General features: G+C 70.7%; 52 protein-coding genes (2 of these 52 cut by a window edge). 26 read left to right on the forward strand and 26 right to left on the reverse strand.

The genetic code is table 11. The annotated features are described in order from the left end of the window. On the reverse strand, positions 1–436 hold the 5' portion of the coding sequence (locus AB0L91_RS15340; RefSeq protein WP_365010335.1) for a LysE family translocator. The gene continues 182 nt to the left of window position 1, outside the view; only the first 436 of its 618 coding nucleotides appear in the window; the start codon lies at positions 434–436; the stop codon falls past the left edge of the window. A gap of 67 nt (positions 437–503) precedes the next feature. Here AB0L91_RS15340 and AB0L91_RS15345 point away from each other — a divergent pair, with 67 nt between their 5' ends. Next, a complete protein-coding gene (locus AB0L91_RS15345; protein ID WP_365010338.1) occupies positions 504–1,508 on the forward strand; it encodes an Rpn family recombination-promoting nuclease/putative transposase in 1,005 nt (334 codons plus the stop codon). 82 nt (positions 1,509–1,590) lie between these two features. Beyond that, complete coding sequence (locus AB0L91_RS15350; protein WP_365010341.1) at positions 1,591–4,560, forward strand: ATP-dependent helicase C-terminal domain-containing protein; 2,970 nt, start codon at positions 1,591–1,593, stop codon at positions 4,558–4,560. A gap of 390 nt (positions 4,561–4,950) precedes the next feature. Here AB0L91_RS15350 and AB0L91_RS15355 read toward each other — a convergent pair whose 3' ends face one another. Further along, complete coding sequence (locus AB0L91_RS15355; protein WP_365010343.1) at positions 4,951–5,496, reverse strand: class I SAM-dependent methyltransferase; 546 nt, start codon at positions 5,494–5,496, stop codon at positions 4,951–4,953. A 188-nt stretch (positions 5,497–5,684) separates the two neighbouring features. After that, positions 5,685–6,263: a GNAT family N-acetyltransferase gene (locus AB0L91_RS15360; RefSeq protein ID WP_365010345.1), complete on the reverse strand. Its 579-nt coding sequence runs from the start codon at positions 6,261–6,263 to the stop codon at positions 5,685–5,687. Positions 6,264–6,330: 67 nt separating this feature from the next. Here AB0L91_RS15360 and sigJ point away from each other — a divergent pair, with 67 nt between their 5' ends. Next, the gene (gene sigJ / locus AB0L91_RS15365; protein ID WP_357346358.1) at positions 6,331–7,224 is read left to right on the forward strand and encodes an RNA polymerase sigma factor SigJ; all 894 of its coding nucleotides are present in this window, start codon (positions 6,331–6,333) and stop codon (positions 7,222–7,224) included. Positions 7,225–7,272: 48 nt separating this feature from the next. On the opposite strand, the gene AB0L91_RS15370 is transcribed toward sigJ, so the two are convergent. After that, a complete protein-coding gene (locus AB0L91_RS15370; RefSeq protein WP_365010348.1) occupies positions 7,273–7,401 on the reverse strand; it encodes a hypothetical protein in 129 nt (42 codons plus the stop codon). 261 nt (positions 7,402–7,662) lie between these two features. On the opposite strand from AB0L91_RS15370, the gene AB0L91_RS15375 reads away from it, so the two are divergent. Beyond that, positions 7,663–8,841, forward strand: coding sequence for a pyridoxal phosphate-dependent aminotransferase (locus AB0L91_RS15375; protein WP_355271077.1), 1,179 nt, complete (start codon positions 7,663–7,665; stop codon positions 8,839–8,841). A 20-nt stretch (positions 8,842–8,861) separates the two neighbouring features. Here AB0L91_RS15375 and AB0L91_RS15380 read toward each other — a convergent pair whose 3' ends face one another. Together AB0L91_RS15380 and AB0L91_RS15385 are read right to left on the reverse strand one after the other, a co-directional pair. Beyond that, on the reverse strand, positions 8,862–9,551 hold the full coding sequence (locus AB0L91_RS15380; protein ID WP_365010351.1) for a trimeric intracellular cation channel family protein: 690 nt from the start codon (positions 9,549–9,551) through the stop codon (positions 8,862–8,864). A 138-nt stretch (positions 9,552–9,689) separates the two neighbouring features. Beyond that, a complete protein-coding gene (locus AB0L91_RS15385; RefSeq protein ID WP_365010353.1) occupies positions 9,690–10,334 on the reverse strand; it encodes a LysE family translocator in 645 nt (214 codons plus the stop codon). Between the two features lie 284 nt (positions 10,335–10,618). Here AB0L91_RS15385 and AB0L91_RS15390 point away from each other — a divergent pair, with 284 nt between their 5' ends. The 3 genes from AB0L91_RS15390 (at position 10,619) to AB0L91_RS15400 (ending at position 14,539) form a co-directional block, all read left to right on the forward strand. Then, on the forward strand, positions 10,619–12,286 hold the full coding sequence (locus AB0L91_RS15390; RefSeq protein WP_280344784.1) for a DNA repair helicase XPB: 1,668 nt from the start codon (positions 10,619–10,621) through the stop codon (positions 12,284–12,286). A gap of 94 nt (positions 12,287–12,380) precedes the next feature. Continuing rightward, the gene (locus tag AB0L91_RS15395) at positions 12,381–13,046 is read left to right on the forward strand and encodes a DUF3239 domain-containing protein (protein ID WP_355271082.1); all 666 of its coding nucleotides are present in this window, start codon (positions 12,381–12,383) and stop codon (positions 13,044–13,046) included. Positions 13,047–13,147: 101 nt separating this feature from the next. Continuing rightward, entirely contained in the window at positions 13,148–14,539 is a 1,392-nt protein-coding gene (locus AB0L91_RS15400) for a M1 family metallopeptidase (protein ID WP_365010358.1), read from the forward strand. A gap of 14 nt (positions 14,540–14,553) precedes the next feature. Here the strand turns inward: AB0L91_RS15400 and AB0L91_RS15405 are convergent, their stop codons facing one another. Next, on the reverse strand, positions 14,554–15,411 hold the full coding sequence (locus AB0L91_RS15405; RefSeq protein ID WP_365010361.1) for a hypothetical protein: 858 nt from the start codon (positions 15,409–15,411) through the stop codon (positions 14,554–14,556). Positions 15,412–15,568: 157 nt separating this feature from the next. On the opposite strand from AB0L91_RS15405, the gene AB0L91_RS15410 reads away from it, so the two are divergent. Continuing rightward, the gene (locus AB0L91_RS15410; protein ID WP_355271087.1) at positions 15,569–16,033 is read left to right on the forward strand and encodes a hypothetical protein; all 465 of its coding nucleotides are present in this window, start codon (positions 15,569–15,571) and stop codon (positions 16,031–16,033) included. A 1-nt stretch (position 16,034) separates the two neighbouring features. Here the strand turns inward: AB0L91_RS15410 and AB0L91_RS15415 are convergent, their stop codons facing one another. Further along, positions 16,035–18,335, reverse strand: a complete 2,301-nt coding sequence (locus AB0L91_RS15415) for a helicase-associated domain-containing protein (protein WP_365010364.1) — start codon at positions 18,333–18,335, stop codon at positions 16,035–16,037. 39 nt (positions 18,336–18,374) lie between these two features. Between AB0L91_RS15415 and AB0L91_RS15420 the strand changes: the two genes are divergently transcribed. Continuing rightward, positions 18,375–18,566 carry a hypothetical protein gene (locus AB0L91_RS15420; RefSeq protein WP_019044917.1) on the forward strand — a complete coding sequence of 64 codons (192 nt, stop codon included), beginning with the start codon at positions 18,375–18,377 and terminating at the stop codon, positions 18,564–18,566. A gap of 65 nt (positions 18,567–18,631) precedes the next feature. Here the strand turns inward: AB0L91_RS15420 and AB0L91_RS15425 are convergent, their stop codons facing one another. Both AB0L91_RS15425 and AB0L91_RS15430 read right to left on the reverse strand, forming a co-directional pair. Next, the gene (locus AB0L91_RS15425) at positions 18,632–19,240 is read right to left on the reverse strand and encodes a resuscitation-promoting factor Rpf1 domain-containing protein (RefSeq protein WP_355271091.1); all 609 of its coding nucleotides are present in this window, start codon (positions 19,238–19,240) and stop codon (positions 18,632–18,634) included. Between the two features lie 373 nt (positions 19,241–19,613). Beyond that, complete coding sequence (locus tag AB0L91_RS15430) at positions 19,614–19,862, reverse strand: hypothetical protein (protein WP_355271093.1); 249 nt, start codon at positions 19,860–19,862, stop codon at positions 19,614–19,616. A 158-nt stretch (positions 19,863–20,020) separates the two neighbouring features. Here AB0L91_RS15430 and AB0L91_RS15435 point away from each other — a divergent pair, with 158 nt between their 5' ends. Beyond that, positions 20,021–20,440, forward strand: coding sequence for a cold-shock protein (locus AB0L91_RS15435; protein WP_355271726.1), 420 nt, complete (start codon positions 20,021–20,023; stop codon positions 20,438–20,440). Positions 20,441–20,487: 47 nt separating this feature from the next. On the opposite strand, the gene AB0L91_RS15440 is transcribed toward AB0L91_RS15435, so the two are convergent. The 3 genes from AB0L91_RS15440 to AB0L91_RS15450 all read right to left on the reverse strand — a co-directional run bounded on the left by AB0L91_RS15440 (position 20,488) and on the right by AB0L91_RS15450 (position 23,629). Further along, on the reverse strand, positions 20,488–21,003 hold the full coding sequence (locus AB0L91_RS15440) for a DUF2771 domain-containing protein (RefSeq protein WP_355271095.1): 516 nt from the start codon (positions 21,001–21,003) through the stop codon (positions 20,488–20,490). Further along, entirely contained in the window at positions 21,000–22,784 is a 1,785-nt protein-coding gene (locus tag AB0L91_RS15445; protein WP_365010369.1) for an MFS transporter, read from the reverse strand. Before AB0L91_RS15445 ends, AB0L91_RS15440 begins: the two co-directional genes overlap by 4 nt. A gap of 68 nt (positions 22,785–22,852) precedes the next feature. Further along, positions 22,853–23,629: a glutaminyl-peptide cyclotransferase gene (locus AB0L91_RS15450; RefSeq protein ID WP_365010372.1), complete on the reverse strand. Its 777-nt coding sequence runs from the start codon at positions 23,627–23,629 to the stop codon at positions 22,853–22,855. Between the two features lie 17 nt (positions 23,630–23,646). Here AB0L91_RS15450 and AB0L91_RS15455 point away from each other — a divergent pair, with 17 nt between their 5' ends. Together AB0L91_RS15455 and AB0L91_RS15460 are read left to right on the forward strand one after the other, a co-directional pair. After that, complete coding sequence (locus AB0L91_RS15455; protein ID WP_365010373.1) at positions 23,647–25,458, forward strand: DUF3027 domain-containing protein; 1,812 nt, start codon at positions 23,647–23,649, stop codon at positions 25,456–25,458. Positions 25,459–25,502: 44 nt separating this feature from the next. Continuing rightward, the gene (locus tag AB0L91_RS15460) at positions 25,503–28,583 is read left to right on the forward strand and encodes an ATP-binding protein (protein ID WP_365010375.1); all 3,081 of its coding nucleotides are present in this window, start codon (positions 25,503–25,505) and stop codon (positions 28,581–28,583) included. Here AB0L91_RS15460 and AB0L91_RS15465 read toward each other — a convergent pair. Further along, the gene (locus AB0L91_RS15465; protein ID WP_365010377.1) at positions 28,580–29,206 is read right to left on the reverse strand and encodes a TetR family transcriptional regulator; all 627 of its coding nucleotides are present in this window, start codon (positions 29,204–29,206) and stop codon (positions 28,580–28,582) included. The two genes, AB0L91_RS15460 and AB0L91_RS15465, sit on opposite strands and share 4 nt — an antisense overlap. A 119-nt stretch (positions 29,207–29,325) precedes the next feature. Here AB0L91_RS15465 and AB0L91_RS15470 point away from each other — a divergent pair, with 119 nt between their 5' ends. Continuing rightward, entirely contained in the window at positions 29,326–31,374 is a 2,049-nt protein-coding gene (locus AB0L91_RS15470; RefSeq protein ID WP_365010379.1) for a neutral/alkaline ceramidase, read from the forward strand. On the opposite strand, the gene AB0L91_RS15475 is transcribed toward AB0L91_RS15470, so the two are convergent. Then, on the reverse strand, positions 31,371–31,631 hold the full coding sequence (locus AB0L91_RS15475; RefSeq protein ID WP_355271106.1) for a DUF2530 domain-containing protein: 261 nt from the start codon (positions 31,629–31,631) through the stop codon (positions 31,371–31,373). The two genes, AB0L91_RS15470 and AB0L91_RS15475, sit on opposite strands and share 4 nt — an antisense overlap. Positions 31,632–31,693: 62 nt before the next feature. On the opposite strand from AB0L91_RS15475, the gene AB0L91_RS15480 reads away from it, so the two are divergent. After that, positions 31,694–32,131 carry a MarR family transcriptional regulator gene (locus AB0L91_RS15480; protein WP_355271108.1) on the forward strand — a complete coding sequence of 146 codons (438 nt, stop codon included), beginning with the start codon at positions 31,694–31,696 and terminating at the stop codon, positions 32,129–32,131. Here the strand turns inward: AB0L91_RS15480 and AB0L91_RS15485 are convergent, their stop codons facing one another. After that, positions 32,132–32,524: a YccF domain-containing protein gene (locus AB0L91_RS15485; RefSeq protein ID WP_355271110.1), complete on the reverse strand. Its 393-nt coding sequence runs from the start codon at positions 32,522–32,524 to the stop codon at positions 32,132–32,134. A 25-nt stretch (positions 32,525–32,549) separates the two neighbouring features. On the opposite strand from AB0L91_RS15485, the gene AB0L91_RS15490 reads away from it, so the two are divergent. Both AB0L91_RS15490 and AB0L91_RS15495 read left to right on the forward strand, forming a co-directional pair. Beyond that, entirely contained in the window at positions 32,550–33,353 is an 804-nt protein-coding gene (locus AB0L91_RS15490) for an RNA methyltransferase (protein ID WP_365010383.1), read from the forward strand. Further along, positions 33,350–33,649, forward strand: a complete 300-nt coding sequence (locus AB0L91_RS15495) for a DUF2537 domain-containing protein (protein ID WP_365010385.1) — start codon at positions 33,350–33,352, stop codon at positions 33,647–33,649. Before AB0L91_RS15490 ends, AB0L91_RS15495 begins: the two co-directional genes overlap by 4 nt. 6 nt (positions 33,650–33,655) lie before the next feature. Here AB0L91_RS15495 and AB0L91_RS15500 read toward each other — a convergent pair whose 3' ends face one another. From AB0L91_RS15500 to serC, 3 genes are all read right to left on the reverse strand, one after another. Continuing rightward, entirely contained in the window at positions 33,656–34,393 is a 738-nt protein-coding gene (locus AB0L91_RS15500; RefSeq protein WP_365010387.1) for a hypothetical protein, read from the reverse strand. A gap of 136 nt (positions 34,394–34,529) precedes the next feature. Further along, on the reverse strand, positions 34,530–35,540 hold the full coding sequence (sepH, locus tag AB0L91_RS15505; protein ID WP_365010389.1) for a septation protein SepH: 1,011 nt from the start codon (positions 35,538–35,540) through the stop codon (positions 34,530–34,532). A gap of 314 nt (positions 35,541–35,854) precedes the next feature. Continuing rightward, a complete protein-coding gene (serC, locus tag AB0L91_RS15510) occupies positions 35,855–36,976 on the reverse strand; it encodes a phosphoserine transaminase (protein WP_218716903.1) in 1,122 nt (373 codons plus the stop codon). A 350-nt stretch (positions 36,977–37,326) separates the two neighbouring features. On the opposite strand from serC, the gene AB0L91_RS15515 reads away from it, so the two are divergent. Then, complete coding sequence (locus AB0L91_RS15515; RefSeq protein WP_365010392.1) at positions 37,327–37,962, forward strand: hypothetical protein; 636 nt, start codon at positions 37,327–37,329, stop codon at positions 37,960–37,962. 35 nt (positions 37,963–37,997) lie between these two features. On the opposite strand, the gene AB0L91_RS15520 is transcribed toward AB0L91_RS15515, so the two are convergent. Continuing rightward, positions 37,998–38,930, reverse strand: coding sequence for a polysaccharide deacetylase family protein (locus AB0L91_RS15520; protein WP_365010394.1), 933 nt, complete (start codon positions 38,928–38,930; stop codon positions 37,998–38,000). A 205-nt stretch (positions 38,931–39,135) separates the two neighbouring features. Then, positions 39,136–40,257: a citrate synthase 2 gene (locus AB0L91_RS15525; RefSeq protein WP_030200564.1), complete on the reverse strand. Its 1,122-nt coding sequence runs from the start codon at positions 40,255–40,257 to the stop codon at positions 39,136–39,138. Between the two features lie 128 nt (positions 40,258–40,385). Between AB0L91_RS15525 and pdxH the strand changes: the two genes are divergently transcribed. The 4 genes from pdxH (at position 40,386) to AB0L91_RS15545 (ending at position 44,410) form a co-directional block, all read left to right on the forward strand. Beyond that, positions 40,386–41,081, forward strand: coding sequence for a pyridoxamine 5'-phosphate oxidase (gene pdxH / locus AB0L91_RS15530; protein WP_365010396.1), 696 nt, complete (start codon positions 40,386–40,388; stop codon positions 41,079–41,081). A 68-nt stretch (positions 41,082–41,149) separates the two neighbouring features. Beyond that, positions 41,150–42,433 (forward strand): MFS transporter, encoded by a 1,284-nt coding sequence (locus AB0L91_RS15535; RefSeq protein ID WP_365010398.1) that lies wholly within the window; start codon positions 41,150–41,152, stop codon positions 42,431–42,433. Between the two features lie 271 nt (positions 42,434–42,704). Continuing rightward, positions 42,705–44,018, forward strand: a complete 1,314-nt coding sequence (locus AB0L91_RS15540; protein WP_218716908.1) for a citrate synthase — start codon at positions 42,705–42,707, stop codon at positions 44,016–44,018. Positions 44,019–44,050: 32 nt separating this feature from the next. Continuing rightward, complete coding sequence (locus AB0L91_RS15545) at positions 44,051–44,410, forward strand: FKBP-type peptidyl-prolyl cis-trans isomerase (protein WP_218716909.1); 360 nt, start codon at positions 44,051–44,053, stop codon at positions 44,408–44,410. Between the two features lie 68 nt (positions 44,411–44,478). On the opposite strand, the gene AB0L91_RS15550 is transcribed toward AB0L91_RS15545, so the two are convergent. Next, on the reverse strand, positions 44,479–45,057 hold the full coding sequence (locus AB0L91_RS15550; RefSeq protein ID WP_365010402.1) for a Uma2 family endonuclease: 579 nt from the start codon (positions 45,055–45,057) through the stop codon (positions 44,479–44,481). Between the two features lie 84 nt (positions 45,058–45,141). After that, positions 45,142–46,302: a hypothetical protein gene (locus tag AB0L91_RS15555; RefSeq protein WP_365010404.1), complete on the reverse strand. Its 1,161-nt coding sequence runs from the start codon at positions 46,300–46,302 to the stop codon at positions 45,142–45,144. Between the two features lie 288 nt (positions 46,303–46,590). Between AB0L91_RS15555 and AB0L91_RS15560 the strand changes: the two genes are divergently transcribed. Beyond that, positions 46,591–47,247 (forward strand): hypothetical protein, encoded by a 657-nt coding sequence (locus AB0L91_RS15560; protein WP_357346380.1) that lies wholly within the window; start codon positions 46,591–46,593, stop codon positions 47,245–47,247. Positions 47,248–47,325: 78 nt separating this feature from the next. Here the strand turns inward: AB0L91_RS15560 and AB0L91_RS15565 are convergent, their stop codons facing one another. The 3 genes from AB0L91_RS15565 to AB0L91_RS15575 are packed head-to-tail and all read right to left on the reverse strand — an operon-like array spanning position 47,326 to position 51,493. Next, a complete protein-coding gene (locus tag AB0L91_RS15565) occupies positions 47,326–48,693 on the reverse strand; it encodes a HAMP domain-containing sensor histidine kinase (protein ID WP_365010406.1) in 1,368 nt (455 codons plus the stop codon). Further along, positions 48,690–49,394 (reverse strand): response regulator transcription factor, encoded by a 705-nt coding sequence (locus tag AB0L91_RS15570; RefSeq protein ID WP_357346381.1) that lies wholly within the window; start codon positions 49,392–49,394, stop codon positions 48,690–48,692. The genes AB0L91_RS15565 and AB0L91_RS15570 overlap by 4 nt, the downstream gene beginning before the upstream one ends. A gap of 41 nt (positions 49,395–49,435) precedes the next feature. Continuing rightward, complete coding sequence (locus AB0L91_RS15575; RefSeq protein ID WP_365010409.1) at positions 49,436–51,493, reverse strand: AMP-binding protein; 2,058 nt, start codon at positions 51,491–51,493, stop codon at positions 49,436–49,438. Between the two features lie 317 nt (positions 51,494–51,810). Here AB0L91_RS15575 and AB0L91_RS15580 point away from each other — a divergent pair, with 317 nt between their 5' ends. The 4 genes in view from AB0L91_RS15580 to AB0L91_RS15595 are tightly spaced (at most 7 nt apart) and all read left to right on the forward strand, a layout consistent with a single transcriptional unit that may run on beyond the window. Continuing rightward, positions 51,811–55,563 (forward strand): ATP-binding protein, encoded by a 3,753-nt coding sequence (locus AB0L91_RS15580; RefSeq protein WP_365010412.1) that lies wholly within the window; start codon positions 51,811–51,813, stop codon positions 55,561–55,563. Next, positions 55,560–55,973 carry a roadblock/LC7 domain-containing protein gene (locus AB0L91_RS15585; protein WP_355271137.1) on the forward strand — a complete coding sequence of 138 codons (414 nt, stop codon included), beginning with the start codon at positions 55,560–55,562 and terminating at the stop codon, positions 55,971–55,973. Before AB0L91_RS15580 ends, AB0L91_RS15585 begins: the two co-directional genes overlap by 4 nt. A 7-nt stretch (positions 55,974–55,980) precedes the next feature. Then, entirely contained in the window at positions 55,981–56,355 is a 375-nt protein-coding gene (locus AB0L91_RS15590) for a DUF742 domain-containing protein (RefSeq protein WP_019044950.1), read from the forward strand. Continuing rightward, positions 56,336–56,805: the 5' portion of an ATP/GTP-binding protein gene (locus AB0L91_RS15595; RefSeq protein WP_019044951.1), read on the forward strand. It continues 133 nt past the right edge of the window; 470 of the gene's 603 nt are visible here — the first part of the coding sequence; its start codon is at positions 56,336–56,338; its stop codon lies off the right edge, out of view. The genes AB0L91_RS15590 and AB0L91_RS15595 overlap by 20 nt, the downstream gene beginning before the upstream one ends.

Consider the following 56,805-nt stretch of genomic DNA (forward strand, 5'->3'; position numbering starts at 1 on the left):
TGCGCGCCAAGGCGTTCGGTGCCCCGGTCGGCACGAACTGCGGCAGGAACGCGAAGAAGAAGATCGTCAGCTTCGGGTTCAGCACATTGAGCAGAATCGCCGACCCGATCACCTTCCGCGCCGACGGCGCCGGCCCCGCCCCCGCCTCGGGAACCCCCAGCGCCCCCTTGTCGCGGAAGGTGCTCCACGCCATGTACAGCAGATACGCGACACCGAGATACTTCAACGTCTGAAACGCCACCGCGCTGGTGTGCAACACCGCGGCCAACCCGGTCACCGCGGCCACCATGTGCGGAACGATCCCCAGCGTGCACCCGAACGCGGCGACCACACTGGCCCGCACCCCCCGCGCCAGCCCGGCCGCCAGCGTGAACAGCACCCCGGTCCCCGGCGTAGCGACGATGACGAGCGTGGTCAGAACGAACTCGATGCTCATCTCCCGCAGAGTAACCGCCCGACCCACATCGAGAAAGCCCCTTTTCGCGCGAGCGTATGGTGTGCCGGTGACCGGGCGCCGAGACAACCCACACGACAGCTTGTTTCGCGGCATCATGGGCGAGCCGGCCTATGCGGCCTCCGAATTGCGATCGGTGCTCCCCGAACGTCTATCGGCCTGGCTGGACTGGTCGACTCTGCGGAAGGGGCCCGCCGACTATGTCACCGAGGAAATGCGGGTTCGGTTCGGTGACTTGCTGTTCGAGATCGACAGCCGAGATGGTGCGGCGCTGATCTATGTGGCGATGGAGCATCAGAGCAGCAGCGACGAGCTGATGCCGTTTCGGATGCTCGAGTACCTGACGCAGATCTGGGCACGCCATCTGCGCATGACCAAGCCGCGACCGCGACGGCTGCCCGTCATCATTCCGCTGGTTGTGCACATCGGCTCACAGGGAGCCCGATGGTGTCACTCGACGCAGTTCGCCGATCTTTTCGAGCTGCCACCGAGCGTTGCCGACGTGGTGGGTGACTATCTGCCGCGATTCCGGTTCATGCTCGACGACGTCACCGCGCTCGATGCGGCTGAACTGGCGGAGCGTCCGCTGGTCCCGGAGGTGCGCCTGATGCTGAACGTCATGAAGGCTGCCCCGAACAACTCCGGATTGGACAGCGCACTCGCCCAATGGACCGAGGACCTGGCGGAGGTCGCCGATGGTGCGGACGCTTTTCGGGTACTGAATCTGCTGGTTCGCTACATTATGCTGGTCGGTGAGACCGAAGAGACGGCGTTGACGCCGCTGTTCGATGGGTTCGGGCCGGAAGCGAAGGAGGCGCTCGTGACTGCTGCTGATCGGCTTCGTGCCGAGGGGGAGTTGCGTGGGCGTGCCGAAGGTGAGGCTCGGGGAGAGGTTCGGGGCGTCGTCAAGACGTTGTTGAATCAGCTTCAGCTCAAGTTCGGTGCGGTGCCTGCTGCTGTTGTCGAGACCGTTCGTGCTGCTGATCCCGAAGATCTGAATCGGTGGGTTGGGCAGATTCTGACTGCGGACACGATCGAGGAAACGCTCCGCTGATCTTCGGCGCGCTACGGGGTCCGGTGTCGGGCTGTCGGGTGGGTGCTGGACGGCTCGGTGCGGGTCGGCAGACTGGTAGTTGATGAAGCTGCCGGAATTACCCGAGTTGCCGGTGCGGTCCGCACTGGGGGAGATCGTCGAGACGCTGGTCGGGCGTGGGGTTGCGGTGTTGGTCGCACCGCCGGGGACCGGGAAGACGACGCTGGTGCCGTTGGCGTTGGCGGCGGGGACCGAGGGGAAGGTGGTCGTCGCCGAGCCGCGGCGGCTGGCGGCGCGGGCGGCTGCGGCGCGGATGGCGGCGCTGCTCGGGGAGAAGGTGGGGGAGAGCGTTGGGTATTCCGTGCGTGGGGATCGGAAGGTCGGGTCGCGGACGCGGATCGAGGTGGTGACCTCCGGGTTGCTGGTGCGGCGGTTGCAGAGTGATCCCGAGCTGGACGGTGTCGGCACGGTCGTGCTCGACGAATGCCACGAGCGGCACCTGGACGCCGACCTGCTGTTGGCACTGCTGCTCGACGCGCGATCCGGACTCCGGCCTGACCTGCGGGTGCTCGCCACCTCGGCGACGGTCGCGGCCGGACGCCTCGCGGCATTGCTCGGCGCGGGGGACGCCGTGCCCGAGCCGGTCGCATCATCTGCGACGAGTGAAGTGGCTTTGCTCGACTGTGGCCCGGCGACTTCAGAGGTCTGGACTGGAGATGGCTCCGTGGCACCGGGGTCCGCGTCCGATGGTGCGGCGACGGTGGTCGCGCCTGCTGGTGGTGCGGCGGCTCCGGTGGGCGCGCCCGATAGTGGTGCGGTGGTCCCTTCTGTCGCAGCCGATGACGGCCCGGCGACTCCGGCCGTGGTGCCGGGCGATGACTCGGCCCCGCGTGTTCGGCCCGAGACGGATGCGTCCGACCGTGGTGCGGTGGCCCGGGTGAGCACTGAAGGCGGTGGGGCGGCGCCGGTGGTGGAGGTGCGTGGGCGGGCGTATCCGGTGGCGGTCGGCTATGTTCCGGCGCTGGCCCGGGAGCGGGTCGAGGCGCACGTGGCGCGGGTTACCCGGCGGGCGCTGGCCGAGACCGCGGGGGATGTGCTGGTGTTTCTGCCCGGGGTCGGCGAGATCAATCGGACCGCGGGGTTGTTGCGGGATCTCGACGGGGTCGATGTGGTGCCGCTGCACGGGCGGTTGGGTAGCGCGGTGCAGGATGTCGCGTTGCGGCAGGGTGTGCGGCGGCGCGTCGTATTGTCCACGGCCGTAGCTGAATCCAGTCTCACTGTGCCCGGTGTTCGTGCGGTCGTGGACTCCGGCTTGTCGCGGGTGCCCCGCATCGATCATCGGCGTGGCCTGTCCGGTCTTGCAACCGTGCGTGTTTCGGCTGCGGTCGCCGAACAGCGGGCGGGGCGTGCCGGTCGTGAAGCGCCGGGTCACGCCTGGCGGTGCTGGCCCGAATACGAGCATCAGACCCTGCCCGCCTACCCCGAACCCGAGATCCGTACTGCCGAACTCACCCGCCTCGCACTGGAATTGGCGTGCTGGGGCACTCCCGACGGCACCGGCCTCGCCTGGTGGGACGCCCCGCCGGAAGGTGGCCTCGCCGCGGGCCGCGCGGTCCTGCACGCGCTCGGCGCCCTCGACGACGCCGATCGCATCACCGACCGCGGCCGCGCCATGGCCGCCCTCGGCCTGCACCCCCGCCTGGCCCGCGCCCTCCTCGACGGTGCCGCCCACGTCGGCGCCCGCGCGGCCGCCGAGATGGTGGCCCTGATGGACGACGATTCCCTCGCCCCCGGCGTCGACGCGACAGCCGCCCTCCGCGCCCTGCGCGCCGAGCGACCGCCCCGCTGGACCAGAGAGGTCCAACGACTCGTCCGGCTGATCGGCGCACGCGACGTGAGCGCCGGCACCGACGAGAACCGTGAGTCGGCCACCGATGGCTCGCTGGCAGCCGGCCGTGGGCGCCGCGGAGCGGCAACAGCTGGTGGCGGCAGAGGAACTGAAGCCGTCGGTGGTGGGAACGCTGAGTCGGGCACCACTGGGCATGGCGGAGCGCAGGATTCGGGCGATACGCGGCGTGGGGTCGGGAGTTCGGGGTCGGCGGCGGAGTCCGCGGCGCTGCTCATCGCGTTGGCGCATCCGGAGCGGTTGGCTCGGCGGCGGGCGAACGGGGCTTCGTATCTGATGGCGGGCGGGACGGCGGTGACCTTGCCGCCGGGGTCCGGGCTCGCGGCGGCGGAGTGGCTCGCGGTGGCGGTGGCCGATCGGGATCCGGGGCGGGCCGAGGGGCGGATTCGGTTGGCTGCCATCGCCGATGAGGATCTCGCGCGGGCGGCGGCGCCGGGGCTGGTGACGCGGGCCGACGAGGTGCGCTGGGAGTCGGGTGATGTGGTGGCCCGGCGGGTGGAACGGCTCGGGGCGATCGTGCTGTCGGAAAAGGCGCTGCGCGAACCGGATTCGCGGTTGCTGGCGGTGGCGGTGCGCGCGGGTCTGCGTTCGGAAGGGCTCGGGCTCCTGCGCTGGGACGAGGACGCGCGTGGCCTGCGGCAGCGCCTCGACTTCCTGCACCGCACCCTCGGCGCGCCCTGGCCCGCCGTCGACGACGACACGCTCCTCGCGGACCTCGATCTGTGGCTCGGCCCCGAACTCGCGACGGTCCGTCGCCGATCCGACCTGGCCCGTATCGACGCGGGCACCGCGCTGCGCCGACTCCTCCCGTGGCCGGAGGCAGTCCGCCTCGACGAGCTGGCGCCCGAGCGCCTGGAAGTCCCCTCCGGCAGCCGAATCCGCCTCGACTACAGCGCCGACCCGCCGGTCCTCGCGGCGAAGGTCCAGGAGATCTTCGGCTGGACCCAGCCGCCCACGCTCGCCGGTGGCCGCGTACCGATCGTCCTCCACCTGCTGTCCCCGGCGCAGCGCCCGGTCGCCGTCACCGCCGACCTCCCGTCCTTCTGGCAGAACGGCTGGCCCCAGGTCCGCGCCGACCTCCGCGGCCGCTACCCCAAACACGCCTGGCCCGAAGACCCCACCACCGTCACCGCCCACCGAGGCACCGCCCGCAACGCCAACCGCTGACCCCGTCACCGCCCGCCGCCGGTACCGCCGAGCGCAAACGATCCCCATCGAGACGGTCGATCGGCGGGGGGAAGCACCGCCCGCATGGCGAAGCGCTGACCCACCGATGCAAGGCGGTTGATCACTCACGGCATGCTCGCAGCAAGGAAGACGGTTGGTCATCACCGGGTGGAGGCGCCGCCCGCTAGGTGAAGCGCGGCCCTGCTGCGGCGGCGTTGATCACGGGGTCGAGGCGCCGCCCGCTAGGTGTAGCGCTGCCGTGCAGCAGGGCGGCGGTCCCCGGGTGGAGGCACCGCCCGCAAGGCGACGCGCGGCCTTGCCGCAGGGCGGCTGCTCACGGGGTGGAGGCAACTCCCAGCATCGCCCGAATGCGGCGGTGGACCTGGCGCACTACGACCCCTTCGGGACAGCGTGGGCGGCGAGGAGATCGCCGGAAGTCGTGATGTCGCAGTGAAATCCGGCAGCGGTCAGGCGGGTGGTGAGTTGGTCGGGGGTGGGCTTGGGGCTGGTCGAAGGGCTGGTGGGGCTGCCGTAGCCGTAGCAGAACCACAGTCGGCCGGTGGGGGACAGGCACTCTCGGATCATCGACCACGCCGCTGTCGCGGGGCCGGTCCAGAACAGGTTGACGTTGACCGCGAACACCAGGTCGAATCGCTCGTTCCCGTCGAGCTGGGCCCGCACCGCACGCGTCGAATCGGGTCCGATCGCTCCCTCGACCAACCGGACCCTGCCGTCCGCGATCTCGGCGGCGCACCGGTCCGCTGCCCGGCCGATCGCGGTGGCCGATCGATCGAGACCGACGATCCGTCCGCCCCGCAACCGCTTCGCGATCCGCACCAGCGAGGCGCCCGGCCCAGGGCCGAGCTCGAGCACACGATCATCGGCCCGCACACCCATGGTGTCGGCGAACCACTCGAACCGCGCGTCGTCAGGCATCGGTGCTCCTCAGTCTGGGCGTGCCCGTCTACACATGCTGACATGGCTGTCGAGGTGTTGGCCTGGTCCGCCCGGGTGGACCAGGCCAACCCGGGCGGACCAGCTCGGCGCGGTCGCCTACGGCAACTCACTTGGGCGGACCAGCTCGGCACGGTCGCACCCTGGCACTCCACCCGGGGCGGAACGACTCAGCGCGGTGCGATGTCGGCGGGCCATCCTTCGGCGAAGACGCCGGGATCGGACGCGAGGCGCGCCGCGTGCCATTCGTCCACCCGGGTGCCCCGCTGGATGCCACCCTGCCGGGCCAGCCCCTCGTAGTGGAACCCGACCCGGCGGACGGCGGCGGCCGAGGGGTGGTTGCCGACCATGGCGCGCCAGGTGATCCGGTCGAGGGCGAGGCCATCGGGGTCGAAGGCGAAGTCGCAGGCCAGGGTGATGGCGCGGGTCATCAGGCCCTTGCCGCGGTGACCCTCGGTGAGCCAGAAGCCGATCTCGCAGACGCCCGGCCCGCGGGTGTGCAGGCCGAGCATGCCTTCGACGGGGCCGTCCGGCGCGGTGCGGAGGGCCCAGACCGCGGCATTGCCCGCCCAGGTGGGGGCGACGACCTTGTCGAGGAATTCCTCGGCGTCGGAGCGCGTGTACGGGACGGGGATCGTCGTCCAGTGGCCCACCTCGGGGTCCTGGCAGCATTCGACGATGCGGTCGATGTCGGCACCGGTGGGGCGGGTGAGCCAGAGGGTGCCGTCGGTGAGCGTGTGCTCGTACATCGAGCCATCGTGACAGGTCGGCGCCCGGTTTCTCAGCTGGTTTTCGCCGACCGTAGGATCAGCGGCGATGGTTTCCCCGTTACTCGCCGACCTGTTCGAATCGCATCGAGCGCATCTGCTTTCGGTCGCCTACCGACTCACCGGAAGTGTCGGTGACGCCGAGGACGCCGTGCAGGAGAGCTGGCTGCGGATGGCGGGCGTGCACCAGTCCGAGATCGACGACCTGCGCGCCTGGTTGACGACCGTGGTCAGCCGGATCTGCCTGGACCACCTGCGCAGCGCGGCGGTGCGCCGGGAAACCTATGTGGGGCAGTGGCTTCCGGAGCCGATCGTCACCACCCCGAGCCGCACTCCCGACCCGCTGGACGTGGTGGTCCGCCATCAGGACAGCCGGCTGGCGGCGCTGGTGGTGCTCGACGCGCTGACCCCGCAGCAGCGGGTGGCGCTGGTGCTGCACGACAGCCTGGACGTGCCGTTCGACGAGATCGCCGACATCCTCGGCGTCTCGGCCGACGCCGCACGCCAGTTGGCGGTGCGTGCCCGCAAGGCGGCGGCGAAGGCGCCGGAACCGGTCGCCGACGACGTGCACGACGCGGCGGTGCGGCGGTTCCTCGCCGCGCTGGCCACCGGCGACGTCACCGCGGTGGCGGCGACGCTGCATCCGGACGCGACCTTCGTCGCCGACGCGGGCGGCACCACCAAGACGGCACTGAATGTCGTTGCGGGAGCGGAGAAGATCGCGCGCCTGGCGCTCGGCCTGTGGCGCAAGCAGCAGGAAGAGCTCGGTCTGGAGCTGGGTTCGGCGACGGTGAACGGGCAATCGGGCCTCGTCGTCACCGATCCGAACTCGCCGTTCGGGCGGCCGGTGCGGGTGCTCGGCTTCGCGGTGCGCGAGGGAAGAATCTGGGCTGCTTACGATTTCGCCAATGTGGCGAAGCTGTCGGGTGCGCGGCTGCGCTGACCTGGCATCGGACCGGACCCGCGCGATCCGGTCCGATGCGCCGGGTGTCTACGGGTAGGTCGACCCCCACTGGTGGTTTCCGGTGGACGAACCGAGGTTCATGTCGCCGGTGGAGGAACCCATGTTGTTGTCCGGGGTCGCCGAGCCGGTGAAGTAATCGACGATGGGGCTGCCCATCAGATGATCGTGGATGAACCGCAGAGCCGAACCGGCAACCTCCGACGCAGCCGGGCCGACAATGAAATCGAGCAAGGGTGAGGCCATAGGGAGCCCCTTTCGATATGCCACCACGCTGTGGTGTGTGAGGTAGAACACGGCGAGGCTAGCTCAGCCTGGGTGATCGCACAATAGTGCAGGTCAACACCGCAAAACGTTTGTGAAACATGCGTGTTCGCTATCGGACGGCAACGGTCGGGAAAAGTGGGATACGCTGCGGAGATGTCGTCTGCGCCGCCCACCGTCTCCCGTTTGCGCCCGTTCGGATCGACCATCTTCGCCGAGATGACCGAACTGGCGATCCGCCATGACGCGGTGAATCTGGGGCAGGGCTTCCCGGATACCGACGGGCCCGCCGGCATGCTCGAGGTCGCCAAGGCCGCGATCTCCGACGGCCTGAACCAGTACCCGCCGGGCCGCGGCATGCCGGTGCTGCGCCAGGCGATCGCCGACGACCGCGCCCGCCGCTACGGCACGGCATACGACCCGGCTACCGAGGTGCTGGTGACCGTCGGCGCCACCGAGGCGATCAGCGCCGCCGTGCTCGGGCTGGTCGAGCCGGGCCAGGAGGTGGCGCTGATCGAGCCGTACTACGACTCCTACGCCGCCGCCGTCGCGCTGGCGGGCGCGCAGCGGCGCACCGCGCGCCTGGTCGCCGACGGCGATCGGTTCGTCCTCGACCTGGACAGCCTGCGCGCCGCGATCACCCCGAAAACCCGGATGCTGGTGATCAACTCGCCGCACAACCCCACCGGCGCGGTGCTCGACCGCGCCGACCTCACCGCCATCGCGGAGCTGGCGCGCGAGCACGATCTGCTGGTGCTGGCCGACGAGGTGTACGAGCACCTGGTCTACGACGGCGCCGAACACATCAGCATCTCCACGCTGCCCGGCATGCGCGAGCGCACGATCGTGGTGTCGAGCGCGGCCAAGACGTTCAATGTCACCGGCTGGAAGATCGGCTGGGTGTGCGCGCCCGCGCCGCTGCTCGACGGCGTGCTGGCGGCCAAGCAGTTCCTCACCTTCGTCGGCGGTGGACCGTTCCAGCCTGCCGTCGCGCATGCCATCAACGCCGAGATCGACTGGGTGCACGCGCTGCGCGACAGCCTGTCCGACAAGCGCCTTCGGCTCTCGGCCGCGCTGCGCGACACCGGGTTCGGCGTGGCGGCCAGCTCCGGCGGGTATTTCGTCTGCGCGGACATCCGCCCGCTCGGCGCCGAGGACGGGATGGCGTTCTGCCGCGAACTGCCCGCGCGGCTGGGTGTCGCCGCGGTGCCGGTGAGTGTGTTCGCCGACCACGCCGACGACTGGAAACATCTGGTGCGCTTCACCTTCAGCAAGCGCGACGAGACCATCGACGAGGGTGTGCGCCGCCTGCGGGCCGGGATGGCGGTGCGCTGAGGGAGTGTTCCGGCGTGTCCTCAGTCGCGGGCGTGCCGGGCCGTCGGCGCGTGCCACTGGTAGTGGCGAGCCAGCAGGCGGAAGCCGATGGCGCCGAGCGCGGCGAGCAAGCCGGTCCAGGTCCGGTACAGGTCGAAGTGGAGCAGGGTGGCGGTGGCGGCCGCGCCGAACAGGGCGGGGATCGCGTACAGGTCCTGGTCGGGGCGGAGCACGAACGGGACCTCACCGCTGAGCACATCGCGCAGGACGCCGCCGCCGATGGCGGTCGTCATGCCGAGCAGCGCGGCGGTGGGGGCGCCGACGCCCGCCGAGTACGCGATGACCGTGCCGGTGACGCAGAACAGGCCGAGCCCGATCGCGTCGGCGACCTCCAGCGGTCCCTTGGTGAGCCGGCGCGAGGGCGCGATGAAGTACAGGACCAGCGCCGTCAGCAGGGACGCGGACAGGTAGGTGAGGTCGGTGAACGCGCCCGGCGGTGTGCGCCCGATGAGCAGATCGCGCACGATACCGCCACCGAGGGCGGTCGCGGTGGCCAGGATCGCCATGCCGAACATGTCGAGCCGCTTGCGCACGGCGACCAGCGCGCCCGACGCCGCGAACGAGATGACGCCCATCAGCTCGCCGCCGCGGTGCACGGCGGTCAGCGCCGAATCCAGCTCCGTCGCCGACGGCCCGGCCGCGACCATCGCCACCAGCATCCCAGCACTCACCGCGCACTCCTTCTCGCCTGAACCACACAGCAGCGTGACACGGCGGAGTGTGTCGGTGGCGATCCGGTCGCCTATGTCGCGCCCGTGTCGATCAGTGCGCGGGCAGCTCGTCGTGCGCGGTCGACCGGCCGATGTGGGTCACGCCGGGGCGGGACGGGCGCGGTCGGTGGCGAGCATGATCGCGATCCCACCGAGCGCGGTCCCCATCAGGTACCGCTGGGTGCGCAGCCAGAGCGGACGCGCGGTGAGGAAACCGGCCAGCCCGGCCGCGCCGAGCACGATCAGCGCGTTGACGGTGAGGGCGACGGTGATCTGGATCGCACCCAGCGACAGGCTCTGCAACCACAGCGCGCCGCGTTCGGGATCGACGAACTGCGGGATCAGCGCCATGTACATGATCGCGATCTTGGGATTGAGCAGATTCGTGACGAAGCCCATGGTGAACAGGCGCCGGGCCGGATCGACCGGCAGGTCGACCGGTGCGAAGACCGACACCCCACCCGGGCGCACCGCCTGCCAGGCCAGCCACAGCAGATAGCAGGCGCCGGCGAGCTTGAGCCCCAGGTAGAGGCCCGGAACCACGGCGAACACCGCGGTGATTCCGGCGGCCGCGGCCAGCAGATACACCGCGAACCCGGCGGCGACCCCGGCCAGCGAGATCAGCCCGGCGCGACGTCCCTGCGCCACCGTCCGGGACACCAGATACATCATGTTCGGCCCCGGCGTGAGCACCATGCCGAGCGCTGCCGCACCAACCCCGAGAACCGCCGTCGTCTGAAGCACGCATCGAGTCTGACCTGGTCAGTGCGGCCTTGTCGCGGTCCAGTCGACACCTGCTGGACCGCACGTCGCTCGCTTCGCCCCGGGTCGTGTCGGCCCGGGTCCGTACAATCGACAAAGGCCGGCGACGCGATCCATCGCGCAGGCGCCGGCCACACAACCATCCGGCCGAACGCACCCCGCACAGGGCGAGCTCGACGAGCCCGTTCGGGGCCGCCCCTCGATCGAGCGCTCGATCGAGGGGTCACGAGGCCCCGAACCCGCGGCCCCGGCCGCTAAGGAACACTGTGACCGACGGTCCGCTGATCGTGCAGAGCGACAAGACCCTGCTGCTCGAGGTCGACCACGAGCTGGCAGGCAACGCGCGGCAGGCCATCGCGCCGTTCGCGGAGCTCGAGCGCGCGCCCGAACACGTGCACACCTACCGGATCACGCCGCTGGCGTTGTGGAACGCCCGCGCGGCCGGACACGACGCCGAGCAGGTCGTCGACGCGCTGGTGAACTTCTCGCGCTACGCGGTGCCGCAACCGCTGCTGGTCGACATCGTCGACACCATGGGCCGCTACGGCAGGCTCCAGCTGGTCAAGCATCCGGCGCACGGGCTGTGCCTGGTGAGCCTGGACCGCGCGGTGCTCGAGGAAGTGCTGCGGCACAAGAAGATCGCCCCCATGCTCGGCGCCAGGATCGACGACGACACGGTGATCGTGCACCCGTCCGAGCGCGGCCACATCAAGCAGATGCTGCTCAAGATCGGCTGGCCCGCCGAGGATCTGGCCGGCTACGTCGACGGCGAGGCACACGACATCGGCCTGGACTACACCGAGGGCAAGTGGCACCTGCGCGACTACCAGGAGATGGCCGCCGACTCGTTCTGGGCGGGCGGCTCCGGCGTGGTCGTGCTGCCGTGTGGCGCGGGCAAGACGATGGTCGGCGCGGCGGCCATGGCCAAGGCCAAGGCGACCACGTTGATCCTGGTCACCAATACCGTCGCGGGCAGGCAGTGGCGGCGCGAGCTGCTGGCGCGGACCACGCTGACCGAGGACGAGATCGGCGAGTACTCCGGCGAGCGCAAGGAGATCCGCCCGGTCACCATCGCCACGTACCAGGTGATCACCCGCAAGACCAAGGGCGAGTACAAGCACCTGGAGCTGTTCGACAGCCGCGACTGGGGCCTGGTGATCTACGACGAGGTGCACCTGCTGCCCGCGCCGGTGTTCCGGATGACCGCCGATCTGCAGTCGCGGCGCAGGCTCGGCCTGACCGCCACACTGGTGCGCGAGGACGGCCGCGAGGGCGACGTCTTCTCGCTGATCGGCCCTAAGCGCTACGACGCGCCGTGGAAGGACATCGAGGCGCAGGGCTGGATCGCGCCCGCCGACTGCGTCGAGGTGCGGGTGACGCTCACCGACGCCGAGCGGATGGCCTACGCCACCGCCGAGCCGGAGGAGCGCTACAAGCTGTGCTCCACCGCGCGCACCAAGATCCCGGTGGTGGAGTCGATCCTGGCCAGACACAAGGACGCGCCGACGCTGGTGATCGGCGCGTACCTGGACCAGCTCGAGGAGCTGGGCGTCGACCTGAACGCGCCGGTGATCACCGGCGCCACCAAGAACAAGGAGCGCGAGGCGCTCTTCGACGCGTTCCGGTCCGGCGAGGTGCCGGTGCTGGTGGTGAGCAAGGTCGCGAACTTCTCCATCGATCTGCCGGAAGCCTCGGTGGCGGTGCAGGTTTCGGGCACCTTCGGCTCCCGGCAGGAGGAGGCGCAGCGCCTCGGCCGGTTGCTGCGGCCGAAACAGGATGGGGGACAGGCGCATTTCTACTCGGTGGTCGCGCGCGACACCCTCGACGCCGAATACGCCGCGCACCGGCAGCGCTTCCTCGCCGAGCAGGGCTACGCCTACCGCATCACCGACGCCGACGATCTGCTCGGACCGCCGATCGGTGACGGCGCGTAGTAACGATCGGCCGGTCGGAACGCGGTACCGTGCGGTGAAGTCCTCGGCAGATAAGTGGAGGCAACTCCTCCGCAACTTGTGCTAGGAAGGAACCGTGCGCCGCTTCGAATTCGTGGTCGACCGTGAGCACGCTCATGCGGTCAACGAGACGTTCACCGGGTTACGCAGGTTGCGGGTGGTGGCCCTGCTGGTGGCCGGGCTGGCCGTCGCGGCAACGGCCGCGCTGCTGTGGAGCGGGCAGGCCTGGGGGTATCTGCTCGCCGTCGTGTGCGTGCTGGTCGCGGCGATCGCGCTGTGGGTCGCGCTGTGGACGCCGCATCGCTCCAGTATCGAAAAGCTCTACCAGGACGGCGCTTTGGTGCCCGCCGTGGTCACCGAGGCCGAGGACTCCGGCATCGTGCTGCTCGCCCTCGTCGACATCGCCGAGCCCGCCGCGCCGACGCGCAGCTGGGCGCTGATCACCCGCAAGGTGCGCGCGCTGCCCGGACATCTGCCCGAGCCGGGGGAACGGGTGCCCGCCGTCGCGGTCCGCACCGATCGCGCGCCCCGGCAGGTCGGCGAACGGTGGCAGCTGGTCACGGCCATGCCGATCGCCTGGGGCACCCGTGATCGGCTGGTCATCGAGCGGGCCCGCGCCGCCATCACCGAGCGGGAATGGCGGCTGCTCGCGGAGAACCTGGCGCTGGCCGCGCGGGTGAAGCGGACCGCGACCAAGCGCCTGCTGCTCGACCCGCAGCAGCTGCCCGGCGACCTGGGCTGAGCCGCGCGAGCGACCGATATTAGGACCTGCGCGGCGCGGCTGGAACGATGGAAGGTGTCCGCGGGATCCGAGCCAGAGCAGGCGAAAGGTGTCAGTCGACGATGCGATGGTCGGCCGGAGTGTGCGCGGTGCTCGCCCTGCTGGCGCTGGGCGTGCGCCCGATCGGCGCCGACCCCGGCCTGATCGGGGCGCCGGGGCTCGGCGATCCCTACTACCCGCTCGACGGCAACGGCGGCTACGACGTCGCCCACTACGACCTGACGGTCGACTACGACCCGGCCACCTACGTCCTGCGCGGCACCGCGACCATCGATGCCAGCGCGACCCAGCCGCTGGCCCGGTTCGACCTCGACTACCGCGGCCCCGAGGTGCTGATGGTGACGATCAACGGCCAGCCCGCGGGCTGGACCCGCGACGGAGACCAGGAACTGGTCGTCACGCCGCTGCTGCCACTGCCCGCCGGGCTGCCGATGCGCGTCGTCGTCGACTACGCGGGCCCGACCGCCGACACCGAGGGCGAGGGCTGGACCTACGCGCCGAGCGGCGGCGCGTTCGCCGTCGGCCAGCCACACAGTGCGAGCACCTGGTACCCGCTCAACGACACCCCGCTGGACAAGGCGACCTTCACGCTGCACGCCTCGGTGCCCGAGGGGTGGGAGGTGATGTCGACCGGTGACCGCACCCGGCACGAGGTGCGCGACGGTCGCCTGCACACCACCTGGGAGACCAGGCAACCCGTGATCGGGTACCTGACCACGATCGCCGTCGACCACTTCACCTTCCTCGAACAGCGCACGCCCGACGGCACGCCCGTGCTCAGCGCCTTCGCGCCGGAGTCGGAGAGCAACCGCGACGACGAGCAGCGGTTGCCGGAGATCCTCGCCTTCCTCGAAAACCTCTACGGCCCCTACCCGTTCGATGTCGCGGGCGGCATCTACGTCGACGCCGAGCTCCCGTTCTCCCTGGAGACCCAGACCCGCCCCACCTACGCGCCGTGGACCGACCTGAACACGGTCGTGCACGAACTGGCGCATCAGTGGTGGGGCGACACGATGTCGATCCGGCAGTGGTCCGACATCTGCCTCAACGAGTGCTTCGCCAGCTACACCGCCGACTACCTGTGGCCGGAGCGGATCGATGGCGCCGACGTCGACACCAAGTACCGCGAGAAGATCGCGAAATACCGTGACGATCCGGAGTTCTGGGAGGTCGCGCTGGCGAGCCCCGGCGCGGGCAACGAGTTCACCTCGGTCTACTACCGCGGACCGCTGTTCCTGCACGCGCTGCGCAAGCTGCTCGGCGAGGACGTGTTCTTCACCGCCGTCCACGATTTCGTGAACGCGCGCCGCGACGGCCACGGCTCGATGCCGGAGTTCCGGGAGTTCCTCCAGAGCCGGACCTCGTTGCCGCTCGGTGAGTTCCTGGCCGAATGGCTGGACGCGACCACGCCACCGCGTGAGGCGTTCCTCTATCCGGGCACGCTGGGCCGCTGACCCACCCCGCGCGGTCAGTCCTCGTCCACGCGGGCGCGCGCCCGCTCGGCCCAGCGCTGCATCCGCTCGAATTGGCTGCGCGCCGAGGTCAATTCGCCCCGGGCGCGATGGTCGGCGGTGCGGGCGAAATGGCGTTGCTGCTCGGCGTGCTCGAGTGCGGCGCGCAACTCGTCGATGCGGGACTCGACCTCGTCGAGCGCGGTCTTCGCCTGGGCGGCTGCGGCTTCGGCCTCGTCGCGCGCGGAACGGGCGGTCGCGAGCGCGGATTCGGCGTCGTCGAGTTCCCGCGCGGCCTCGGCGCGGCGGGCCGCCTCGGCGTCGGCGGGTGATTTCCCGGCCTTGTGGGGCGCGCGCTTCGCCGGGGCGGCGGCCTTGCCGCCGGTGATCGCGACCAACCCGGCCGGGCCGAAGCCGTCGTAGGTGACGGTGGTCGGCAGCAGGCCTGCGCGGACCTGGTCGGCGACGCCGGGATCGGCCAGCGCGGCGGTCAGGGTCTGGCCGACCTCGCGCAGCACCTGGTCGCTCGCCGGGCGGTCGTGCTCGGCGGCCAGTTCACCCGCCCGCTTGGTGATGGCGTTGACCACCTGCTGGCGCTGGGCGCCCAGGGCGCGCAGCTTGTCGCCGGAGAGCTGGCGCTGGGCCGCGCGCAGGGCCTCGCCGAGGTCGAGCAGGGCCGCGATCTCCTGCGGCGCGTGCCGGGCCAGCAGGTTGACCGTCCACGCGGCGACCGTCGGTTTGCGCAGCGCGGTGATGGCCGCGGCGAGCTCGCGGTCGCCGTCGGCACGGGCCTGGGCGGCCCGCTCGGTGCGGGTCGGCACGAAGTCGCCGGGGTCCAGGCCGTACAGCTCGCCTGCGACATCGTCGAGGGTCATCTTTGTGATGGTAGCCAGGGTTCGACGGGGCCGAGCGCGGCCGCGGCGGGCTTGGGTATCGTCACCGGCGGTCATGTTCGCCTGAACCGTTCGGTGAGTGAGGTTTTCAGTGTTGTTCCCAGGAAAGCGACTGCTGGCACGGGTTGTGCTCGCCCCCGTGGCGACGGTCGCACTGGTCGGGGCGGTCGCCGCCTGTTCGTCGGACAGCGACTCGGCGGGCGCTTCGCTCGCCAAGGGCTCGTGCGTCGAGGTCACCGACAACGCGGCCGACGCGATGGTCGGCACGCTCGGTGACTGCGCGGCGGCGACGTCGAACTACCGGATCGTGCAGGTCGGCACGGCCCCGCTGACCTGCGACGTCTCCGACGCCACCTTCAACGGCACGGTCGGTGACACCAAGACCGCGCTGTGCCTGGCGCCGAACTTCGCCCAGGGCAGCTGCTACGCCGACGCGGGCAAGCGCCCCGCCGAGGCCGTGGCCTGCACCGCCCCCGAGGCCACCTTCAAGGTCGTCAAGCGCATCGACGGCGTGGCCGACGAACTCCAGTGCGGCGTCGACGCGACGCAGTTCCGCACCGTCGCCGACCCCAAGGCCACCTTCTGCATGGCCAAGCCGGCCTAGTTCAATCCAGCAGGGCGACCGACGCGATCCGGTGCAGGGTGAAGTGCCGGGTCGCGCCGGTGACGGGGTCGACGGCGTCGAGCTGGCCGTTGCCGACGCGCAGCGGTTCGACCACGCGCTGGCTCGCGACGCCCTGGGCGTCGACGTAACCGATGTTCACCGGGCGGCCCACCCTGGCGGCCAGCTGGAGCAGGGCCAGGGTGGCCGCGGTGCCGGTGCGGGTGCCGTCGGCGCGCACCGACTGGCCGGTGCGGGCACCGGCGGCGCGTTCGCCCGCGCGCAGTTCGGTGACCAGCAGCGCGAGCTGTTCGTCGCTGGGTGGGCTCGGGCGATAGGGCTTGCGGGCCAGCGGGCGGACCGCGATGCGGGCACCGCGCGGCCGCAGGTCGACGATCGCGCCCGCGGAATCCTCACCGGCCGGTGCGAAACCGGCCGCGCGCAGCTGTTCGAGCAGCTCGCCCAGCGGGGCCAGCGCGATGGCGACGGTGGGTGCGATCGCGCGCAGGGCCAGGGTGTCGGCGACCGGCGCGGCCAGCACCTGGGCGAGCAGCGCCGGGTCGTCGCTGCGCAGGAACGACTGCGCCATGCCCGCCCGCAGCTGACCGTGGCGGCGGGCGACATCGTCGATGAGGTACGTCAGGGACTGGGGGACCGGCGTGCGGGAGTGGTTGGCGAACAGCGCGTGCAGTTCGGCGGCGGTCATCCCGGCGTCCAGCGCGCGGCGCACCGAGGTGTCGCCGACCCGGTAGACCGTGGCCGCGCCCGCCGACTCCACATCGGCGACCAGCGCGATCCGGCCGCGTAGCTCGGGCACCAGGGGGCCGGGCGCGATCACCGTGAGGTCGGCCTGGACGAGCACGTGATCGACCGGCTCCGGCAGCGCGGCGGCCATCTCCGCCTCGGCGTCGGCGACGCTGGTGTCGGCGCCGTGCAGCAGCGCCCGCGCGGCGGAATCGAGCGCGCCGCGCCCGAGCAGGCCGAGGGTGGCGGCCTCGGCCAGCGTCGCGGTCACCGCGTCGAGCCGGAAGTGCCTGCGCCTGCGCGGCATCCGCCAGGCCAGCAGCTTGCCGATATCGGTGGCGGTCAGCGCGGTTCCGCTCGGGTACTCGGCGAGCAGGCCGAGGATCGCGTGGCGGTCGCGCACCGCGTGCGGGATGCGCAGTTCCGCCGAGAGCGCGGCGATCGGCTTGTCGGCGGCATCGCGCAGCCCGATCATCCACGGCATCCGGTCCAGATCCAGCCAGGCCTGCGCGAGCAGCACCCAGCGGGTGGCGGGCGGCGCGTCCAGCCAGGCGTCGGCCGCGGGCGTCGGGGCCCAGAAGTCGTCGGTGGAGTCCACTTCCGGCACCGGCTCGGGCAGGCCCTTCTCGACCAGCTTGGCCGCCGCGAGCAGCTCGAGCAGCAGACCGGCGCGCGTCTCGTCGACGCCGGTCTGCTTGGCCAGCCTGCGTAGCTCGCGCACGCCGAGCCCGCCGGCCCGCAGCGCCGGGGCGGGTAGTCGGCCCAGCGCGTCGAGCAGGTCGGCGCAATCGCGCAGCAGCTCACCGACTTCGCCCGCGCCGACCGCGTTCACCTCGGCGGGCGCGTGCTTGGTCAGCGTCGGCTTGGGCGGGGCGAGGGCGTGCGGGTCGGTCACCGGCTCGCCGCGCAGGATCTGGCCGACCGTCACCGGCAGTTCGACGGTCTCGTCGTCGATCCGGTGCAGCAGCCGGGCCGCCAGCAGCCGCGGTACCGGACGATCGGGGGCCGTGCCGGGTGCGGCGTCCCTGGTGCGCCCGCGCGGGCCCGTGGTGGCCAGTTTCTCGAGCAGCGCGCGTTCGGCCGGGCTCGCCGCGGTGAGCGCGGTGGCGACCTCCGGCTCGGTCAGGGCGTCGGGCAGCGCCGTCGTCGCGCCCAGGGGCCAGGGGAGGGCTTCGGCGGCGCTGGGGGCCAGGTGCAGGCCGTCGCCGGTCTGCCAGACCAGCGCGCGGTCGAGCAGGCGGGTCAGCGCGGCGGTGAGCGCGGTCTTGGTGACCCGGTCCTTCAGCTGCGCGTGCAGGGTGGTCCGGGTCAGCGGGGTGACCTCGGTGCCGATCGTGCGGGCGTCCTCGTTGGCGGTGAGCGCCTCGATGATCGCGAATTCGAGGGTGTCGAGATCGTCGGCGGCGCGCAGCACCGAGGCCCGCTGCTGGGCACGCACCGCGAGCACCGACATCGACGCGGGCAGCGGCACCGCCAGATCGGGCCGCAACTGCAGCAGTTTCACCAGCTGGGGGTCGGTGCGCGCACCGAGCCAATCGGCGAGGGAGTCCGTCGCGATCATCCGATCCAGCCTACGTTGTGCGTATGCCAGAATGAGCCCGTGGTGAACAAATCGAAGAAACCCTACGTCGACAACGGCTGGCCGCAGGTGGCCGACGGCGAGCACGCCGTGACCGAACTGTCGGCGACCCGCGCCGGTAACCTCTCGCCCTTCGGTGAGGACACCGAGTTTCCCGTCCCGGCATCGTCGCTGCCGTACATCCACCCGCAGACGGTGATCAACCGGGTGTAGTTCGGACGGGAAAGACAAGAGCCCGCATCCCTAGGGATGCGGGCTCTAGTTGTCTGCGCGGGCGATCAGGAGGGCAGCAGGCCCTTGTTCGCCTCGAAGAAGTCGATCACGGCCGGGTCGAGCTGAGTGCCCTTGGCGGCGTTGAAGAAATCGAGCGCCTGCTGCGGCACGGCGACACCCTGCTGCTGCACGACGGAGAGGGCGCGATCGACGGCCTGGAACACTTCCTGGCTCGGATCCTGCACCTGCGGGACGGTCACCTGCGGGGCCCAGCTCGGGGTGGAGGGGGCGATCCGCTCGCTCGGGCCGCTGCTCAGACCCAGCTGGGACGAGCAGGAGGGCCAAGCGCCCCAACCCTGAGAAGCGAGAACCTTTTCGGCGACCACGATCTGCTGTTCGCGGGTGGCCTGGTTGGCCGTGGCGGCGTACTCGCCACCACCGTGCGCGTTCCAGGTGGAGGGCGAGAACTGCAGCCCACCCTGGTAGCCGTTGCCGGTGTTGATGCCCCAGTTGCCGCCGGCTTCACACTGCGCGAGGCGATCCCAGTCGGAGTCGGGGGCCGCGCTGGCGTTTCCTGCGAAAGCTGCACTGGCGGTGCCGATGATCGCGCCGGTGACGGCGACCTTGGCGACAGTGCGGCCGGTGGAAGTCGGCTTGCGGTGGCGTCCACTCATATCGGGTTTCTTCCTCTCGTGCGCACCTGCATGTGGCCCGGACTGAGAGGTCTCCCGGTCCGCCCTCACTCCTGATTCCAATCGGGGTCCGGTACCCGCGGGGTGAGGTTCGGTGCGGCGGGCCGGTGGTTCCGGGGGTTGCCCCGGCTGAGAGAAACGGTACGACGGACAGCGGGGAAAGTCACTATTTGGTAACCGGCGTGTACGGGTGGGTCTCGGGGTGGTCTCAGGGTGATCCCCGAGGCGTCCGCGCAGGTAGTCGCGGTGCCATGTGTGCGCGACGGTTGCACGCTCAGTTCGTTATCTACCCGTTATGTGACGAGGATCACACTGCTGTCTGGGTATCGATTCGCCGGGGTAACCAGTTGACGCGTCAACGCGCGCGTCGGCCGGACCACAGCGCGAACACCACGGCGAGCAGGAAGCCGACCGGTGCGAGCATCGCGAGCAGGTACAGCCACAGCCCCGGCGACGAGTCCGACACGATCGGTGTCACGAAGATGGCGATCACCGCCAGGATTCCGACCCCGAACAGCGCGAGGGCGAGTTGCAGCAGGCGATCGCTCGGCCGGCGGGGGTCGCGCTCCGGCGGAGTGGCGGCGGGCGGAGGTGAGTTGGTCACCGGTGCACCGTAAAACTGATGTGCTCGCGTTATAGCAACCGGGGTAGACTCTCAGCACATCGCGTCCTGCCTTGCTGTGGGGCGCGTTCTTTTCGCGACAAGCAGCTGTAACCCGGGCCACAAGGGTCCGGGTGTCGAATGATGAACGGGTGAGCGCAGTGCCGACCGGCCGGGTGAAGTGGTACGACGTCGAAAAGGGCTTCGGCTTCCTTTCCCAAGACGAGGGCGAGGACGTCTACGTCCGTTCCTCCGCGCTGCCCGAGGGCGTCGAAGGTCTCAAGCCCGGTCAGCGCGTCGAATTCGGCATGGCCGCCGGCCGTCGTGGCCCGCAGGCGCTCAGCTTGAAGCTGCTCGAGGCGCCGCCGACCGTGCGCGGCAACCAGGCGCAGCAGCCCGCCCGCAAGGACGCGGGCCCGCGCAAGTCGCCCGACGAACTGCACGGCCTGGTCGAGGACATGATCACGCTGCTCGAGACCAAGGTCCAGCCGGATCTGCGGCGCGGCAAGTACCCGGATCGCAAGCTGTCCCAGCGGATCTCCGAGGTCGTGCGGGCCGTCGCCCGCGAACTCGACCACTGATTCGATTCCTCGGTCCCGGGCACCACGGTGTCCGGGACCGAGTCGTCTCAGGCCTCGGGGGTGCTGATCGACCAGGCGGCGTGCGGGATGTAGGTCTCGCGGCCGGTCACGGTGTCGCGGGCCAGGATCGGCAGCTGCACCTCGATGCCGGCCAGGCGCAGGTCGGGTTCGGGCTTGGTGTCGATGGTGAGCGCGCGTGCGCCCGAGGGGAAGTCGGCGAAGCTCAGCACCCGGTCGACCTGCTCGCCGGAGGGACGCTGGTAGATCAGCTGGACCAGCCACGGTGACTCGGCGATCTTGTCCGGCAGCGACAGCTGCACCGGAAGGCCCGCCACCGTCGCGAGCTCGGTGGTCTCGCCGTACCGGCAGTCCTGCATGGTGACGGTGCAGTACAGGAACGGGTCGACGGTGACCGCCTTGCCGTGCGCGAACGCGGTGATCTGCGGCTCGTACTCGGGCGCCTTCGAGACGCCGTAGGCCACCAGGCCCGCGGTCACCGCGGCGACGGCGACGAGTCCGGCCGCGACCAGGGCGACGATCGTGCGGACGTTGAGCTTGCTCACCGGATGGGGTCTCCTGTCCCTCGCGGAACCGTACCGGGGCCTGCCCGGTGCGGATGGGTGTTGGGCACTTCCTGCTCGGCGTGCTGCGGACGGTTGCCGCCGAGGCCGGGCAGCAGCGAATGTCCGGTGTAGCTGACGAACGTCTGGATCAGGCCGATCACCAGGATCACGCTGATCACCGCGAAACCCTTCCAGAATTCGATCGGCAGCAGCACACCGGCCGCGCCGCCGATCACCCAGCTCAGCTGGAGCACCGTCTCCGACCGGCCGAAACCGGACGCGATCGACTCCGGCGGCAGGTCGTCCTGGATCGCCGCGTCGAGCGACACCTTCGCCAGCGCGCTCGCCGCGGACGCGATCAGCGCCGCGAACGCCGCGCCGAACAGATTGCCGGTGAACATCGCGAACAGCGCGACCGCGGTACAGGCCGCGGTACAGCCGAGCACCACCAGCGACGGCCTGCCCAGTTGCAGCCTGGCCCCGGTCGCGTTGCCGCCGAAGTTGCCGATGCCCGCCGCGACGCCGACCACCGCGAGCATGGCCGCCTGCTCGGTCGGGCTGCCGCCCGAGCCCTTGGCGACGAAGGCGATGTAGAACGTCAGGAAGCCGGTGAGCACGCGGATGGAGCTGTTGCCCCACAGCCCGGTGACCACGGCCCGGCCCAGCGGCTGCCGTCGTTTCCGGGCGGGCACCGAGGATTCCGTGCCGGGTTCGAGCACCTCGGTGTGCGCGTCGTCGCCGTGATAGCTCAGCGTCGCTGGCACCTCGCCCTCGGTCACCTCCACCCACGACGGAATCCGCAGGCTCAGATACGCGCCGGCCACCGCGATGCCGGTGGCCAGCACCAGCGCGCCGGTCGACCCGGCGATCATGGCGGCGAGCGCGGCCACCGCCCCGGCGCCGATGGTGCCGCCGACCAGGCCGAACACCGTCAGCCGGGAGTTGGTGCGGACCAGATCGATGTCCGGTGGGAGCACCCTCGGGGTGACCGCGCTCTTGAGGACCGCGAAGGATTTCGAGCCGACCATCATGCACAGGGCCAGCGGATACAGCCCCCACGTGTCGATCTCGATGATCAGCAGCAGCGCGAAGATCGCGCGCAGCCCGAACGTCGTCGCCAGCGCCAGCCTGCGGCCGCGCTGCAACCGGTCAAGCAGCGGGCCGATCAGCGGCGCGATCACCGCGAACGGGGCGATGGTGATCAGCAGGTACAGCGCCACCTTGGTCTTGGACTCGGCGGTGGCGCTGGCGAAGAACAGGGTGTTGGCCAGCGAGACGGCGATCGCGGCGTCGAGCGCGAAGTTGGCCATCGTGGCGTAGGTGAGCGCGGTCAGGCCCGACTGGTCGGCGCCGTCGGCCTTGGCGGCCCGCTGGAAGGTGGCGAACCCGCGTTCGGTGAGTTCGCGGCTGCGCATGGCCGCGACCCGGGTGACGGTGAGCTTGCGCGGTACCCGCTGCTTGACCTCGTCGTCGGCGGGCTCCTCGGGCCGGGGCAGCGGGCGGGTGCCCGCCGGGCCGGCGTCCTGCTCGGGCGGCACCGGCCTGGCGCGCGGCGCGGGGCCGCGCAGGGGAGCGGTCGGGGCGGCGTCGGGCTCGGACCGTCCGCGCCGGAACGGGTTCTTCGACCGGATCGTCGGCGGATCGGGCGAGTCCGGGCGGGGGAAGACCTTGCGCGGAGTGCCCGCGCGCGGCGGGTACTGCCCGAAGCCGGGATGCCTGCCCGCGGGGTTACCGTCCCGGCGACCACGGTCGGGACCGGAGGGATCGCGGGGAGTAGTCACAGTCCAATTCTGGCCCACGCGGGTTCTCCGTGTTCACTCGCGGCGCGGCAGTGTTCGCCACAGCTCGCCTATTTCGGGACGAACCGCACCTCGAACATGCGCGGCCAGTACTTGCCGGTGAGCAGGAATCGGTCGGTGCCGGGCAGGTGGGCGATGCCGTTGAGGACATCGGTGCCCGCGCGCTCACCCGCGGTGAGCAGCCCGCCCGCCTCGATCACGGCGAGCACGCGGCCGGTCTCCGGATCGATGCGCAGGATCTCGTCGGAGGGGTAGTTGTTGGCGTAGACCGTGCCGTCGGGGGCGCAGTCGAGTTCGTTCGGCTGCGGAGACGGGTACCCGGACAGCGTCACCGAACCGGTCTTCGCGAAGGTCACCGGGTCGCGGAAGGTGAGGGTGGGCGTGCCGTCGCTCATCACCAGGCGCTGGGGCTGGGCGCACACGCCCCAGCCCTCGCCCTCGTACTCGGCGCGGCCGGTCTCGGCCAGGGTGACCGGGTCGCGCGCGATGGCGACGTGGTCCTGCCAGGTGATCTGCCAGACGATCCCGCCCGCCTTCGTCATGCCCTCGCCGAACAGGTTGCCCGGCAGATCGACGCGCGCGGTCTCGACGCCGGTCGCCTGATCGGCGGCGCGCGCGCTCGACACGCCCCACATGCCGGTGCTTTCGTAGCGGACGCCGTCGACCACCTCCAGCCCCTGGGTGAAGGCCCGCGGATCGTGCGGTGACGAGCCGATCACCTCGACGCGCCAGCGCGGCGGTCCGGGCTCTTCCTGGCCCCCGCAAGCCCCCACGCCGAGCAGGCTGACCAGCGCAGCGACGGCCAACGAACTCCGATTGCACTTCATACGGCAAAATGTATGCCGTGAGCGCAGTATCTGTTTCGGAGTCCGGCGTGCGTCCTGTTCTGGCCGATGCGGCCGAAGTCGCACGTCGTGCGCTCGTGGAGTTGGAGCCCGACGGGGTCGGAGCGCATCTTGGGGTGTCCGGCGAGGACGAGTCGGCGGCCACCCACCGGTTCGAGGCGACCCTGCCCGGCTACCGCGGCTGGCAGTGGGCCGTCGTGGTCGCCGCGCCGCCGGAGGCCACATACGCCACGGTCAGCGAGTCGGCGTTGCTACCTGGCCCCGATGCCCTGATCGCCCCCGACTTCATCCCGTGGGAGCAGCGGGTCCGCCCCGGCGACCTCGGTCCCGGCGATCTGCTCGCCCCGCCCGCCGACGATCCCCGCCTGGTCCCCGGCTACATCGCGACCGGCGACCCCGTGGTCGACGAGGTGTGTCACGAGATCGGCCTCGGCCGCACCCAGGTGCTCAGCCTCGAGGGCCGCGTCGAGGCGGCCCAGCGCTGGTATACCGAGTTCGGCCCCGACACCGAGATGGCCAAGGCCGCCCCCTCCACCTGCGGCCTGTGCGGCTTCTTCCTGCCGCTGGCCGGCGCCCTGCGCGAATCCTTCGGCGTCTGCGGCAACGCGATGGGCGCCGACGGCCACGTCGTCCACATCGAATACGGCTGCGGCGCCCACTCCGACGTGATCGCCCCCTCGGGCAACGGTTCGCCGCGCTACGAGGCGTTCGACGACCACGCCGTGGAACTCGTCGAGATCGTCCGCACGACGCCGGAGTCCGTGCCGTCTGCCGAGGCTGCCGCGATCGGTGAGGCCGCTGCGCCCGCCGAGGCCGCTGCGCCCGCTGAAGCCGCCGCCACCGCTGCGCCCGCCGAAGCTGCTGAGGCCGCTGCGGCTACTGAATCCGCTGAGGTGTCCGTGGCGGATGTGGACACCCCGGCCGTGAATGCGGAGACCACTGGCGACACCGGCACCGCGATCGCGACGGATGCCGCGGCGGTCGAGACCGGCGAGAACGCCGATCAGCAGGAGACCGCCGAGGCCGAGGCCGTCGACGCGGCCGCCGCCGCCCGCGCAGCGCTCGCTGAAGGCGCGCAGCCGGAGTCGGCCGCCGAGGTCGTCGCTGCCGAGCTGGCACCCACGGCCGACGCCGCCGTGGTCGCCGAGGCCGTGGCCGAGGAGCTCTCGGGCGCGCCGGAAGCCGACACCACCGAGTCGCGGACCGGTGCGACCGAGGCAGCTGCAGAGACCGCCCCGGTAACCGGCGCTGCCGAGATCGCCACCGGCGACCTGGGTGCCGAGTCCGCGCCCGCTGCGGAGACGCAGTCCGATGCCGAAACGGTCGGTGCCGAATCGCAGGCTGCAGCCGCCGACACGGTGACCGAATCCGTGACCGATGTGGCCGAGCCCGCCGTCGATGAAGCGGGTGCCGACACGGCTGCCGCCGACCTGGCGGTGGATACCGAGGCTGCGTCGGATGGTGCCGCTGAATCGGCCGTGACCGAACCGGTCTCAGGTGCTGAGGGCGAACCCTCCGCTGCTGCCGCGGTGGAAACGCCGGACGCCGGCGCCGAGCAAGTCCCCGCCGTCGGCGAGGAGCTCGCGGCCGGTGGCGCCGAGGTCGCGGCGGACGCCCCCGCTGTCGCCGAGGACGCCGCCCCTGCCGCCGACGCGGCGGGCGAAGACGCCACGGCCGCAACGACTTCGGGTGCCGAGTCCGACGCCGATGTGGCGGGCGAAGACACCACGGCCGCAACGGCTTCGGGTGCCGAGTCGGACGCCGTCCAGGGTGACTCGGTGGACGAGCACGGATCGTCGGTGGCGCGCTGAACGGATCGGCGGATCCCTTCGGCACCGCGGAGCTGCGTGCCGGAGTGCTTGCCGCCTGGCGGGATTCGCCTACCCGGTTGCGCGAGGACAGCGCGACCGAGGCGGATCTGGTGGCCGCGGGCTACCGGGATCGGGTGCTCACCGAGCTGGCGCAGAACGCGGCCGACGCGGCGGCGAAGGTGGGAGTCGCGGGTGAGCTGAGCGTCCGGGTGCTCGACGGGCGACTGCATGTCGCGAATACCGGTGCGCCGCTGAGTGTTTCCGGCGTGCACGCGCTCACCGCCTTGCGTGCCTCCGGGAAGACCGAGGCCGAGCAGGTCGGGCGGTTCGGTGTCGGCTTCACGGCGGTGCGGTCGGTGGGTGACGAGATCGAGGTCAGGTCGACGACCGGCTCGATCCGGTTCTCCCGGACCGCGACCCGCAACGCGTTGCACGACATCGGCATCGATATCCCCGAGGACCTGCCGACGATCGAGCCGCCGGTGCTGCGCCTGGCCTGGCCCGTCCCGACCACCCCGGTCGCCGGCGCCGACACCGAGGTCGTCGTGCACCTGCGCGACGACATCGACGCCGACGCCCTGCTCGCCGCGCTGCGCGCGGAAGCGACCGACCTGCTGCTGGAACTGCCTGCCCTGCGTCGCATCCGGATCGGCGCCGACGAATTCACCTGCACCGGCACCGATCTCGGCGCCGACGGCCTCACCGAACTGGCCGTCACCCAGCCGGACGGCACCACCCGGCGCTGGTGGCAGTACCGCACCCCGAGGGCGCGCTGGCTGCTCCCGCTGCGCGCGGGCCGCCCCGTGGCCGCCGCCCCCGATGTCCTGCGTGCCCCCACCCGTTCCGACGAGGAACTGTCCCTGCCCGCGATCCTGGTGGCCGACATCGCCATGCAGCCCGATCGCAGGCGTCTGCTTCCCGGCGCCCGCCTGTCCGAACTGGCCGCGGGCTACGCCGATTTCGCCCGCGCCCTCCCGCCCCGCGACCGCCTGGTCCTCGTCCCGGCCCCCGGCTTCGCCCGCAGCGAGGCCGACGGCCTCCTCCGCGAAGCCGTCACCACCGAACTCCGCACCAACCCATGGCTCCCCGTCTGCGCCACCCGGCTCGCGGACCCGGAGCTCGTCGACCCCGTATCGCCGCCGACCGGTGACTCCCCGGCACCCGCGACGGACGCCGCACGAGCCGCGGCCATCGCGCTGGGCGGGTTCGACCTGCCGGAAGCCACTGCCGACGAGGGCCTTTCCGGCCGCTCGGAGATCGCGCGCGCACTCGATGACCCCGGCCTGGCCGAAGTCGCAGGTCGGGAGGAGACGGCACGTGCGATCAGTGACCCCGGCCTGGCCGCCGCTGCCCTCGCGCTCGGCGCACCCGTGCCCTCGGCTTCCGGTCGCGTGGTCGAGGCGCAGGCCGGGCCGACCACCGGCACCGACGCGGCTCGTCTCGATGCCTGGTTCTCGGGCGTCACGACGGACCAGGTCGCCGTCCCGACCCGCGCCAGCGTATTCCCGGACCTCACACCGGAATTGGCGGCGCAGCTCGCCGATATCACCGGCCCCCTGCTGATCCCGGAACTCTCCGGTCGCGCCCAGCAGGAGAAGCTGTCCGTCCTCGACGTGCACCGCCTCGGCCCGGCGTCGCTGGCCGACCTGTCGAGCGGCCTGGATCGCGAACCGCGCTGGTGGCAACGGTTCTACGCCGCCCTCGAACCGTTCGTGGTCGACACCAGGACCGCCGAGGAGTTCGGCGCGCTGGCGGTGCCGCTGGCAGACGGCAGGCTCGTCACCGGTCCGCGCACCGTCGTCCTCGACGATCAGCTCACGGTGGCCGTTCCGGTGCACTGGGCCCGCCTGGTGCACCCCGACGCCACCCATGCCCTACTGGCCCGGCTGGGCGCCCGCAGCGCCACCGCGGAGGACCTGCTCACCGACCCCGGCCTGCACGACCTGCTCGAACAGGACCCGGCCGACCCCGACACCGTCGACGCGGTACTGCGGCTGGCGCCCTTCGCCACCCCGGAGCTGCTCCCACCCTGGCTCGGCCTGCTCGAACTGCCCGACGACACCGGCGAACCGCGGCCCGCCGACGAGCTGCTGCTCCCCGGTGCGCCGCTGGCCGCCGTGCTGGTCGAGGACTCACCGTTCGGCAACGTCGCCGCCGACACGGTCGCCGAATACGGCACCGACGCCCTGCGCGCGATCGGCGTCGGCTGGGACTTCGCGGTGGTCACCGATCCCGACCCGGTCGGCCCCGACCACGACCTCGACGACGAACACACCTGGTGGGACGGTCTTTCCGCGGACCCGCGCGAGCTGGCCGCCGTCCGCGACCTCGATCTGGTGGACGAGAACCGCTGGCCCGCCGCCCTGCGCCAGCTGCTGTCGGAGCCGCGCACCCGGGCCCTGCTCGCCGACCGCGACGGCTACACCGCCTGGTGGCTGCACCGGCACGCGCACATCGGCGATATCGCCCTCGGCCGCCTGCGCCATCCCGACGACGACGAATTCGCGGGCCTGCTCCCGGCGTTCGAGGTCGACGGCATCACCGGCCCCGACCTGGACGTGCTGCGCTCGCTGCTGGTCCGCCCGGACGTGATGTCGGCCGAACTGGCCGAGGAACTCCTCGACGCGCTCGCCGATCCGTCGAAAACCCCCGCGCCCGAGGTCATCGCGCACACCCACGCCCGGCTGGCCGCCGCCGTCGAGTCCGGCGCGCTGGACCCGCGCGAGCTGGATCTGCCCGAGCAGGTGCGCGCGCTGTCCGGCGCGGTCGTCGACGCGAGCACGGTGCTGGTCCTGGACCAGCCCTGCTTCGGCCTGGTCGTCCCGCCGGAGCGGCTGGTGGCCGGGGACGCGGGCAGCGCCGAGGGGCTGGCGACCCTGCTGGACGTGCCGCTGGTCTCGGAGGAGGTCAGCGCCGAGGTGCTCGGCACCGGCAGGCGGACCACCTGGGCGGCCGACGCGCTGGGCGTCGTGCTGCGTCAGCTGTGGTCACCGCGGGACACCGCGGGCGCGCTGGTCCTGCACGAGACGCTCGAGGTGCATCTGCGCGGTGCGCTGACGGGCACGGTGCGGGTGCCGTGGTGGCACACCGAGGACGCGGTGCACGTGCAGGTGCCGCGGGGCTAGCGCGCGTGCGCGGCCACCATCGCGGCGAGCAGGTCGAGCTGAGTCTGCACGGCCTCGCTGTCGTCGTCGACGAGCCAGCGCAGCACCACACCGTCGATGACGCTGAGGATGAACCGGCTCAGCTCGGTGACGGGGGTGGTCCAGGTGGTCGCGGTGGCTTCCCGGCAGTGGTCCATGACGTCGGCGACGGTGGTGTCGTTGAACGCGTACTGCTCGCGGGCGATCGCGATCTTGGCCGGCGTCGACTCACCCTCGCGCAGGGCGTAAGTGGTGGTCTCATAGGTGAGCAGCTGACGCTCCGGCGTGGCTTCGATGTTGCGCCACATCAGTTCCAAACCGGAACGCACCAATTTCTGAAGCGCTTCTTTTCCGGTTCCGGCATCCGCCCAGAGCGAATCATCGGCATCGACGGAATCGCGCAATTCCATGGACAACGCTTTGACCAGCTCGGTCATCAGTGCGTCCTTGTTTTCGAAACAGTAATGCACCACACCGAGTGAGACGCCCGCTGCTTGTGCGACATCGCGCGTGGTCACGCCCGCGACGCCTTTTTTCTCTGCGAGACCGATCGCTGCCTCGATCAGGTGGGCTCGTCGTTCTTCGACGCTCAATCGGGAGGACACGTGTGCGAGTTAAGCGCCCGCGTGGCAAACAGTCAATTCGCCGGTCCGCGAGAAAATCCTGGACATCTGACCAGTTGATGTGGTTGTCTCCGAATCGGAAGTTGCGAAGGAGTCGCCTGATGTCCGTGTCCCGCCGTACCGTCCTGGCCGCCTCGGCCCTGGGTGTGGCCGCTGTGCCCGCCGTCTCGGCCCTCACCGGTGCCGCGACCCCCGCCGCGCGCGCCGATCCGAAACCGGGCGGATTCGAATTCGGGCTCGGCATCGCCGATCTCACCGGCCCGGCCGCGGAATGCGGCATGATGGGCTACTCGCAACTCGATCAGGCGACCGCCGGAATTCATCTGCGGCCCCGGGCACGCGCGTTCGTGATCGGCGCCGACGGAAATCGCATCGCTTACGTCGCGGTGGAGAACGGCGCGGTGTTCGGCTCGGTACACGGCGGGGTACTGCTCGCCCTCGCGCAGCGTTTCGGTGACCGCTATACCGAGCGAAATGTGGTGCTCACCTCGACCCACACCCATGCAAGTTGTGGCGGCTCCGCGCACGACTACGCCTATACGCTGGCGACGCTGGGATTTCAGCAGCAGGTCTACGACGCCGAGGTGAACGGCATCGTCGAGGCGATCGTCGCCGCCGACGCCGATTTCGGACCGGGCGCCATCGCGCTGGGCCGGGCGACCCTGCACGACGCCAGCGTGAACCGGTCCCGCGTCGCCTTCGAGCGCAATCCCGAGGGCGATCGCGCGGTGTTCCCCGACGCCATCGACCCGGCCGTGACCACGCTGGTCTTCACCAGGGCGGGCCGCGAGGTCGGCGCGCTGACCTGGTTCGCCACCCACAACACCTCCATGACCAACGCCAACCGGCTGATCAGCTCGGACAACAAGGGCTACGCCAGCTTCGCCGCCGAACACATCGAGCACGGCGTGCGGCATCTCGACGGCGCGCCGTCCTACATCGCGGCGTTCGCGCAGACCAATGCCGGTGACATGTCGCCCAATCTGAATCTGCGCCCTGGCGACGGACCCACCACCGACGAGTTCGAGAACACCAGGATCCTCGGCGAGCGCCAGCACGACGCGTCGAGAGCGGCTGCCGCGCACGCGGTGTCGATGGCGGCCTCGGTCTCCGCGTCGCTGTGCTACATCGACCTGGCCGATATCGCGGTGGACGGTCGCTTCACCCCCGACGGGGCGCCGCGGCGCACTTCGGCTGCCGCCGCGGGTGTTTCGCTGGCCGCGGGCAGTGTGGAGGACGGGCCGGGCCTGCCCGGCGGGCCGATTCCCGAGGGCGTGCGCAATCCGATGGTCGACTTCCTCGGCGGGATCGATCATCCGCACCCGGCGTGGCTGGCGGACGCGCAGGCGCCCAAGGCGGTCGCGGTGCCGCTGGGTCTGCTCCCGCCGGTGGCCTGGGTGCCGAATGTGGTGCCGATCCAGCTGATCCGGATCGGCGGGCTCTATCTGGCCGCGGCGGGCGCTGAGTTCACCATCGTCGCCGGGTTGCGGGTGCGGCGGGCGGTGGCGGCGGTGCTCGGTGTCGATCCGGACCAGGTGCTGCTGCAGGGCTACGCGAACTCCTACCACGAGTACGTCACCACGCCGGAGGAGTACGACGCGCAGCAGTACGAGGGCGCCTCGACGCTGTTCGGCCGCTACACGCTGTGCGCGTATCAGCAGGAGTTCGCCCGGCTGGCCGCCGCGTTCGTCGCGGGCGGGGCGATCGGGCGCGGTCCGGCGCCGCGCGATGTCTCCGCGCTCCAGCCGAACTTCGCCACCGTCCCCGGCCCGGACGCGACCCCGCAGGGCCGCGGCTTCGGCGACGTCCTGGTGCAGCCGCCCGCGCGGTGCGCGCCCGGCGAGCGGGTGGCGGTCGAATTCGTCTCGGCCCATCCGAAACACAACCCGCGACGCGGTGACACCTTCCTCGAGGTGCAGCGCCGCACCGGAGCGGGCGACTGGGCGCGGGTGGCCAACGAGGGCGAGTGGGACGTGCGATTCCACTGGCGCAAGGAGGGCGACGCGGTCTCCATCGCCAGGTTCACCTGGGACGTGCCCGCGACCGCCACGGGCGTGCACCGGTTCGTGCACTACGCCGACGCGCTGGGCGCCGACGGCGCGCTGCGTCCGGTCACCGGGACCAGCGCCGAATTCGAGGTGACCGGCTAGTCGGTCGACAGACCCACCTGCGCGCCCTTGTCGCCACGGCGGGCCGAGCGCAGTTGGGCCAGGTAGATCGAGACGCCGAGCACGCCGACCGCCAGCCCCATCAGGCACACCGGCCTGGCCTCTGACCAGGCCGGATTCAGCCACACCAGGGCGGTCGCGACGAGCCAGGCGACGAATCCGGCCACCACCACCGGACGCGGATCTACCAGACTTCGGGGCAGTTCGGGGACCGCCGAGCTGACGTGACCGTTATCCATACCCAAACAGTAGCCGCGTGAAACCCATCAGGTGGCGCGGACGTACCGTAGAGTTCTGCACTGTGACAACGCCATCGGACGTCCGTGCCCTGGCCGGTGATCTCTCACTGGCCGTCGTACGGCTCACGCGACATCTGCGCGGCCGCCGTGCCGACGCGCAGATCTCGCTCACCCAGCTGTCGGCTCTGGCGACGCTGGCGCGTGATGGTGCCATGACCCCCGGGGCGCTCGCGGGCAAGGAACGGGTGCAGCCGCCGTCGATGACCCGCGTCATCGCGTCGCTGTCGGACCTGGACCTGGTGCAGCGCCGTCCGCATCCGACCGACGGCAGGCAGATCATCGTCTCCCTGTCGCCAGCCGGGCGCGCGCTGGTGGCCGACGAGACCAGTGCCCGCGAGGCCTGGATGACCGATCAGCTCGCGCGCCTGGAGCCGGAGCAGATCGAGATCCTGGACCGGGCGGTCGAGATCATGAATCAGATCGTCGCCGAGTCCGAGTGATCAGCGCGCCTCGTCGGAGTCGACGACTTCGTGGCCCAGCGGGAACAGCGACAGCGGCACCAGCTTGAGGTTCGCCCAGGCGAAGGGCAGGCCGATGATCGTCACCGCCAGCGCGATGCTGGTCGCGATGTGACCGATCGCCAGCCACCAGCCCGCGAAGATGAACCAGATGATGTTGCCGATCAGCGAACCGGCGCCCGCGCCCGGTTTGTCGACCACGCTGCGCCCGAACGGCCACAGCACGTAACCGGCGATCCGCAGTGACGCGATACCGAAGGGGATGGTGATGATGAGGATGAAGCAGATCAGGGCGGCCAGCAGGTAGCCGAGGGCCATCCAGAAACCGCACAGCACCACCCACAGGATGTTCAAGATCAACTGCACGATCTTCATGCATCCATCATGCCAGGATTGTCCAGTGGCCGAAGTGATCGACATCGACGACCCCGCCGACCCGAGGGTCGACGACTTCCGTGACCTGTCCTCCGCCGACCGCAGGCCCGACCTGCCGGGGCGCAAGGGCCTGGTCATCGCCGAGGGTGTCGTTGTCGTGCAGCGGATGCTCGCCTCCCGGTTCACCCCCAGCGCGCTGCTCGGCGTCGGGAAACGCTACGAGGCGCTGGCCGAGGACCTGGCGGGCCGCGACCTCCCGTATTACCGGGCCAGTGCCGAGGTGATGGCCGAGGTGGTCGGCTTCCACCTCAACCGGGGCGTGCTCGCGGTGGCACCGCGACCTGCCGAGCTGTCGGTCGACGACGTGCTCGACGGCGCCCGCACGGTGGCGGTGCTCGAGGGCGTCAACGATCACGAGAACCTGGGCTCGATGTTCCGCAACGCGGCCGGGCTCGGCGCGGACGCGGTGCTCTTCGGCGACCGCTGCGCCGATCCGCTGTACCGGCGCGCGGTCCGCGTCTCGATGGGGCACGTGCTGCGGGTGCCCTTCGCGCAGCTGCCGACCTGGCCGGGCGGGCTGGAGCTGGTGCGCGAGCGTGGCTTCCAGATCATCGCGCTGACGCCGAACCCGGCGGCGGTGAACCTGGCGACGGCGATGACGGGGAAGCGGGTCGCGCTGCTGCTCGGCGCGGAGGGCCCCGGCCTGACCGAAGAAGCCATGCGCGCCACCGATGTTCGCGCGCGAATTCCGATGTCGCCGGGCACCGATTCGCTCAATGTCGCGACCGCGGCGGCGATGGCCTTCTACGAGCGGGTGCGAAAATCGTGAAGCAGGAACCGGACGGTCCCTATCGCGCGCAACCGGATTCGGTGCCGTGGGCCGCGGGCGTCACGGTGGTGGTGCTGGTCGCGGTGCTGAGTGCGGTGGCGGTGTACGCGTTCGGCGCCGCGCTGGCGACCGTCCACTGGCTGCTCGCGGTGGCGGTGAACGTGGTCGCCGCGATCGGGGTGGCGCCGACCGCGTGGCGCTGGCGGTTCACGCCGGTGGTGCGGTGGGTGCTGGCCGGCGCGGCGCTCGGGGTGGTGCTGGGCTGGCTGACGTTGGTCGGCGAACAGCTCGGCTGAACCGGCTCACAGCACCCGGTCGGTCCGGTGCAGCCAGCCGAACAGGCCGCGCTTGCGCCGGGTGGCCGCACCGGGGCTGGCCGTCTGCAGCTGTGGTGGCTGCGGTGCCTGACCCTTCGGGTACAGGGTGAAGCCGCAGACCGCCAGGTCGCCGGGGATCACCCCGCCCGGCTCGGCCGGGGTGCGGTAGCGGAAGCCGAGCCATTCGTCGTTGGCGGCGTCGGCGAAGCCGGGCGGATCGAAGGGCAGCGACTGCGGTCCGGGATGGTCGGCCGCCTGCCACGGCACCGGATGGTCACCGGCCCAGAACGGCCGCTCCCACACCATCGGCAGCCCCTCGTTCTCCAGGATGTCGACCCGGGTGGAACTGAACGAGCGCCGGAACTCCCCGCGCTCCCAGTGCGCGAACGCGCCCCAGTGCAGCTTGGCGTCGAAGGAGACCAGGTAGGTGTGCTCCGAGGCGAGCGGGCGCACCAGCAGATCCGGCAGCTTCGTCGGCCGCACCAGTGCCGCCTCGGCCGTGCACACGACCGTCAGCCCCGGATAGCACCCGATGTAGACCTCGTCCCGATCCGGCGCGGCGCACCCGTTCAGCGTCCCGATCATGATCGGCCGCACATCGTGCTCGGCGTACAACTGCCCGGCCAGCGCCGCGGCGGCCGCCGGGTCGGGCTCGGGCCGCTCCCGCAGCACGGCCACGGGATCCGGCGTGTCGACATACCAGAGCGTGGAAGCGGAAAGCACCGGCAACCACCTCCCACCTCGACCGAATCACCAGCTCACGCAAGAACATGGATAACTCACCGGGAGCGGGCCACCTCGACCCCACCGACGAACCCCGACCCCGCACCGCAGCCCGGCCGAAACCCCGGGGCGGCGGTCAGTGTCCGGAGCTGCGGACGCCGAGGAGGACGTCCTCCCAGGACGGCATCGGCGCCTTGCCGCGCTTGGCCCGTGCGGGCTTGGCGGCGGGCTTCTCCGGAGTCGCCGGCTTCTCCGGAGCGGGCTCCTTCGCCACCGGCTCCTTGTCCGGCTGCGCTACCGGCTGCGCTACCGGCTGCGCCGGCGTCGCCGGGATCGGCGCCGCGGGGACCGGGGCGGCCGGAATCGCCGCCGCGCCACCACCGGCGGCGACCGCGCGCTGCTCGTAGTACTCGTCCAGCGTCGGCTGGGCGGGCCGGGCCGTCGGACGCGCGGTCGGGGCGACCTGCTCGCGCGGGCGCGGCTCGACCGGGGTCGGCGGCTCCACGATCGGCGGAGCCTTCTCCACCGGGGTGGGCAGGATGGTGGCCAGCCCGCGCAGCGCGCGCCCGAAATCGGGATCGATCAGGTCGTTGGCCGGGTCGTCGAGCGGGGAGACCGAGCCGCCGTGCGCGTCCGGCTGGTAGCGCCAGTGCGCGGCGATCTCGGAGTGTCCGTGCCGCCACTGCAATTGGGCGACCCAGAATCCCTTTTCGTCTTTCCAGGCGTCCCATTCGGCCTGTTCGATGGTGTGACCGCGTTCGGCGAAGGCCGCGGTGACGATCTCGTGCAGCGTTTCCAGCGCGGGACCGTCCGGGCGTACCGGATGCGCTTTCTGCGCCAGTTCGGCGGCGCGGGCGCGCTCCAGCAACACCGGGTAGGCGAAACGTTCGACTTTGGTGGCCGGCATCCCGGACTCCGCCGTGACCTGCTCGACGGACGCACCGGCTCGAATACGGGCCTGGATATCGCGAGGACGCATAGACGCTTCCGTTTCGATCTCGATCTGGCCGAATCGTGCGAGGTCGCCGCGCGCCGCCGCGCGGAGCTTGTCGTCGGCGGGCAACCGGAACTTGGTGCCGGACTCGGTGTCACTGCACACGATGTGCGTGGAGTCGGGCGTCACCCCGATCACTCGAAGTTCACGCACCGTTACCTCCCTATCGCGTCGGCTACGACACCGCCCACTTTCCTAGACAGTAGTGCACATTACTTGCCCGCGGCAGCAGACACGCACGACCGAAATCGCGCACCGGGACCCCAGGTCCCGCTAATCTGATCGGCTCACCATACGAATCCTGGTCGTGTGCAGGGAGTTTGGTGATAGATCAACATCAAATACCGGCTCGCGGCGGTGTGCTCGAATGCAAATGTTGCGAACCCCTGGAGAACCCGACGCAAAGGGCCGGTGCCCGATGAACCGGAAAATGTTCATCGGGCACCGGCCCTGATTGCGGTCTTATCTCAGAGCTGACCGACGACCCAGTCGATCGAGCGGGTCAGCTGCGAAACGTCTTCCGGATCGATCGCCGGGAACATACCGACGCGGAGCTGGTTACGGCCCAGCTTCCGGTACGGCTCGGTGTCGACGATGCCGTTGGCCCGCAGGATCTTCGCGACCTGGGCGGCGTCGACCGCGTCGTCGAAGTCGATGGTGCCGACGACCTGCGAACGGTGCGCCGGATCGGTGACGTACGGGGTGGCGAAGGAGCTCGACTCGGCCCACGAGTACAGGCGCGAGGACGAGTCCAGGGTGCGCTTGACGGTCCAGTCCAGGCCGCCGTTGGCGTTCATCCACTCGATCTGGTCGGCGAACAGCAGCAGGGTGGCCAGCGCGGGGGTGTTGTAGGTCTGGTCCTTGGTGGAGTTGTCGATGGCGATCGGCAGCGACAGGAACTCCGGGGTCCAGCGGCCCGAGGCCTTGATCTCCTCGACGCGGGCCAGCGCGGCCGGGCTCATGATCGCGATCCACAGGCCACCGTCGGCGGCGAAGCACTTCTGCGGGGCGAAGTAGTACACGTCGGAGTCGGCGATGTTCACCGGCAGGCCGCCCGCGCCGGAGGTGGCGTCGATGGCGATCAGGGCGTTCTCCGAACCGGCCGGACGCGAGACCGGGATGGACACACCGGTCGAGGTCTCGTTGTGCGCCCAGCCGATGAGGTCGACCGAGGGGTCGGAGACGGGCTCGGGCGCGCTGCCCGGCTCCGACGAGACGACGATCGGGTCACCGATGAACGGGTTGCCCTTGGCGACCGAGGCGAACTTCGAGGAGAACTCGCCGTTGGTCAGGTGCAGCGAGCGCTCGCGGATCAGGCCGAAGGCGGCGGCGTCCCAGAACGCGGTGGTGCCACCGTTGCCGAGCACCACTTCGTAGCCCTCGGGCAGGGAGAACAGCTCACGCAGGCCGTTGCGCACCCGCGCCACGACGTCCTTGACCGGCTTCTGGCGATGCGAGGTGCCGAACACCGAGGCGCCGACAGTCACCAGGGACTGCAGCTGCTCCGGGCGGACCTTGGACGGGCCGCAGCCGAACCGTCCGTCGGCGGGCTTGAGGTCGGCGGGAATGGTCGGGAACGCACTGGTCATGGGGGCGAGTTTAGTGGTCCGCCGATGGTCGAACGCGCACGGGGGCGAGGTCACGGAGCGGCTGTGAGGCGGCCCACTCGTGCGCGCGGTCGGTTGGACGCTTGCTCAGGATGTGTGGGTCGGAAGCCGGCCGAGTCGGCGGTCGCGTGGTCGCCGAGGCGCTGGCCCGGGATCGGGCGCCCGGCGATCGTCGCCACCGGGTAGCCGCCGTCCGCTCGGGCGGATGCGCCGGATCGCCGGGTCGGCGGCATCGGGACCGCGCGCGGTTCGCGCCTTGATCGCGACTGTAGGTGCGGGCGGGTGCGGGGAATTTGCCCCTGTCGGAAGGTGGTTCGCATTACGCTTTCGCTATGAGCCTCGCCGTGGCCGACTCGGGTCGGACCCTGTTCGACCGGTTTGCCTGGGCGTTCGGGCGGCGGCCGGGATTGCTGGCGGAGAGTTCCCGGCGGGAACTGCTGATCAGGGGGTTGCCCGCGACCGCCACCGTGCTGTCGGTACGGTCCCGGCGCGGGGAGGGCGGCTACCGGATCTCGGTGCGGGTGCAGCTGCCCGGCGAGCTGGCCTACGACGCGCGGGTGCGGCAGCGGGTCCGTAGCCAGGACCTGGAATGGATGCAGCCCGGCGACGCCGTCGGCTGCCGGGTCGATCCGGGTGATCGCGAACGCGTGGTGCTGTTCATCCCCGAGGTGCCACAGTCGGGCCGCAGCGCGGCCGCCAAGATCCTGGCCAACGGGCGTCGCGCCGAGGCCACGGTCCTCGCCGTCGCCCCCATCGCCGCCGACTACACCGGCCGCGACGACCCGGTCCTGCGCCTCGACCTGGAGCTGCGCGCCTGGGACGAGCCGACCCCGTGGCGGGTCCGCCTGATCCAGCCGGTGCCCCTGGCCGCGGTCGGCCTCATCGAGCTCGGCACCCGGCTCGACGCCGCCTTCTTCACCGTCGATCGCGGCGCCTCCGTCGCCATCGACTTCACCAGCCTGGCCTGATCACAGCCTGATCGGCCGCCGCGCCCCGAGCGCCACTACAGGTGGACGAAGGTGAACCCGGACGCGCGCAGTGCCGGAATCGCGGCGGCCATCCCCGCCGCCGTGCCCGACTTCGGCCGGTGCATGTGGGCCAGCACGATGCCGCCGGGCGCGGCCGCGCTCATCGCGCGCTGGACCTGGGTGGCTGACGCGGTGGCGCCGAAGTCGGCGTTGACCGTGAACCCGAGCGGGATCTCGCCCAGCTCGTTGACGATGGCGACCGCGACGTCGTCGTAGTGGGCGGTTCCGGCGCGGAAGAACCGCGGCGCCCGGCCGGTCAGCTCGAGCAGGCGTTCGTGATTGGCCCACACCTCGTGCACCGCCTCCTCCGCTGACGCGGTGCCCGCGATGTTGTAGGCGGCCCGCCCGGTCACCGAGAGCGGCTTGTGCGCGACGCCGTGACTCGCCAGCTCGAACAGCGGGTTCGCGGCCAGCCGCTGGACCCGGCCGGGATCGGCGTCGACCCAGCGCTTGTTGAGGAACAGCGTCGCCGGAACCCGCTCGGCGACCAGTAGGTCGATCAGCGCCTGATCGATCTCGCCGTTGCCCGGCCCGCCGCAGGCGTCGAAGGTGAGCGCCAGCTGCTTGCCCGCGGCCGGGAAACCACTGGTGATGCCAGGCAGATCGACACCCCACGCGTGTGGCCGCGTACCCGCGTGCCGGGCGGCGACCGCGGCGGGGGAGACCGCGGGCGGCGCGGCGACGGTGGAGATCGGTCGCGCGGAAGCTGGCGCGGCGCCGGATGGCCCACCTGTGATCGGCGCGGCGCCGGGTGGCCCGCCGGCGAGCGGCGTGGCACTCGACGACCCGGGGGTCACCTCGGGCGCGGCCGAATCACCCTGCGCGGCAGCACAGCCGGTGATCACACTCGCCGCCAGCGCGGCACCCGCGCCGAAAAGCCCACGCCGGGACAGACCCTCGTTCCGCACCGCCCACCCTTATCGTTCAGGTCGGCTGAACACTACCTCCGCCGAGCACATCCACCAGGCCGAACAGGCCGTCTACCTGCCGTGTTCCGCGAGCAGATCATGTCGGCACCGAGTTGCGCGGCGACGAACAGTCGCTGAACAGCGAACGACCGGGCGTCGGCGGCCGGGGAGGCCGTCGACGCCCGGTCGGGCGATGCGGGGTGGGTCAGCCGGCGATGGTGGACCAGCCGGCGACTTCCTCGGGGGTGCGGGGGCCGGGGCCGGTGTAGATGGCGGCCGGGCGGACGAGCTTGCCCAGCTGCTTCTGCTCCAGGATGTGCGCGCACCAGCCCGCGGTCCGGCCGCAGGTGAACATGGCGGGCATCATGTGCGCGGGGACCTCGGCGAAGTCCAGGATCACCGCGGCCCAGAACTCGACATTGGTCTCGATGGCACGGTCGGGACGACGCTCGCGCAGCTCGGCCAGGGCGGCCTGTTCCAGCGCGGCGGCGACCTCGAAGCGCGGGGCGTCGAGGCGCTTGGCGGTGGCGCGCAGCACGCGGGCGCGCGGGTCCTCGGCCCGGTACACCCGGTGGCCGAAGCCCATCAGCTTCTCCTTGCGGTCGAGGATGCCCTTGACCAGCGCGCGGGCATCGCCGCTCTGCTCGACGGCCTCGATCATCGGGAGCACGCGGGCGGGGGCGCCGCCGTGCAGCGGGCCGGACATGGCGCCGATCGCGCCCGACAGCGACGCCGCCACGTCGGCGCCGGTGGAGGCGATGACGCGGGCGGTGAAGGTGGAGGCGTTCATGCCGTGCTCGGCCGCCGACACCCAGTAGGCGTCGATCGCCTCGGTGTGGCGCGGGTCCGGGTCACCCTTCCAGCGGGTCATGAACCGCTCGGTGACCGTGGTGCACTCGTCGATCTTGCGCTGCGGAACGGCGGGCTGGTAGATGCCGCGGGCGGACTGCGCCACGTAGGACAGCGCCATCACCGAGGCGCGGGCCAGGTTCTCCCGGGCGGTCTCGTCGTCGATGTCGAGCAGCGGCTCGTAGCCCCAGATCGGGGCGAGCATGGCCAGGCCGGCCTGTACGTCGACGCGTACGTCACCGGTGTGCACCGGCAGCGGGAACGGCTCGGCGGGCGGGAGGCCGCGGCCGAACTGGCCGTCGACCAGCAGGGCCCACACGTCGCCGAAGGTGACCCGGTTGGCGACCAGATCCTCGATGTCGACGCCGCGATAACGTAGCGCGCCACCATCCTTGTCCGGCTCGGCGATGTCGGTGGTGAAGGCCACCACGCCTTCCAATCCGCTGACGAAATCCTGTGGTACCGAGCTGGTAGTCATGGTGACTCTCCTTGCAGGGGCATGCCGATCTTTCTGAACCATAGCCCTGGGGATACCGGGTAGTAACGTCGCCCCTGGCCTGACCTCGACCCCTTCCCGGCCGACGTCCCGGCGTACCGTCTGTCCCCATGGTTGACCAGGAACCCGCGACCGCGGCAGACCTCGCCGCGATGCGCGTCGACTACGGCGACCCGCTGTCGGTGCCCGAGGAGACCGACCTCGACGAGACCTGGGTGGCCGGCGGCTGGGAACCGTTGCTGCGCCGCTGGATCGAGCAGGCGCGCGGCCTGGGCATCGCCGAATCCAACGCGATGGTGCTCGCCACCGTGTCGCTCACCGGCCCTGCCCCGCGCCCGGTCGCGCGCACCGTGCTGTGCAAGGGCCTCGCGCCCGAAGGCATCACCTTCTACACCAACTACGACTCGGCCAAGGGCAACCAGCTCGCCGCCGACCCGTACGCCGCCGCGACCTTCGTCTGGCCGGCGCTGGCTCGGCAGGTCCACCTGCGCGGGATCACCGAGCGGGTGTCGCCCGAGGTGACCGCGGCCTACTGGCAGACCCGCCCGCGCGACTCGCGCCTGGGCGCCTGGGCCTCGCGGCAGTCGCGGCCCGCGGCCTCGCGCGCCGAGGTGGACCGGTCGCTGGCCGAGGCCACCGCCCGCTTCGCCGACGTCGACGACATCCCGGTGCCGCCGTTCTGGGGCGGCTACCTGCTGCGGCCCGACGAGGTGGAGTTCTGGCAGGGCAGGCGCGGCAGGCTGCACAACCGGATCGTCCTGCGGATCGGCGACGCAGGCACAACCGTGGAACGTTTGCAGCCCTAACGAGCGGTGGGCTATGTCACCGAGCGCATCCGTTCTCGGATCGCCCGGCAGTGGCTAATCTGCGGCGAGTGAGACTGCTCGCCGACACCGAACCCCTGCGTCACCCCGACTACCGCAGGCTCTGGACGACCAACATCGTCACCGTCATCGGCGCGCAGCTCTCGGTGGTCGCGGTTCCGCAGCAGATCTTCCAGATCACCGGCAGCTCCGGGTACGTCGGCCTGGCTGGCCTGTTCGGCCTGATCCCGCTGATCGTGTTCGGCCTGTGGGGCGGCGCGCTGGCCGACGTGATGGACCGGCGCACGCTGCTGATCATCACCACCGCGGGCACCGGCGTGACGGCGGTGGCGTTCTGGGTGCAGGCCGCGCTCGGGACGAACAACGTGTGGCTGGTGCTCGGCCTGTTCGCCGCCCAGCAGGCGTTCTTCGCGGTCAACCAGCCCACCCGCAGCGCGGCCATCGCGCGGCTGCTGCCGCCCGAGCAGATCGCCGCGGCCAGTTCGCTGAGCATGACGGTGCAGAACGTGGGCATGATCGCGGGCCCGGTGCTGGCCGGTCTGCTCATCCCGGTGCTCGGCCTGCCGACGCTGTACCTGATCGACGCGATCGCCCTGCTCGCGACGGTGTGGGCGGTGTGGAAACTGCCCGCCTTCCCGCCGACCGGCGATCAGCGCCGGGCCGGGCTGCGCGCCGTCATCGACGGTTTCCGCTACCTGACCGGGCAGCGCATTCTGCTCGCCTCGTTCGTCGTCGACATCATCGCCATGGTGTTCGGCATGCCGCGCGCGCTGTTCCCGCAGATCGCGCACGAGACCTTCCACGACCCGGCCGAGGGCGGCGTCGCGCTCGGCCTGCTGTTCGCGGCCATCTCCGCGGGCGCGGTGCTGGGCGGGGTGTTCTCCGGCTGGGTGCCGCGGATCCGCAGGCAGGGCCTGGCGGTGATCGTCTGCATCGTGATCTGGGGCGTGGCGATGATCGGGTTCGGCCTGGCGGTGGGGCTGGCGGGGCACCTGTTCGGGCTCGGCGTGTGGCTGTGGATCGCGGTGGCCTTCCTGGCCCTCGGCGGCGCGGTCGACATGATCTCGGCGGCGCTGCGCACGGCGATGTTGCTCAACGTCTCCACCGACGAGATGCGCGGCCGCCTGCAGGGCGTGTTCATCGTGGTTGTCGCAGGTGGGCCACGGATCGGTGATGTTGCCCACGGTTTCGCCGCGGCGAGCCTGGGTACCGCTGTAGCTGCCGCGGGTGGCGGTGTCCTGGTCGTCATCGGGGTGGTGCTGGCGGCATTGGCCTTCCCCGCCTTCGTCCGCTACCGGGTGACCCGCGCGCACTCCGATTCTCTGGTCAATTGAGCTGTGCGAGAAGGGAATACATGGTTTTCGCCGATCCGCGCCGACCGGGTTCCGCCGCCCTGCGCGGAGCCGGTCCGTGACGTCGGTGAACAGGGGATCGGCGCAGGTCGGCACCTGTGCGCCGACCTCACCGCCGATCGGCTCCGGTGTGAGAACGGCGCAGGACAACCCTGATTGCTCGTCTCGACCGAACAACAGCTAGCGTTAGCGCAAGTGCACCGCGTGCCGACCGCACCGGTGCCTACGGTTCTAGCCTGAGAGGGATCCTTCCGTGCCCGCTGAGAACATCACCAACGTCGCCGATGACGCCAAGGCGGTACTGCAGTACCCCGGAGGCGAGTTCCCGATCTCGGTCACCAAGGCCGCAGAGGGCAACGACGGACTCGACTTGGGCAAGCTGCTGGCCAGCACCGGTTACGTCACCTACGACCCCGGTTTCATGAACACCGCGTCGACCAAGTCGGCCATCACCTACATCGACGGTGAAGCGGGCATCCTGCGCTACCGCGGCTACCCGATCGACCAGCTGGCGGGCCGCTCGACCTTCATCGAGGTCAGCTACCTGCTCATCTACGGCGAGCTGCCGACCCAGGCCCAGCTCGACGACTTCACCGATCGCATCCGCCGCCACACCCTGCTGCACGAGGACCTGAAGCGGTTCTTCGACGGCTTCCCGCGCAACGCGCACCCGATGCCGGTGCTGTCGTCCGCGGTGAACGCGCTGTCGGCGTACTACCAGGACTCGCTGGACCCGCGCGACCCCGAGCAGGTCGAGCTGTCCACCATCCGCCTGCTGGCCAAGCTGCCCACCATCGCGGCCTACTCGTACAAGAAGTCGGTCGGTCAGCCGTTCCTCTACCCGGACAACTCGCTGTCGCTGGTGGAGAACTTCCTGCGGATGACCTTCGGCTTCCCGGCCGAGCCCTACGAGGTCGACCCGGAGATCGCCGCCGCGCTCGACATGCTGCTGATCCTGCACGCCGACCACGAGCAGAACTGCTCCACCTCGACCGTGCGCCTCGTCGGCTCCTCCGACGCCAACCTGTTCACCTCGGTGTCCGGTGGCATCAACGCGCTGTGGGGCCCGCTGCACGGCGGCGCCAACCAGGCCGTGCTCGAGATGCTCGACGAGATCAAGGCCAACGGCGGTGACGTCAAGGAGTTCATCCGCAAGGTCAAGAACAAGGAAGACGGCGTGAAGCTCATGGGCTTCGGGCACCGCGTCTACCGCAACTACGACCCGCGCGCCACCCTGGTCAAGCAGGCCGCCGACAAGATCCTGTCGAAGATCGGTGGCGACGACCAGCTGCTCGATATCGCCAAGCAGCTCGAAGAGGCCGCCCTCACCGACGACTACTTCGTCTCGCGTCGGCTGTACCCGAACGTCGACTTCTACACCGGCGTCATCTACCGGGCCATGGGCTTCCCGACCCGCATGTTCACCGTGCTCTTCGCCATGGGCCGCCTGCCCGGCTGGATCGCCCACTGGCGCGAGATGCACTCCGAGCCGCTCAAGATCGGCCGCCCGCGCCAGATCTACACCGGTTACGGTGAGCGTGACTACCGCGATATCGCTGGTCGTTAGTCCGAACCGAAACTATCGAAGGGGATAGCCGAATGACCAAGCCGGAGATCGAATTCCAGGAGGGCCCCGCGCCCACCGAGCTCGTGATCAAGGACCTCGTCGAGGGCGAAGGCAAGGAAGCGGTGCCCGGTGGCACCGTCGAGGTGCACTACGTCGGCGTCGAGTTCGACAGCGGCGAGCAGTTCGACTCTTCGTGGGACCGCGGCGAGTCCATCACCTTCCCGCTGCGCGGCCTGATCCAGGGCTGGCAGGAAGGCATTCCCGGCATGAAGGTCGGCGGCCGCCGCCAGCTGACCATCCCGCCGGAGCTCGCCTACGGCCCCGCCGGCGCGGGCCACCACCTCTCCGGCAAGACCCTGGTCTTCGTGATCGACCTGCTCAACGCGAACTGACCAGCCGAACGCCACTGTGGCCGGGTTCCATCAGGAACCCGGCCACAGTCGTCTGTGCGTAGGTGCCCTCAGCGGGTGAGGTCGGCCATCGGTATTTCGCCGACGACGACGTGACTGAGCGCGACGATGCCGCGATGGATCTGGTGCAGTCGGTATTCCCTGGCATGCGCGTCGAGGCGGAACTCGAGCACCTCCTCGATCCCGAACTTGGCGTCCAGCATGACCACGAGATAGAGCGGTATCCCGACCCGCGCGTACTGTGCCTTCTTGTCCAACAGGTCCTCGGCCGCGGTCGACGGCGATGACACCTCCACGACAATCAACGCGTCGGTGGCCTCGGGTTTCGCTCCCGGCCTGTCCAGGCAGCGGTAGAGCACCACGTCGGGGCGCCGGAAGGTGAACTTCGGAACGCGCCATAGCACCACGTCGATGTCGGTGTCGACCCGGATGCACGGCTCGGTGCTTGGCAGCCGCTCCATCGCGTCGGCCAGGCGCCGGGCGATGCGATTGTGTTCCGGCGTCGGCGATTCGCACACGATGACGTGCCCGTGGACCACTTCGATCTCGCGCGCCGCGGCCTCCGGCAGCCGGAGGTATTCCTCCTCGGTCATCAGATGAGGGAGCGAATCCGTGGGCTGGATCGTCATGCCGGTGAGCATACCGCCCGGTCGTCGGCGACCCTGTGGCCTGGAAGAACCCTTCTCGACGAGAGGGATCGCGATGTCCGGGGTCTACTCGTGGACGACTTCGACCGGGTCGGTGAGGGCGAGGGCGAGGGCGGAGTTCTGGGTGGGGCTGCGGGTGGGGAGGGCTTCGATGGCCTTGCCGGTCTGGGTGTTGAGGTTGCCGACGATGGTTTGGAGGGCGCCGACTCCGGTGGTCATCTGTTCGATGGCGGAGGTGATCTGGGTGCCGCCCTGTTCGGCGAGGGCGGGCAGGCCCTCGGCGAGTTCGGCGCCCTGGGTGAGCTGGGTGCGGGCGCTGTCGAGCCGGGTGACGACGGTGCGCAGCAGGGTGCCGAGGTCGGTGTTCGGGTCGACGGCGGCGCCGGTCAGGTCGGCCAGGCCGGTCAGCTGGGCGCCCGCCTGACTCGAGATGCCGCGCAGCGCTTCGAGTTTGGTGATGATGTCGGCCAGCTGGGGATCGGTGGCGAACGGCAGGGCGCGCAGCAGCGGCAGGATCTGGTCCAGGCCGGTGGACAGCGCGGTGGCGCTGCGCTCCACGCCGGCGATGGTGACGCCCGTGGCGCCGAGGGCGTCGGCGAGCTGATTCGCCTGCTTCGTCGCGCCGTCGACGGTCTGGTTCAGCAGCGCGATGGCCGAGGTGAGTTCGCCCGCACCCTGTTTCGCGAAGTCGAGGAAACCGAGCATCTCCTGCGCGCCGCCGCTGAACTGAGCGGCCCCGTCGGCGGCCGCGTTGACACCGGCGTTGAGCAACTGGGCGGTGAACTGCACCGAGGTCATCTGATTGCGGGCCTGCGCGACCGCGGCGAGCGCGGCGTCGACCCCGGAGGCGCCGATCCGGTGGGTCACGGCGGCGACCGCGCCGTTCACCACCTTCTCGTCCGCGCCGTCGTGCGCGGTGACGGTGACCTTGGCGCGCTTGGGTTCCGGCGTGGCCAACGTCGCCATCGATGCGGTGAGATCGGCGGGCAGGGTGATCACCGCGGCGTAGTCGGCGGCGTCGATCTCGCCCGGCTTCGCCACCGTCCACTCGTAGCCGCCCGCGTCCTGCACGGCCTTGGCGACGCGCTCCCCGGTCGGCCCGGTATCGGCGTTGACGAGCGCGAACCCCGTCGGGGCGTCCGACGTGCCTGCGCACGCCGCGATACCACCACCCGCCAGCGCGACAGCAGCGACGAGACAGACCAACCTGGTGCGTTTTCCGATCACGCCGCCGACGGTATCGAGCGAGTTCGCGCCGGGTCGTGGGAGATGTCTGAGAGTTCGGTGAGGACAGCGGCGTCGGTGATAGCCGACCGTGTGCCGGAACCGCCTCCCGCGCGGGCGATTCCCGCTCATCGGGACTCCAAACCGCACCGGAATATGTCGTACGTCACACTGCCTTCCATTGTTTCGCTGGGTCCGATACAAATCTCGAGTCAATCGAGATCGAGATTTCATCGATTCGTCCGGGGGGTTCGGGGATTCGCCGGGGGCATCGGGAGGGAGACATCGAACATGTTCCACCGCACCATCACCCGCGCGAGCCGGCGCGCCTTCGTCGCCGCGCTGCCGCTGGCCGTCGCCACGTCGCTGGTCACCGCGGGTGTCGCGGCCGCTGACGTCGACACCGAGCGTCAGGCGCAGATCGCCACCGGCCTGGCCAGCGCCGGTGCCGCCGACGGCGTCGACTTCCGCACCACCGTCTCGCCGGACCTGCGCACCATCTCCGCGAGCGTCGACAACGGCCGCTTCGTGATCACCCCCGACGCCGTCACCGTGGTCTCGGCCGCCGGTGTCACCGTCGGCGAGGTCCCGCTGAAGCTGAACACCGTCGACGGCAACGCGATCGCGATCGCCTCCGTGGTCTCCGCCGACGGCAAGACCGTGCAGATGGCGCCGCAGCTGTCCGCCGACACCAGCACCGAGCTGAAGGACATCGCCACCAACCCCGAGGCCGGCAACCACGACCCCGTCCAGAACGGTGCGGCCGCCGGTGCCACCATCGGCGCGCTGGCCGCGGCGATCATGTGCGTGCCCGCGCTGGCCGCGTTCATCATCGGCTACGTCTTCTGCGCCATCCCGTCGGTGATCTCCACCGCGCTGACCGGTGCCGTGATCGGCGCCGTCATCGGCCTGGTGATCCCGGAGTCGGTGCCGCAGGTGCTGCCCTGATCTCCGTGGGCGGCTGATCAATAGCTCCGCGGTAGCCCCGTCTTCGCGCATCGGCGCGGCGGCGGGGCTTTCGCGCGTCTAGGGCGCGTCGCGGATCGGCAGCTCGACAACCAGGCGAGCGCCACCGAGCGGACTGTCCTCGAAATAGGCGCGCCCGCCGTGCAACTGGGCCTGCTGGGCCACCAGGGCAAGGCCGAGGCCGGAACCGCCCTTGCTGGCATTGGTGCCGCGGGCGAACCGGGCGAAGACGGCGTCGCGCTCGGCGGGCGGCACGCCGGTGCCGTTGTCGTCGACGGCGATGACGATGCGCTCGCCGGGCGCGCGATGCGCCGAGACGACGGCGTGCGTGGCCCCACCGTGTTTGACGGAGTTGGTCAGCGCGTTGTCGATGGCGAGGCGCAGCCCGGCGGGCAGCCCGCGGGTCACGAGTTCGGCGTCGGTATCGATCCGGACCGAGAGGCCGGGGTTGTGTCGCATGGCGTCGTGGGCGGCCTGGTCGCACAGGTCGGCCACGTCGGTGGGGATGTGGTCGGCCTCGGCGGTGAGGTCGCCGCGGGCCAGGCGTTCCAGTGCGGTGAGGGTGGTCTCGATCCTGGTCTCGTTGCGGGCGAGGTCGTCGAGGATCTCGCGGCGCTGCTCGTCGGTGAGGTCGAGGGTGCGCAGCACCTCGAGGTCGGTGCGGATCGCGGTGAGCGGGGTGCGCAGCTCGTGGGCGGAGACGGCGGCGAAATCGCGCGCGGTCTCCAGCGCGGCGGCGGTCTCGGCCTGCGCCTCGTCGACGCGGGCCAGCATGGTGTTCACCGCGTCGGCCAGCTTCACCGCCTCGTCGACCCCGGACCCGTCGACCGGCTGGGCGGCGTGGTCCGGGTCGCCGAACGAACTGCGCGCCGAGACCTGCTTGGTCAGCTTCACGATCGGCCCGACCGCGCGCCCGGCCAGCAGCCAGCCCAGTGCCGCGGCCGCCGCCACCGCGATCGCGGCGCCCGCGAGCACCCAGCGCTGCTGATCGGCGGTGGCCTTGGCGGCCTCGGTGGTCGGGATGGCAAGCGAGACGGTGCGACCGGCGGGCTGGTTCTCGGTGGTGGTGAGTACCCGATAGGGCTGGTCGTTGACCTCGACGGTCTGCGAGCCCGGCGGTAGATCGGGCAGCTGGGTGGAGCTGGACGCGGTCACCTGGCCGTTGTCGCGCACGGTGAGCGCCATGGTGGTCTGCAGCCCGGTCAGGTTGACGAAGCCGGTGGCCAGCACCGGTTCGATCAGCACGATCCGCGAGGCGATCTCGAGCTGCTGGTCGGTCTGGGTCACATTGTTGCGTTCGATCGCTTGGAAACCCACGAACGCGGCGATCGAGACGATGACGACGGCGCCCGCCGCGGCCGCTCCCGCGACCCTGGTTCGCAGCGAAAACGATTGTCTCCGACGGCGTTTCGGCGGGGCCTCGATCATTTCGGTTCCCGGAGCACGAACCCTACGCCGCGAATCGTGTGCAAAATCCTTGGCGTGTCATCTATTTCGAGTTTGCGTCGCAAGTATCCGACGAACACGTCGACGACATTCGTATCGGCTATGAAATCGTAACCCCATACCAATTCCAGCAGCCGTTCGCGCGTCAACACCACACCCGCATTCCTGGCCAGGGTGGACAACAATTCGAATTCCCGTTTGGTGAGCTCGATTTCCTTGCCGTGCAGCAGCGCGCGGTATCCCGCCACGTCGAGCTGCAACGGGCCGACGGTGATCGCGCCGGGCGCGACCGGCTCCGGGGTGTCGGTGCGGCGGCGCAGCAGGGCCCGGATCCGGGCCACCAGCTCGGCCAGCTCGAACGGTTTCACCAGGTAGTCGTCGGCGCCGGACTCCAGGCCCGCGATCCGGTCGTCGACCGAGGCGCGGGCGCTGAGCACGCAGACCGGCACGTCGTTGCCCATCGCCCGCAGGGCCGTCACCACACCGGCGCCGTCGAGCACCGGCATGTTCATGTCGAGGACCACCGCGTCGGGCGCGTGCTCGGACACGGCGCGCAGGGCGGCCGCGCCGTCGCGCGCGACCAGCACCTGGAACCCGGACAGCCGCAGGCCACGTTCGACCGAGGCGAGGACGTCCTCGTCGTCGTCGACGACCAGGACAGTGGAGGCAGCACGATCGGTCACGCCGCAATCCTAGGGGCGGTGGCCGCCACCGGGCCCGATGGTCAGGCCGTCGGGGCCACCGGGTCGCCGTCGAGGTCGGGGGTCGGGGTGTCCTGCGCGGAGGGGGGCGGATTGCCGAGCGGGGGGTTGGCCAGGATGCGGTCGGCCAGCGCGGTGAGTACGGCCGGGTCCTCGATGGTGGCCGGGGTCTCCACGTGTTCACCGGCGGTGAGCTGGCGGATCGTCTTGCGCAGGATCTTGCCGGACCGGGTCTTGGGCAGGCCCGAGACGATGATCGCGCTGTGCAGGGTGGCGATGGCGCCGATCTGCTCGCGCACCCGCTCGGCGAGCTCGGTCCGCAGCTGTTCCGGATCGACCTCGACACCCTGCTTGAGCACCACGTACGCCAGCGGCAGGTGGCCCTTGAGCTCGTCGGGGACACCGATCACGGCGCATTCGGCGATCGCGTCGTGACCGGCGATGGCGGCCTCGATGCTGCCCGCCGAGAGGCGGTGCCCGGCCATGTTGATCACGTCGTCGCTGCGGCCCAGGACGTAGAGGTAGCCGTCCTCGTCGAAGTAGCCGGAGTCGCCGGTCAGGTAGTGGCCGGGGAAGGCCGACAGGTACGAGCGGATGAACCGCTCGCGGTCGCGCCACAGGCCGGTCAGCGCACCGGGCGGCAGCGGCAGCCCGATGACGATGTTGCCCTCGACGCCGGTCGGTACCGGATTGCCGTTCGCGTCGAGCACCCGCAGCCGGTAACCGGGCACCGGCACGCACGAGGAACCGGGCTTGACCGGGAGTTCCTGCAGGCCCAGCGGGTCGGCGCAGATCGGCCAGCCGGTCTCGGTCTGCCACCAGTGATCGACCACCGGGGTGTCGGGGTGCTCGGCGAGCAGGGTGTCGGAGGCCCATTCGAAGGTGGCCGGGTCCAGTCGCTCGCCCGCGCAGAACAGCGCCCGCAGCCGGGACAGGTCGTGGCGACGGGCGGCGGTGGCCTCGGGGTCGGCCCGCCGGATCGCGCGCAACGCCGTCGGCGCGGTGAACAGCACCCGCACGTCGTGCTCGTCGATGATCCGCCAGAAGACGCCCGCGTCGGGGGTGCCGACCGGTTTGCCCTCGTAGAGCACGGTCGTCGCGCCGACCAGCAGCGGCGCGTAGACGATGTAGGAGTGGCCGACGACCCAGCCCACATCGGAGGCCGCCCAGAACACCTGACCTGGGCCGACGTCGTAGATATTGCGCATCGACCAGGCCAGCGCGACCGCGTGCCCGCCGTTGTCGCGGACCACGCCCTTGGGTTTGCCGGTGGTTCCCGAGGTGTAGAGGATGTAGAGCGGATCGGTCGCGGCGACCGAGACCGGCTCGGCCGGGGTCACGTCGGCGACGGTGGCAGCCCAGTCGACCCAGCGGGCCGCGACGGTCTGCTCCGAGGACGGCAGCACGTCGGTGGCGGGCTGCGCGGCCGGGAACTCGATGGTCGGGAACTCGGGGCGCTGCTTGACGATCACAGTGCGCACCGACGCCGTCTGCGCCAGGTCGAGGGCCTGCAGCACGATCGGCGGGTATTCGATGCGGCGGTTGGGCTCGAGCCCGCCCGAGGCGGTGACCACCAGGACCGGTTCGGCGTCATCGATGCGAGCGGCCAGCTCGGGCGCGGCGAAGCCGCCGAACACCACCGAGTGCACCGCGCCGATGCGGGCGCAGGCCAGCATCGCGATCACGGCCTCGGGGATCATCGGCAGGTAGATCACGACCCGGTCACCGGCGACGACGCCGAGATCACGCATGGCTCCGGCGAATCGGGCGACCTCGTCGAGCAGTTCCGCGTAGGTGTAGACGGTGGTGGTGTCCGTCATAGCGGAGACATATATGAGGGCGGCCTGATCGGCGTGCCCGCCCTCGGCGACGGTGCCCGCCCTGACGTGCCGGTCCAGGGCGTTGACGCAGGTATTGAGCCGGGCGTCGGGGAACCAGCGGGCCGCGCGCTTGTCGGCGGCGTCGACGATCTGCTGCGGGGCCACGTCCCACTCGATGGCTCGAGCTGCGGCGGACCAGAAGTCGGCTGGGTCGACCAGACTGGTCTGATAGACCGGTCGGTACTCGTGTTCCACGTCCAAGCCCGTGACTCCCTAGCCTCGCTTCGATGCCCGCTCGATAGATCCTGATGATTGTGGCAGACTTCACGCGACACCCGAGGGGGTGCCGCGACCTTTGGTTTTGCCTGGAACGGGCAGGTCATCGCGCGGACCTCTACCGGGAGTCAGCCAAGAAGTTATTGATCCGTTAGAATCTGATGTCACTTATTCGGGCAGTCGTAGACGCAATTTCTCGGCCAGCCGCAGTTCTCGGCCAGCTAGCCTGGCGAGCCACCATTGCGCCTGTGGAGGTTCGCTGATGGCGCTTGGTAGAGGCCAGTTTGGAAAGTGAGTGGGAGATGCGTGACGCCGCTAGGTCCGGCAGCAAGCGCTGGGCGCTCGGCAACTGGGACCTGCGTTGGAAGGTTACGGCCGTACTGGCCGTGCCGCTCGCGGTCGCGGTCGGGCTCGGCGTGTCGAGAATTACCTCGGAGTTCTCGGAGGCCAACCGACTGTCGAGCATCAATGAGCAGATCGACACGATTCCGTCGGTCACCTCGCTGAGTGCGAGCACCGCGAAGGTGGCGGGCAGCCAGTTGGTGCCCGCGGGCCCCGGGGTCACGATGGTCACCGACAAGGACCTCACCGAACTCGACGCCGCCATCGCGGCGGCCGAGGGCTCGATCGGCAGGTTGACCGATCTGCCGAAGGCGCACGCCGCGCTCGAGCGGATGATCGCGCAGGCCAAGACGGTGCGCGGGCAGGGCAAGGCGATGACGACCTCGGCCGAGCCCGCGCTCGCCTCGGTCGAGCAGATGCGTAAGGAAAGCGTCGACATCGTCGAGACGACCGTCGCGCAGGTGAGCGACCCGGTCATGGACACGGCGAAGCTGCGCCTGGTCGACTCGCTCAACACCCGTTCACTTCTCGTCGACGAACTCGCCGGTCTCTCGGAGATGCTGCGCGGTATGCCGACGGGAGCGCAGAACTTCCTCACCGGCGTCAGCACCGAGAACCACCTGCTCGAAGTGCTCGCCAACCGCTTCCCGGCCGGTGACCGGGTCGTCGCCGACCTGAAGGCGCAGGCCGACACCCGCAAGAACCTGATCAGCGGGCCCGAGGTGCAGGCGGGCAAGCTGCCCGTCGGCGACCTGCGTACCTCGCTGTACACCAGCCTCGTCGGCTACGAGGGCGTCGTCAACGAGGCCACCAAGGCGATCGAGTCCTCGATGGACGAGCTGGCCGCCGCTGCGGCGACCGGCGCGTGGACCTACACCGGCGTCGTCATCGCGACGATCCTCGCCGCGCTCCTGCTCGCCGTGTTCGTCGCGCGCTCGATGATCGTGCCGCTGCACCGCCTGCGCCTGGCCGCGCTGCGCGTCGCCGAATCCGATCTGCCGCACGAGGTCGCCCAGCTCCGTAACGGCGCCGCGCCCGAGGACGTGCCGCTCGAGCCGATGCCGGTGCGCTCGGACGAGGAGATCGGCCAGCTGGCCCGCGCCGTCGACGACATCCACGGTCAGGCGCTGCGCCTGGCGAGTGATCAGGCGCAGATGCGTTCGCAGGTCAACGACATGTTCGAGACCCTGGCCCGGCGCTCCAAGTCGCTCGTCGACCATCAGCTCACCCTCATCGAGGCGATGGAGTACGACGAGAAGGACCCGCGCCTGCTCGAGAACCTCTTCCGGCTCGACCACCTCGCGGCGCGCATGCGCCGTAACGGTGACAACCTGCTCATCCTCGCCGGCACCAAGCAGCGCCGGACCAAGTCGGCCCCGGTCGAGATCGCCGACGTACTGCGTGCCGCGATCTCCGAGGTCGAGGACTACGAGCGGGTCAAGCTCGGTGCCACCCCGCGTGGCTCGCTGGTCGAACCGGCCGCCTCCGATATGGCGCACCTGTTCGCCGAGCTGCTCGACAACGCGCTGCGGGCCTCCCCGCCGGAGACCGACGTCAAGTTCACCTTCGCCCAGGCCCACGACCAGGGTCTGCTGATCGAGGTGGCCGACCGCGGTATCGGTATGCCGCCCCAGGAGATGTCGGAGATCAACCGCAGGCTCGAGCAGACCGCCGAGCCCGGTCCCGACACCGCCCGCCACATGGGTCTGTTCGTGGTCGGCAGGCTCGCGGAGCGGCACGGCCTGACCGTGCGCCTGCGGCCGACCTTCGACACCGCGCGCGATCCGGGCGTCACCGTCACCGTGCACGTGCCGGTCGGCCTGATCGTCTCCGGTGCCGGTGGCCCGGTGATCCCGCCGCAGCAGGCACCGCAGCAGGCGCCGCAGCAGCAGCGCCCGGCCCCGCAGAACCAGCCGAGCACGATGCAGACCCGCGCGATCACCCGGACTCCGGGCGGCAACGTGATGGTCACCGTCGATCCCGGTGTCAGCAGCGGGCCGATCCCGGCCGGTCAGGGTGGGCTGCCGCAGCGGCAGCCGGGTAACTCGATGGCCCAGGGGCTCCAGCAGGACGCCGCCGAGCAGTCCTCGCCGACCCTGCGTCCGCCCGCGCCCGGTCAGGGCAATGTGCCGCAGCGCGGCAAGCTGGCCGCGGCCAACCTGCCCAAGCGCAACCTCGCCGCCGGTGGACCGGGCGGACCCGGTGGACCGCAGCGTCCGCAGGGCGCGCCGTCCGCGCCGGGTCAGCCGGGCGACGCCACGCCCGCCGGTGCGCCGCAGTCGCTGGCCGGTGGTCTGCCGCAGCGCTCGCCGGGTGCCAACGGCGCTCCGGCGCGTGATCAGGCACAACCGCCGCGCGACACCGCGCCGCCCAAGCGCGACACGACCGCCGGTGGTCTGCCGCAGCGCTCGCCGGGCGCCAACGGCGCGCCGCCGCGCGACCCGTCGGCCGGGCTGCCGCAGCGTCCCGCCAACGGCCTGCCCCAGCGGGACCAGACCGGTGGCCTACCCCAGCGCGATCCGTCCAACGGTCTCCCGCAGCGTGAGCAGACCGGTGGTCTCCCGCAGCGTGACCCCGCGGGCAACGGTGCGCCGCAGCGCGATTCCGGTCCGGTGTCGCGTGATCCGTCGACCGGCCTGCCGCAGCGCTCCCCGTCCAACGGGCTGCCGCAGCGTGAGCAGACCGGCGGGCTGCCGCAGCGTGACCCGGCTCCGCGCCTGCCGCACCGCGAGCAGACCGGTGGTCTCCCGCAGCGTGATCCGGCCAACGGCCTGCCCCAGCGTGAGCAGACCGGCGGTCTCCCGCAGCGCGATCCGGCCAACGGTCTCCCGCAGCGTGAGCAGACCGGTGGCCTGCCCCAGCGTGACCCGGCCAACGGCCTGCCCCAGCGTGAGCAGACCGGCGGTCTCCCGCAGCGTGACCCGGCCACCGGCCTGCCGCAGCGCGGCGCCCAGCCGGGTGGTCTGCCGCAGCGTGATCCGGCCGGTCAGCAGCCGCGTCCGGCCAACGGCCTGCCCCAGCGTGGCGCGCCGGGTGCCCCTGCGCCGCAGCGTGATTCCGGCGAGAACGGGCTCCCGCAGCGGGCTCCCGCGGCCGGTCTGCCGCAGCGGGAGGCGCCCAACGGCCTGCCGCAGCGTCCGGCTGCGCCGATTGGGCTGCCGCAGCGCGATCCCGGCGCTACTGTGGTACCGCAGGCGAACGCCGGGCCCGGAGTGGCTCTGCCGCAACGGGATCGGGATCCTGCGGGGCCGGAGAACGCTGCGTCGGCAGGGCGCGATCCGGGTCGGCACAGTTTCCGGTCGAATCCGGCCAAGGCTGCGTCGTTCTTCCAGACCAGGTTGCAGCCGGCACCGGAAGGTGATTCCGTCATGGGCGGAACGCCGATCTTCGCGGAGATGATGTCGGCGTGGCTCACGGATGAGAATTCCGACCGGTCCCAGATGGCCGCTGCCTTCGAATCACCGGGTGACGAAGGATGGCAGGCCGCTCGACGGGCCAGCGAGGCTCAGCCCGAGGTCCGTACCGCTGCGGGCTTGCCTCAGCGCAACCCGGGCGGCAGGCTCGTGCCTGGCGGTGTGACCGGTAAGGCCGACACCACCCCGCAACGTGATCCCGAAACGATCAGGTCCAGCTTGAGTCGTCACCAGCAGGGCGTCCGGGATGGCCGCGCAATGAAGGCAATGAACCTAACCGGAGATAAAGGAGACCGATGAACCCCGATCTAGGTGGTACGAACCGTCAGCTGGATTGGCTGGTTTCGAACTTCGCCAACGAGGTTCCTGGCGTAGCCCATGCCGTCCTGGTCTCGGCTGACGGCCTGCTGATGGCCGCGAGTGCCCAGCTCCCGGTCGACCGCGCGGAGCAGCTCTCCGCCGTCACCGCTGGACTGGCAAGCCTTTCCGTCGGCGTGTCCAATCTGTTCGAAGGCGGTACGGTACTGCAGTCCGTCGTCGAGATGGAGCACGGTTACCTACTGCTCATGGCAGTCGGCGACGGCTCCTACCTCGCGGTCCTGACCAACACCTCGTGTGACATCGGTCAGGTCGGCTACGAAATGGCCTTGTTGGTCGAGCGTGTGGGTCAGACCGTCCAGGCCACGCCACGCGTCAAGATGGGTTCCTGATGGTGGGATGGACATAGACGATCACCGCATGGGGAGCGCCGAGCCCAGCCTCGTCCGCCCGTACTCCTTGACTGCCGGCCGCACCAGGCCGGCGGTCGAGTTGGCGCTGGAGGCACTCGTTGCATCGCATCCGGTCGCCATGGAGCGGCAGTTCGAACTGAACAACCTCGAAACGTCCATCGTGGAGTTGTGCAGGCAATCGCCGTCCGTTGCCGAGATAGCTGCCCAATTGGGTATCCCGATCGGTGTAGCGCGGGTACTCGTGGCCGACCTCATCGAGGCCGGTCATGTCCGGGTCTCGGCGACTTTGAAAGACGATTCCAGCGACGATGAACGTCGCGAGCTGATCGAAAGGGTTCTCAGTGGACTCCGGCGTATTTGATTCGACGGCGCAGGTCGACACCCGCACGAGCAAGCCGACTTCGGCGAAGATCGTTGTCGCCGGTGGCTTCGGTGTCGGTAAGACCACGTTGGTCGGTGCGGTGTCGGAGATCGTTCCGCTGCGCACCGAGGCGCTGGTCACCAATGCCAGTACCGGAATCGACAACCTGACCGGCATTCCGATGAAGTCGACCACCACGGTGGCGATGGACTTCGGCCGGATCAGCCTCGCCGACGACCTGGTCCTGTATCTGTTCGGCACGCCCGGCCAGTACCGGTTCTGGTTCATGTGGGACGACCTCATCCGCGGCGCCATCGGCGCCGTGGTGCTGGTCGACACCCGCAGGCTGGAAGACAGCTTCGCCGCTGTCGACTACTTCGAGGCTCGCGGTCTACCGTTCCTGGTGGCGCTCAACGAGTTCGACGACGCACCGAAGTACCCGCTCGAGGA

This window comes from Nocardia sp. NPDC051833 (genome assembly GCF_040681225.1).
In the GTDB taxonomy this organism is placed as follows: Bacteria; Actinomycetota; Actinomycetes; order Mycobacteriales; family Mycobacteriaceae; genus Nocardia.

What these genes read in the sequence shown, in the direction of transcription:
- AB0L91_RS15470 (WP_365010379.1), top strand. Translation starts at nt 29,326, where the DNA reads ATGTCCGTGTCCCGCCGTACCGTCCTGGCCGCCTCGGCCCTGGGTGTG.
- AB0L91_RS15590 (WP_019044950.1), top strand. Translation starts at nt 55,981, where the DNA reads ATGGACATAGACGATCACCGCATGGGGAGCGCCGAGCCCAGCCTCGTC.
- AB0L91_RS15585 (WP_355271137.1), top strand. Translation starts at nt 55,560, where the DNA reads ATGAACCCCGATCTAGGTGGTACGAACCGTCAGCTGGATTGGCTGGTT.
- AB0L91_RS15515 (WP_365010392.1), top strand. Translation starts at nt 37,327, where the DNA reads ATGAGCCTCGCCGTGGCCGACTCGGGTCGGACCCTGTTCGACCGGTTT.
- AB0L91_RS15425 (WP_355271091.1), bottom strand. Translation starts at nt 19,240, where the DNA reads ATGAGTGGACGCCACCGCAAGCCGACTTCCACCGGCCGCACTGTCGCC.
- AB0L91_RS15415 (WP_365010364.1), bottom strand. Translation starts at nt 18,335, where the DNA reads ATGATCGCGACGGACTCCCTCGCCGATTGGCTCGGTGCGCGCACCGAC.
- AB0L91_RS15550 (WP_365010402.1), bottom strand. Translation starts at nt 45,057, where the DNA reads ATGACGATCCAGCCCACGGATTCGCTCCCTCATCTGATGACCGAGGAG.
- AB0L91_RS15525 (WP_030200564.1), bottom strand. Translation starts at nt 40,257, where the DNA reads ATGACTACCAGCTCGGTACCACAGGATTTCGTCAGCGGATTGGAAGGC.
- AB0L91_RS15560 (WP_357346380.1), top strand. Translation starts at nt 46,591, where the DNA reads ATGTTCCACCGCACCATCACCCGCGCGAGCCGGCGCGCCTTCGTCGCC.
- AB0L91_RS15580 (WP_365010412.1), top strand. Translation starts at nt 51,811, where the DNA reads ATGCGTGACGCCGCTAGGTCCGGCAGCAAGCGCTGGGCGCTCGGCAAC.
- AB0L91_RS15360 (WP_365010345.1), bottom strand. Translation starts at nt 6,263, where the DNA reads ATGTACGAGCACACGCTCACCGACGGCACCCTCTGGCTCACCCGCCCC.
- AB0L91_RS15405 (WP_365010361.1), bottom strand. Translation starts at nt 15,411, where the DNA reads ATGACCCTCGACGATGTCGCAGGCGAGCTGTACGGCCTGGACCCCGGC.
- AB0L91_RS15370 (WP_365010348.1), bottom strand. Translation starts at nt 7,401, where the DNA reads ATGGGCAGCCCCATCGTCGATTACTTCACCGGCTCGGCGACCCCGGAC.
- serC (WP_218716903.1), bottom strand. Translation starts at nt 36,976, where the DNA reads ATGACCAGTGCGTTCCCGACCATTCCCGCCGACCTCAAGCCCGCCGAC.
- AB0L91_RS15485 (WP_355271110.1), bottom strand. Translation starts at nt 32,524, where the DNA reads ATGAAGATCGTGCAGTTGATCTTGAACATCCTGTGGGTGGTGCTGTGC.
- AB0L91_RS15375 (WP_355271077.1), top strand. Translation starts at nt 7,663, where the DNA reads ATGTCGTCTGCGCCGCCCACCGTCTCCCGTTTGCGCCCGTTCGGATCG.
- sigJ (WP_357346358.1), top strand. Translation starts at nt 6,331, where the DNA reads ATGGTTTCCCCGTTACTCGCCGACCTGTTCGAATCGCATCGAGCGCAT.
- AB0L91_RS15545 (WP_218716909.1), top strand. Translation starts at nt 44,051, where the DNA reads ATGACCAAGCCGGAGATCGAATTCCAGGAGGGCCCCGCGCCCACCGAG.
- AB0L91_RS15565 (WP_365010406.1), bottom strand. Translation starts at nt 48,693, where the DNA reads ATGATCGAGGCCCCGCCGAAACGCCGTCGGAGACAATCGTTTTCGCTG.
- AB0L91_RS15350 (WP_365010341.1), top strand. Translation starts at nt 1,591, where the DNA reads ATGAAGCTGCCGGAATTACCCGAGTTGCCGGTGCGGTCCGCACTGGGG.
- AB0L91_RS15450 (WP_365010372.1), bottom strand. Translation starts at nt 23,629, where the DNA reads ATGAAGTGCAATCGGAGTTCGTTGGCCGTCGCTGCGCTGGTCAGCCTG.
- AB0L91_RS15400 (WP_365010358.1), top strand. Translation starts at nt 13,148, where the DNA reads ATGCGATGGTCGGCCGGAGTGTGCGCGGTGCTCGCCCTGCTGGCGCTG.
- pdxH (WP_365010396.1), top strand. Translation starts at nt 40,386, where the DNA reads ATGGTTGACCAGGAACCCGCGACCGCGGCAGACCTCGCCGCGATGCGC.
- AB0L91_RS15475 (WP_355271106.1), bottom strand. Translation starts at nt 31,631, where the DNA reads ATGGATAACGGTCACGTCAGCTCGGCGGTCCCCGAACTGCCCCGAAGT.
- AB0L91_RS15355 (WP_365010343.1), bottom strand. Translation starts at nt 5,496, where the DNA reads ATGCCTGACGACGCGCGGTTCGAGTGGTTCGCCGACACCATGGGTGTG.